Source organism: Streptomyces sp. NPDC001904 (assembly GCF_040297005.1).
Taxonomy (GTDB): Bacteria; Actinomycetota; Actinomycetes; order Streptomycetales; family Streptomycetaceae; genus Streptomyces.
In genome coordinates this window covers 226489-282386 of the sequence record NZ_JBEOYI010000006.1, presented here as the reverse complement: position 1 = coordinate 282386, position 55898 = coordinate 226489, and the positions used below count along the sequence as shown (strand labels likewise).

Sequence of the window (55898 nt, the reverse complement as noted above, 5' to 3'; positions counted from 1 at the left end):
TGAGCGCGGCCTCGATGTGTTCGAGCTCGATCAGCGGGTCGATGCGGACCCCGGCGAACTGGGAACGTTCCGCGAGCTGCCGCCGCGTCGGGTCCTGCCAGCCGTAGTGGGCGTCGTACAGGACGAGGGGCGCCCGGGCGAAGTCCTCGATGGTCACCGGCGTACGGGTGCGCTCCTCGCTGGCGCTGACGTAGTGCACCTCGTCGCGCAGCAGTGGCGTCACCTGCAGTTCCTCGTCGTCGATGGGGAGCACGACCAGGCCCGCCTCGATGCGTCCCGCCGCCACGGCGGCCGCCGTCTCCGCCGAGTTCTGCCCCACGAGCCGTACCCGCACCGACGGGTAGCGGGCGTGGAACATCTGGACCAGGTTGGACAGCAGGTAGTAGTCGGCGTTGCGCAGGACCCCGAAGGTGGCGGTGCCGCCGCCGAGCGAGCCGAGGGAGTGCACGGCGCGCGTGCCGCTGTCGGCGGCGTTCACGGACTGCTGGGCGTAGGGCAGCAGTTCCTGCCCCGCCGAGGTCAGTGTCAGGGTGCGGCTGCCGCGCGCGAACAGCTCGGCGTCGAGTTCCGCCTCCAGGCGGCGCACCAGTTCGGAGGCCGATGCCTGGGCGATGTCCATGGCCCGCGCCGCGGCGGTGAACGACCCGAGACGCTCCGCTTCGACGAAGGCCCTGAGCTGGTTGAGGGTCATGCGGCACAGGATATTCCTGTGGTTGTGGCAGGAAGCGCAGAGGTTGTCCTTCACTGCCTCGACGGCGAGTCGGGTGTTACCTTTGCCAGAGAAGTGACGACACCGTCGCTCATGGAGATGTCAGGAGGTGAGTTGCATGGTCGCTGTGGAGACCACCGCTGTCCGCGGTGCCCGGATCATCCTCACTTCCCGGGCCTCGGCCTGACTCACGCCTGCCTTCCCGCTCCTCCCGCGGAGGACTGGTTCCGGCATGCCTGCCATCCGGCGGGGCCCCCTGCCAAAGGGTCTCCACCGTGTCTCATCGACTCACTCCCCGTTCTCTCCATCCTCCTGGTCCTGCTGCGTCCGCGTGCGTCGTAGTCCCATCGGCCGTCCCGGTCCCGGTCCCGGCCGTGCCGTCCGTCGTCCGCGACGGGCGCTTCGACTCCTTCCGCCAGGCATGACAGAAAGGACTCAGGTCATGGACCTTCCCCGCATCTTCACCATCCGCGAGAGCGGCCACCGGATCCACAACCCGCTCACGGCGGCCAAGCTCGCCTCCCTGGGGGAATCGCTGCGCCTCGCCCCCGGCACCCGGATGCTCGACCTGGCCAGCGGCTCGGGCGAGATGCTCTGCACCTGGGCGCGGGACCTGGGCTTCACCGGGACCGGCGTCGACATCAGCACCCTCTTCACCGAGCAGGCCAAGGCCCGCGCCGCCGAACTCGGTGTCGGCGACCGGGTCGAGTTCCTGCACGGGGACGCCGCCGGTCACGTCGCGGACGAGCCGGTCGATCTGGCCGCCTGCATCGGCGCCACGTGGATCGGCGACGGCCTCGCCGGAACGATCGAGCTGCTCGAGCGGAGCCTTCGGCCCGGCGGCCTGATGCTGATCGGCGAGCCGTACTGGCGGCGGACCCCGCCGGACGAGCGGACCGCCGAGGACTGCCACGCCACGGCCGTCGCCGATTTCCTCGAACTCCCCGACCTGATCGGGCAGTTCCAGGGTCTGGGGTACGACGTCGTGGAAATGACGCTGGCCGACCAGGACAGCTGGGACCGGTACGCCGCCGCCCAGTGGCTCAGCATGCGCCGCTGGCTCGACGCGAACCCGGACGACGCCATGGCCCCCGAGGTACGGGAGGAACTCACCGACGAGCCCGCCCGCTACGCCCGCGCCACGCGTGAACACCTCGGCTGGGGCGTCTTCGCTCTCATGAAGCGCTGACGCACCCGTCCCGTGCGGGGCCCGGACACGACACCGGCCGGGCCCCGCACGGGACGGTACCGCCTACCATAGGTCGGCTCGGCCGCCGACCGTTCCGCCTGCGCGCGCAGGCCTGCCAGGTGCCGGGCAAGGGGGAAAGTACGTACATGAGGGGGGACAGTGGCTGACATGCCGTCCGGGGTGGTGCCGCCCCGCCCGACGCAACTGTCGTCGTGGCAACAGGCCGAGCTCAACGCGGCTCGCTGGATGCGGTACTGGGGGTACGGCGATGCCACCGCCGGTCCGGGCGGTCCGGACGGGGGCATCGATGTCCGCTCCGCCGGCGCTCTGGGCCAGGTCAAGTACCAGGCGGCCCAGGTCGGCCGCCCGGAGCTGCAGCGCTTCGTGGGAGCGCGGCCCTACGGATCGACCGCACAACTGATCTTCTTCACCGGCAGCGACTACGCGTCCACCGCCGTGGCCTACGCCAAAGAATGGAACATCGCTCTCTTCACGTACCGCCTCGACGGGACGATGACACCCGTCAACGAGCCGGCACGCCGTGTCCAGCGCGGCACCCCCGGGTCTGCGAGGCCCGCGGCCCCGACCGCCCGAAGCCCGCGACCGGCCGCGACACAGACGTTCTGGCAGCGGAACCGGCGGGTGATCGTGGGGGTCGTCCTCCTGATGGCGCCCCTGGGCTCGATCGGTGACGAGAAGACCTATACCGGGCCGCTGGTCGTGGACGTCCTGAAGTTCATCGGCATCCTCGTGCTCTTCTGGGCGCTCGGCGTGTTCCTGATCGCCACGCGGTTCGGGGTCCGCTTCGCCCTTCGCACGCGCCCCCTCAGGGTGAGCGTGAGTTCTCCGCGGGCGCCCGCGAACCGTGCTCACGTGCCGAGTCCCCGGCCCGCCGCCTCGCCGGACGCCCTGGTCGCCGAAGCCGCGGAGCTGCTGCGCGGCGGCAGCAAGCAGCACCACGTGGACAAGATCCTCAAAGACCGCGGTGTCGGATTCATGGAGCGCGGCCGCGTACTCACCGAGGCGAGGAAACGCACCAAGCGCTGAAGACGGCCCCGCTCCTCCGGCCGAGGGAGGAGCGGGGCGTCGGCACAGGGCGCTCTGTCAGTGGGCGAAGCCCCAGTCGAGGATCTTCGCGGCGTCGGCGAAGACCTCCTTGTCGGCCCCGACGATCGCGCCGACCAGCGTGCGGTTGTCCCGCTTCGCGGCGAAGACCAGGGAGTAGCCGGCCTCCGTGCCGCTGCCCGTCTTGATGCCCAGGGCGCCGTCGTAGCTGCTCAGCAGGTCGTTGGTGGTGACCCAGGTGTAGTAGCGGGTGTGGCCGTTGGCCGCGGGGGCCTCTGTCTCGAACTTCTTCGTCTTCACGATGTCGGCGAACACCGGCTGCAGCATCGCGCGCTGGCCCAGCTCGGCCAGATCACGGGCGGTGCTGCGGTTGTCGCCGTGCGAGATGCCGTCGAACGAGTCGAAGTGCGTGCCGGTCATGCCCAACTGCCGCGCCTCGGCGTTCATCCGGTTCTCGAAGTCGGCGATCCGCGCGTCCATGGTGTCCCCGGTGCCGAAGCCGTCGGCCAGGGCCATCGCGGCGTCTCCGCCGGACGGGATCAGCATGGCGTGCAGCAACTGGCGGGCGGTCAGCGTGTCCCCGGTCTGGAGGTCGGCGGTGCTGGCGCCGTTCTCCTGGACGTAGTCGCGGTACTCCTGCTTCACCGTGATCCGCCGGTCCAGCCACTCCGGGTGCCGGAGCACGACCAGCGCGGTCATGATCTTGGTGGTGCTGGCCATCGGCACACTCCGGTCGGCCTCGGCACCGGCCCACATCTCGCGCTCCTGGCTGCCGTCGCGGGCGTCCAGCAGGTAGGCGTTGGCGAGGGCGGTGTCCGGTACGTCCTGGGACCCGGATCTGGTCTCCGCCGCACTCCGGGTCCGGTCGGCGGACGCGGGCGTGTCGGTTCTCACCCGGTCGGTCTCGCCCGCGGAGTGCGTGACGGGCGCGGTGTCGGCCTGCGCGAGGCCGCCGGCGGCGATCGGCAGGACGGCGCCGCCGAACAGCGCGACCGTCGCGACGCGGGCTCCGGTGCGGTGCAGCCGGTTGGGGCGGGCGTGGCTACCCATAGGCGTCCCTTCTCCCGGCGTGGGAGACGCCGGCTCGTCACAAGGAAAAGATCAGTGCATACCGAACCTACTTGCGGGCCGACAGTGAAAGTCAAGATCGCCATGTCCCCACCGGGTAACAGGCGCCATGGTTCTGACGATCCGTGGAGATCGGGTGCGGACACCTGGCAGATCTCGTGCCGCCGCGCCGCCTGAGAGGATGCGGGCATGAAGACGATCTCCTTCCCCCGCACCGAGCTGCGCGCCTCGAACATCGTCCTGGGGCTGATGCGTATCGCCGAGCTCCCCGACGACCACGTCCGGGCGCTGTACGGCAGCGCCCGGGACGCCGGTATCAACACCTTCGACCACGCCGACATCTACGGCCCCACGCGTCACGCCTCGGAAGAGCGCTTCGGGCAGGCCGTCAAGCTCACCGCCGCCGAGCGGGAGTCGATCGTCATCCAGAGCAAGGTCGGTATCCGGCCCGGGTACTTCGACTTCTCCAAAGAGCACATCCTGCGCACCGTCGACGAGTCGCTGGCGGCCCTGCGCACCGACTACCTCGATCTGCTCCTGCTGCACCGGCCCGACACCCTCGTCGAGCCCGAGGAGGTGGCCGCGGCCTTCGACGAGCTGCAGGCGGCCGGCAAGGTCGTGAACTTCGGGGTCTCGAACCACACCCCGGGCCAGGTCGAACTCCTCAAGACCGCCGTACGGCAGCCCCTGGTCGCCAACCAGGTGCAGCTGAGCATCACCCACTGCCCGATGATCGCCTCCGGGATCGCGGCGAACATGGCCGGACTCGACCAGTCCGTCAGCCGGGACAACGGCCTGCTCGACTACTCCCGGCTCAACGGGATGACCCTCCAGGCCTGGTCCCCGTTCCAGAAGGGCTTCTTCGACGGCGTCTTCATCGGCGACCGTGAGACGTACGCCGAACTCAACGACGTACTCGACGAGTTGGCGGCCAAGTACGACGTGACGCCGACCGGTGTCGCCGTCGCCTGGATCACCCGGCACCCCGCCGGCATCCAGGTGGTCCTGGGCACCACCAACCCGGGCCGGGTGGCCGAGTCGGCGGCCGGCTCCGAGCTGCCGCTCACGCGTGAGGAGTGGTACCGGCTCTTCCGTGCGGCCGGACACACGCTCCCGTAGCCGGACGCGTCCCGCTCAGGTCAGGCCGGGGGCGTCCCAGACGGGGAACCACCGGCCGAGGTCCGGCTCCACGCGCAGATCGTCGGTGAGGGCGGCGCGAACCTCCAGCTCCAGGGAGTTGTCCCGCTTCTGTCCCTCCTTGGGGGCGAAGGGGTAGAAGGTGCCGCGCTTGTAGAGATAGACGAGCGCGACGGAGCGTCCCTGGCCGTCCGTGAAGCCGATCAGGGAGCAGAGCAGGTGCGGGCCGAAGCCGCTCTCCTCCAGCGAGGTGTTCACCGCGTGCAGGTCGTTGACCAGGCCCGCCACGTCGTCCGGCGTGTGGCGCACTTCGAGCCAGGTGTAGCCGAGACCGTCCTGGGTGAACGTCACGGGACCGTCGAGGAGTTCACCCATGTCCTCCTGGATGCGGGCGAACGCTCCGCCCTCGACGGTCGCGAAGCAGACGGACCCCGCTCCGGTCGGGGCGAGCGACGCCGCCGCCTGCAGGGTGATGGCGGCCGAGGGGAGGGCGAAGAGCTGGTCGAGGTCGGGGCGGACCGGTTTGCTCCGGCCGAGGATGGCGTCGAGGAATCCCATACGGCGTCCTGATGTCCTTCCGGTGATGCCTGGTCTCCTGCTCGCGTCGCCTACGGGCGGCCGAGCTGTGCCGAGATGCGGCCCAGCTGGTCGAGGCGCTGTTCGAGCGTGGGGTGCGAGGACAGCAGCTGGTTGAAGCTCTCCTTGTTGAACGCGGGGGCGAAGAAGAAGGCGTTGAACGGCTCGGCCTTGCGCAGGTCCCGGGTCGGGATCTGCGCCATCTGGCCGGTCACCTTGGTCAGCGCCGACGCGAGGGCGGACGGACGGCCCGTCAGCAGCGCGGCCGCCCGGTCGGCGGACAGCTCGCGATAGCGCGACAGCAGCCGGGTGAGCAGGAAGCTCACGGCGTAGACGGCGGCGCTGACGGCGGTGACGATCAGGACGGCCGCGGCCGCGTTGTTGTCGCGGTTGCTGCGGCCCACGCCGCTCCACAGGGCGGACCGGGTGATCAGCCCGGCCAGCACGCCGAGGAACGAGGCGATGGTCATCACGGCGACGTCGCGGTGCGCCACGTGCGACAGCTCGTGGGCCAGAACGCCCTCCAGCTCCTCCGGTTCGAGCCGGCGGAGCAGGCCGGTCGTGGCGCACACCATCGAGTTCTTCCGATTGCGGCCGGTCGCGAACGCGTTCGGCACGTCCGAGTCCGCGACGGCGACCCGCGGCTTGGGCATGTCCGCCAGCGCACACAGCCGGTCCACGGCGGCGTGCAGCTCCGGTGCCTGCTCCGCGGTGACCTCGCGGGCGCCCATGCTGAAGGCGGCGATGCGGTCGCTGAACCAGAACTGGGCGATGAACAGCGCACCGGCGAACAGCAGGATCACCACCCACGCGCCCTTGAGCAGGACGACGAGCACCCCGACGATCACGACGTACAGCAGGCCGATGAAGAACATCGTCGTGACCATGCGTGAGGTCAGCCCCCGGTCGGGGGCGAAGCGGGTCTGCGCCATGGCTCCTCCTGGTCTCCGGGTTCAATTCTCCCCCTTCATCCCTGTTGGCGACATAAACAGTCCGGGATGAAACGCCCATGTGGAGGAGAGCGAGCCGGCGGGTGCCGCGGATGCCGCGGACCCTCCCGGCGAGCAGCCGCCCAGGGCAGACCCGGCACCGCGCCCCCGTGCTACCGTGATCTGTTTACCGCCGCGCCCTCCTCGGTTCGGTCCCCTCAGAGGAAGGCTCCCCGTGAGCGAATCAGCACGTGCCGACTCCACCCCCACACCCGCGCTGCCGCCCGTGGCGTCCTTCGCGGAGCTGGGGCTGCCGGCCGAGGTGCTGCGCACGCTCGACGAACACGGGGTGAGCGAGCCGTTCCCCATCCAGGCGGCCGCGCTGCCGAACGCGCTCGCGGGCCGGGACGTGCTCGGCCGAGGGCGCACCGGATCCGGCAAGACGCTCGCCTTCGGCCTGGGACTGCTCGCCCGTCTCGCCGGTCGGCGCGCCCAGCCCAAGCAGCCGCTCGCCCTCGTCCTGGTGCCCACCAGGGAACTGGCGCAGCAGGTCGGCGAGGCGCTCACCCCGTACGCGCACGTGCTGAAGCTGCGCCTGGCGACCGTCGTCGGCGGTGTCTCCATCGGCCGGCAGTCCGCCGCGCTGCGGGAGGGCGCCGAGATCGTGATCGCGACCCCCGGCCGGCTGCACGACCTGATCCAGCGCAAGGACTGCCGCCTGGACCGGGTCGGCATCACCGTCCTGGACGAGGCCGACCAGATGTGCGACATGGGGTTCCTGCCGCAGGTCACCGAGATCCTGGACCAGGTGCGTCCCGGCGGGCAGCGGATGCTCTTCTCGGCCACCCTCGACCGCGACGTCGACTCGCTGGTCGCCCGCTATCTGCACGACCCCGCCGTCCACGAGGTCGACCTGTCGGCCGGAGCGGGCGACGCGATCGCGCACCACGTCCTGCTCGTGCACGGCCCCGACCGGTACGCCGTGGCCACCGAGATCGCGGCCCGCGACGGCCGCGTCCTGCTGTTCCTCGACACCAAGCACCAGGTCGACCAGCTCACCCGCCATCTGCGGGCCAGCGGGGTGGCCGCCGCGGGCCTGCACAGCGGCAAGGCGCAGCCGCAGCGCACCCGGACCCTGGCGCAGTTCAAGAACGGACAGGTCACCGCCCTGGTGGCCACCAATGTCGCGGCACGCGGCCTGCACATCGACGACCTCGACCTGGTGGTCAGCGTGTCCCCGGCCACCGACCCGAAGGACTATCTGCACCGGGCGGGCCGCACGGCCCGCGCCGGCCGCTCCGGCACGGTCGTCAGCCTGGTCCTCTCGGGCGAGCGCCGGGAGGCGGACCGGGTCATGGCGGAGGCCGGCGTCCGCCCCACGACCACCAAGGTGCGCTCCGGCGAGGCCGAACTGAGCCGCATCACGGGCGCCCGCAAGCCCTCCGGCGTCCCCCTCGACGGCGGGCCCGCCGCGGCCCGGCCCAAGAACCACAACGCGCCGTTCCGGGGCCTGGGCAGCAGCAAGGACCAGGGCGCGTCGGGTTCCGGCTCCGGCGGCAAATCCCGCAAGTCGAGCGAGGCGCGCAAGCTGGCGGAGGCCCGCAAGGCGGCCCGGGTGCGGCGCGGCGGCTGACGCGCGACACGGCGGGCCGCCCTCGCTCACCCGCCGGCAGAGACCCGGCCGGGACGCGCGGGACGGGCCCGCTCAGCCCAGCCGGGCGAGCAGCTCCGCGGCGAGCGGCGCCGAGGAGGCCGGGTTCTGGCCGGTGACGAGGTTGCGGTCGGTGACCACCTTCGGCGCCCACGGCTCGCCGACGAGGACCCGTACACCGGCGTCGGTGAGGCGGTCCTGGAGGAGCCACTTCGCCCGGTCCGCGAGCCCGGCCTGCGTCTCCTCCTCGTTGGTGAACGCGGCGACCTCGTAGCCCCGGAACGTGTTCGTGCCGTCCTCGCGCGTCGCGGCGAGCAGCGCGGCCGGGCCGTGACAGACGACGCCGAGCGGCTTGCCGGAGTCGAGCGCGGCCGTCAGCAGCGCACCGGAGTCGGCGTCGACGGCGAGATCCTCCATGGGCCCGTGGCCGCCGGGGTAGAAGACGGCGGCGTAGTCGTCCAGGTCCACCTCCTCCAGCTTCAGCGGGGACTGAAGCTCGGTCATCGTGTCGAGGGTGCGCGCGATGCGGTCGGCGCCCTCCTGGCCGCCGTTCATCTCCGGTGCGAGGCTGCCGCGGTCCACGGTGGGCACGACCCCGCCGGGGGTGGCGACGACGACCTCGTGGCCCGCGGCCTTGAACGCCGCGTACGGGGCGGCGGCCTCCTCGGCCCAGAAGCCGGTGGGGTGCGGGGTGCCGTCGGCGAGGGTCCAGTGGTCGGCGCCGGTGACGACGAAAAGAATCTTCGACATGGGGGTCAGCTCCGTGTTCCGCGAGGGGTTACGAGGATCAGTGACCTCGACCGTAGAACCGATCCGCTCCGAGGATCCACCGGAGACCCGCATGCGGGGGAGTCACGGTCCCGGCCCGGACTATGCCGCGTTCCGAGGACCGTCGCCGAGCCGGGCCCTGCGGCGCATCTTGGGCGGCCACTTGCGGGTGTCGCGCGGCTCCACGTACGGCTCCTGCCCCTCCGGCAGGCCGCCGGAGATGGCGCGCTGCCGGGCCAGCTCCGCGTCGAACTCCAGGCCGAGCAGGATCGCCAGGTTCGACAGCCACAGCCAGACCAGGAAGATGATGACGCCGGCCAGCGTGCCGTACGTCTTGTTGTACGAGCTGAACCCCGCCACGTACAGGGCGAACGCGCCGGAGGCCAGCAGCCACAGCAGCACCGCGACCACGCTGCCCGGGCTCAGCCAGCGGAAGCCCCCGCCACGGACGTTGGGCGCCCGCCAGAACAGCAGCGCCACCATCAGCGCCACGAGGACGAGCAGCACCGGCCACTTCGCGATGTTCCAGGTGGTGACCGCGGCGTCCCCGGCGCCGATCGCCTCCCCGGCCCGGCGCGCCAGAGGCCCCGTGAACACGACGATCGCCGCGCTGACCGCGAGCAGCACCATCAGCGCCACCGTCAGCGCCAGCCGCAGCGGGGTCACCTTCCACACCGGGCGGCCCTCCGGGAGGTCGTACACGGCATTGGCGGTGCGGATGAACGCCCCGACGTAACCGGACGCCGACCAGACGGCCGCCACCAGGCTCACCACCGCGACGACACCGCTCGAGCCACCGGCGCCCTGGAGCTCCACCACGGCATTGCCCAGCAGATCCCGTACCGGGCCCGGGGCGAGATGGCGCAGGTTGTCGAGGACGCTCCTGGTCGCCGTCTCGCCGATGACGCCGAGCCCGGAGATCAGCACCAGCAGTGCCGGGAACAGCGACAGCACCCCGTAGTAGGTGAGGGAGGCCGCCTTGTCGGGCAGATCGTCGTCGAGGAACTCCTTGGCCGTGCGGCGCACCACGGTCCACCACGAGCGGGCGGGCAGATCGGTCGGGGCGCGCGCCTCCCGCGACCCCGACCGATCGTCCCGCGCCTCATCGCTGTTCCGCTCACGGGTCATGGCGCCTCCTCGGGGCTGCTGCTGCCGTTCTGCGCTCCGGGTGCCCGCGACGGCGCCGGGTAGGCGTCGGCCAGGCCCCCAGGCGCCCCCGGTAGGGTCACCGTCATGGCGGACTGGGAAATAAGGCCTGCTCAAGCGGCCGATGTCGAAGCGATCGTCGAGCTGCGGGCCGTGGTGATGCGCCCTGATCTGGAGCGGCTCGGCCGGTTCGATCCGCACCGGGTGCGGCAGCGGTTCCGGGACGGTTTCGTGCCCGCGTACGCCTGGGTGATCGAGGTCGGCGGCGCGTTCGCCGGGAGCGTCGCGCTGCGCCCGGCCGAGGACTGCCGCTGGCTGGAGCACTTCTTCCTCGTGCCGCACCTCCAGGGCAGCGGCATCGGCACGGCCGTCCTGACCCACCTCCTCGACCGCTGCGACCGGGAGGGCGTCCTGGTCCGGCTGAACGTGTTGCAGGGCAGCCAGGCACAACGCCTGTACGAGCGGCTCGGATTCACCGTCGAGTCCGAGGACCCGGTGGACGTCTACATGCTGCGCCGCACACCGGACTAGGGCCGTCAGCGCCGTATGTGGACGCCGAGCCCGGTGCGGCCGGGTGCGCGGTCCGGCCGCAGCACCAGGCTGTCGTCGTAGGCGCCGCCCGCCTCGGTGCGGTACGCCAGGGGTTCCTCATCGGGCAATGTACGCAGGCGCTCGCGCAGCGCGGCGGAGGTCCGGGCCGCTTCCGCCGTGTCCTGCCGGTCGGCGCCGTACACCACGAACGGCGCGAGCGGCGCCATGCCCGTGTACCAGAACGTGCCGTGCAGCAGCGGGAACAGCACCTCGTCCACCTGCCCGTGGATCCCGCGCAGCCCGAACCCGGACGGCCGGGCGCCGACCGACGTGACGACCAGCGCCCGCTTCCCGGCCAGGCCGCCGTCGCCGTAGCGGCGGGTGCGCCCGTCCGGCGCCTTCACCCCGAACCCGAGACCCTGCACCAGGACCCGGTCGAACCACCCCTTGAGGATGGCCGGCGGCCCGAACCACCACAGGGGGAAGTGCAGGACCACCACGTCGGCCCGTGCCAGCTTCGCGATCTCACCGCGGATGTCGGCACTCAACTCACCGCTCGTGTAAGCGCGTTCCTGCGCGGCCCCGACGAAGAGCCGCTCCCCGGCGGCGGGCGGGGAGCCGAAGTCGTCGGCGTCGAGCACCGCCTTCCACTTCATGGCGTACAGATCGGAGACCTCGTACGGGTGCCCGAGTCCGTCGAGGGTGCGGAGGGCGTCGGTCATCAAGGAGCCGTTGAGGGAGCGCTGTTCGGGATGGGCGAAGACCCAGAGGATGTTCATGCCTCCGATCGTGCGCGCCCGCCCCGGATCCCCTCAGTGGCCGGACGGCCATGAACCAGAAGAATCTGGCCAGGCTCCCTGACCCTCACTGCTCGTCCGGTGCGCGGCGCAGGACCACCTGCCGCTCCAGCTCCTGCCGCACGGGAGCGGGGAGCAGGCCGGTGCGGGGGTAGTCGACGAGGAGCTCGGCCAGGCGGGCCGTCGTGACGCCGGTGCGTGCGGAGACCTCGTGCAGGGCGTCCCGGGCCTCGGCGGGTGTCATCCGGCCCATCGTGAGGATCACGCCGACGGCCTGGTCGATCCCCGCGTGCGAGGACATCGAGCGGCGCAGGCGGGCGATCTCGTCCTCCATCCGCTCCACGAGACGCTCCGACGGCTCGGAGCCGTCGTCGGGGCCGAGACGGCCGTCACGGGCGTCGGGTTGCAAGGCGCTACCTCCGGGGAGCAAGGGGGCGTCGGGACGGACGGGAGGGGAGGAAGGGAACGGGAAAGAGGGAACGAAAGGAGAGCGGCGGTCAGCGGTCGGCCAGAGTCCGGTGCGGGGGCCGTCCGTAGGTGTCCCGGTAGAGCGTCGCGAAGCGGCCGGGGTGGTAGAAGCCCCAGCGGGCGGCGACGCCCGTCACCGTCACGTCCGTCGTCGGATCGGCGCTCCGCAGCTCGGCGTGCGCCCGCTCCAGACGGACCCGGCGCAGATGCGCGAGCGGCGTCGTGTCCAGATGGCGGCGGAACGCGTACTGCAGCGCCCGGATGCCGACATGGGCCGCGGCGGCGATCTGCGCCACGGTGAGCGCCTCGTGCGCGTGCTCGTCGATGTGGGCGAGGGCGCGGCGCAGCGTGGCCGAATGCGCGTCGTGGCGGTCCGTTCCGGTGGGCTCGGTGAACGCCGTGTTCGGGAAGGCGGCCAGCACGCTCGCGGCCAGGTGCTGGGCGGCCGTCGACACGATCAACGGCTCGGCGGCCATGGCCGGGTCGCCGAGCACGTGGTCGCGTACGTGGTTGACGGTCCGGCGCAGATACGCGGCCGCGGCGGCGGAGGTCGGCCGGTGGTCGAGGAGCCGCACGGGACCGGGCGCGGACCGCGGACCGGTGGCCGCGACCTGCGTCAGCAGCTCGGGGTCGAGCATGGTGATGTTGTAACGGGCGGCGCAGATCCGCCCCCGGTAGGCGAGCTCGGGCGGGGCGAACGAGACGACGTCGCCGGGGCCGAAAGCGTCCTCGACATCCGCGAACGCGTGGTCCCGGATCGTGCCTTCGTGCACGAGGCACAGACAGATCTTCCGCAGCGGCGTCACGTCGTAGCTCATGTCGAAGTCGAGGTCGAGCTCGTCGACGGTCACGCCCGGCATCGCGTCCCGCCTGATCCGGGCGCGGCCGCTGTCCGCGCTGCCGTTGCCGATCCGCATCCGCGCGTAGTTGCGGGAGAGGAAATCCTCCGTCACCTCGAGGTCGCTGCTGTCGAAGTGCAGGGTGTCCATGCCGCCTCTCCTCGTGCTCCACCGGGCCGTCTCGGCAGGAGAATATGACCGCGGGACGCGCCACCGCCACGGAATCCCCTTGTCGGAGCCCTGCCCGCTTCGTTTTCTGGACAGTCCTGAACTGCTCGTTTCGTCTGGGGTGTCGTGCCGAGGGTCCACGCTGAGGAGAGTTGTGCCCGTGGCGTGAACGGCACCACGACGAGGCGCGGGGACGCGCCGGACAGGAACGGAGGCGCGCTGCAAGGTGACGCGTCAGGACGACCGGTGTCCGAAAATCACCGGGCTGCAGGACGAGATGCGTCAGCTGCAGCAGGCCATCGTCTCGCACAGTGTCGTCGACCAGGCGATCGGCGTGGTCATCGCGCTGGGCGGACTCACCCCGGAGCAGGGCTGGAGCGTGCTCAGAGAGGTCTCGCAGCACACGAACACGAAACTGCGGGAGATCGCCGAGCAGGTCGTCGCCTGGACCGCCGGCGGGGAACTGCCCGACGGCGCCCGGCAGGCCCTCGACGCGGCGCTGCTGCGCGCACGGGACGCGGACGGAGGACCGGAGGCGGCCGGATGATCCCGGGCCCGGCCGGTCGGCGGCCTCAGCCCAGCTGCCGTCGCATCAGCGTCAGATCGAGCCAGCGGCCGAACTTCGTGCCGACCTCCCGCACCGTCCCCGCGTGCGTGAAACCGTGCCGCTCGTGCAGCCGGACCGACGCCGCGTTCCCCGCCTCGATCCCGGCGATCATGACGTGCAGCCCCGCCGCCTCGGCCGACGCGACGAGCGTGCCGAGGAGGTCGGATCCGATACCGCGGCCGTGGTGGCCGTCGGCGACGTAGACCGAGTTCTCCACCGTGTGCCGGAACCCCGAGTAGTCCTTCCAGGGGCCGTAGACCCCGAACCCGACGACGTCCCCCTCGCTGTCGGCCACGTACGCGGACCCGCGCTCCAGATGCGCGCCGAGCCAGGCCGCGCCCTCCGCGCGGGACTGCGGTGTGTCCGTCCACAGGGCCGTGCCGTGCTCGATGGCGTGGTTGCGGATGCCGAGAACGGCATCCAGATCGGCTTCGCGCGCCGCGCGGACCTTCACGGACCCCGGCTGCGTCTCATATCGTAGATCCATGTCCAATATGATAGATCCCCTGGTGGAGCGGATCGGCGCCCGTATCCGCGCGGAGCGCGACCGGCGCGACTGGACCCTTGCGGAGCTCGCCGACGCCTCGGGCGTCTCGCGCGCCATGATCCACCGGATCGAGCGGGGCGAGAGCAATCCGACCGCCGTGGTGCTCGGCAAGCTCTCGGCCGCGTTCCGGCTGAGCGTGGCCACGCTGCTCGACCCGGATGGGACGGCGGAGGCCGAGCGCGTCCGGCGGGCCGAGGCGGCCCCGCGCTGGCTCGACCCCGAGACGGGGTACGCGCGGCGGCAGATCTCGGGCCCGGGCTTCCCCGCCGAGGTGGCCGAGGTCCGGCTGCCGGCCGGGGCCCGCGTGCCCTACCCCGCGGCCGCGTTCGCGTTCCACCGGCAGATCATCTGGGTCCTCGACGGCCGGCTCACCTTCCACGAGGGCGACTCGGTGCACGAGCTGACCGCGGGCGACACGGTCGAACTGGGCTCCCCGGCGCCGTGCGTCTTCGTCAATTCCACGCCCGACGAATGCCGCTACGCGGTCGTGCTGGTCCGGGACGAGACTCCGTGAGCCTGCCCCGCGGCGGAGTCGCGCTCCTCGCCTGCACCGCGGGGATCGCGCTCGCCAACAACTACGCCGTCCAGCCCGCGCTCGGCGACATCGCCCACGACACCGGCACCTCGGCGGCCGCCGTCGGCCTCGTCACCACCGCCGCGCTCACCGGCTGCATCGCGGGTTTCGCCCTTCTCCTGCCGCTCGTCGACCGCGCGGCGCCGCGCCGCCTCGTCACCGGCCAGCTCCTGCTCCTCACCGCCGGGCTGCTGCTCGCGGCGGGCGCGGGCACCCTCGGACCGCTGCTCATCGCCTACGTCGTGGTGGGCGCGGGGGCGAGCGTCAGCGCGACGGCGTCGGCGATCGCGGGGCGCGGGGTGCCGGGGGAGCGGCGCGGTGCGGCCGTGGGGCTCGTCGCCGCCGGCATGTCCGCCGGGATCCTGCTCAGCCGGCTCGTCGGCGGGGCGCTCGCCGAGGCGGTCGGCTGGCGCGGGATGCTCCTCGTCGCCGCCGGGCTCGTGCTGGTCTGCGCGGGCGGCACGTGGTGGCGGCTGCCGGACGAGCGGCCCGCGCCGCGGGGCGGCTATCTGGCGACGCTCGCCGAACTGCCCGGGCTGCTTCGCCGGTATCGCACCCTGCGCCGGGCCGTCGTCCAGGGCAGCCTGTGGTACTTCGCCTTTAGCCTGGTCTGGGTGGCGCTCACGGTGCGGCTCGCCCAGCCCCCGTACGATCTCGACGCCGCCGCGATCGGGCTCTACAGCCTCGCCGGGGCGCTGGGGTTCGCCGCGCTTCCGGTGGCCGGGCGGCTCGGTGACCGGTACTCGCCGCGGGCGGTGATCTGCGTGAGCATGGGAGTCGCCGCGGCCGGGGCGGGGATGCTGTGCGCGGGACTCGGGCGGCCGGTGCTCACCGGAGCGGGGCTCGCGCTGCTCGACGCGGGGTGCTTCACCGCGCAGGCCGCCAATCAGGCGCGGATCCTCGGGGTCGACCCGCGGCGGAGCGGGAGTCTCAGCGGGGTGTATCTGCTGCTGTACTTCTGCGCCGGAGCGGTGGGCTCCGCCGTGGCCGCGCCCCTGGTGGCCCGGGCCGGGTGGGGTGCGGCGGCCGGGGCGGTGCTGGGTGCGCTGGTGCTGGCCGGGGGGTTGGCGCTGGGGTGGCGGGACGCGTCGGCGCCTGCCGGGTCCTCGGTCCGTTCGGCGGGTGCGGGCCGGTGGGGCTTCTCGCGCAGTTCCCCGCGCCCCTGAAGGCGGGCTTCGCTCGCTTCAGGGGCGCGGGGAACCGACAGCCCGCTGCGTCACTGCTGAGCGCGACGGGCCGCCTCGTCGGCGTGCTTCTTCTTGATGCGGACGTTCTCCTTGCGGACGTCGGCCTGCGTGGCGCGCTCCTGCTGGAGCCACTCGGGGTTCTCGCTCTTCAGCGCCTCGATCTGCTCCGTCGTGAGGGCTTCGGTGACGCCGCCACGGGCCAGGCCCGCGATGGAGACGCCCAGCTTCTGTGCGACGACCGGGCGCGGGTGCGGGCCGTCGGCGCGGAGCGTGACGAGCCACTGCGGCGGGTCGGACTCCAGCGCGGCCAGTTCGGCGCGCGAGACGACGCCGTCCCGGAACTCGGCGGGCGTGGCATCGAGGTACACACCCAGCTTCTTCGCCGCGGTCGCGGGCTTCATCGTCTGGGTGCTCTGCTGCGAACTCATGAGGTCAAGGGTATCGAGCCGAACGGAGAGCCCCGACCACGCCGGGTAGCCTGGCGAGGTGACAGGCACGGAAGAAACCCCCGCACCGCCCGCGGCCCCCGGGTTCAGGCTCGCGTACGTTCCCGGAGCCACCCCCGCCAAGTGGGTGCGGATCTGGCGCGAGCGGCTGCCCGGCGTCCCGCTGGAGCTGGTCCCCGTGCCCGCCGCCGAGGTGGCCGACGTGCTGCGGGCCGGTGCCGCCGACGCCGGACTGGTGCGGCTGCCCGTGGACCGTACGTTCTTCAGCGCGATCCCCCTGTACACGGAGACGACCGTCGTGATGGTCCCCAAGGACCACGCTGTGGCCGCCGTCGAGGAGGTCACCCTGGCCGACCTCGCCGACGAGATCGTCCAGCACCCGCTCGACGACGTACTGGAGTGGGCGGAGCGCCCGCCGGGGCAGCCCGCCTTCGAGCGGCCGGCCACCACCGCCGACGCCGTCGAGCTGGTCGCGGCGGGCGTGGGCCTGCTCGTCGTGCCGCAGTCCCTGGCCCGGCTGCACCACCGCCGCGACCTCACCTACCGCACGGTCACGGACGCGCCGGGCTCCGACGTCGCGCTGGCCTGGCCGGAGGAGCGGACCACCGACGAGGTCGAGGACCTCATCGGCATCGTGCGCGGCCGCACGGTCAACAGCTCCCGGGGCCGCGCCCAGACCTCCGCCGAACGACCCGCCAAGAAGGCCGCCGCGCCGGGCAGGGGCGGCACCGGCAGACAGCAGCAGAAGACGACCGGCGGCGGCCGCCGACAAGGCGGAAAGGCCCAGGGCGGCAAGGCCCAGGGCGGAAAGCCGCAGAGCGGCAAGCGGGGCAAGCCCCGCAAGCGGTCCTAGGGCACGCCGGAGGCGGCGTCAGCGCGGCGCACCGGCGCGCAGCCCGTCCGTCACCAGGTCGAGCAGCCGGCCCGCGCGGGACTGCCAGTCGCCCCGCGGGTCGATCTGCCACAGGCCCGCTATCGCCAGCATGAAGTCGTCGGTGCTCACGCCGGGCCGGATCGTGCCCGCCTCCTCGTTCGCCGCCAGCAGGAGCGTGACGGCGTCCGTCAGCAGCCCGTGGGCGATGCTCTTGAAGGCGCCGGGGGCGGCCGTCGCCTCCCGCAGCGCGTTCGCCAGACCCGCCTTGGCCATCGCGTACTGGGCGAGCCGGTCCATCCACTCCCGCAGCGCCACCTCCGGCGGCCGGGTGCACAGCAACTGGGCGGCGGTGTCGGCGACCTGCTGCACCTCGTACCGGTACACCTCCAGGACCAGCGCCTCCCGGCTCGGGAAGTTGCGGTAGAACGTGCCCTGGCCCACGCCCGCCTTCTTCGCGATCGCGCTCAGCGGCGCGTCGGCCGATCTGGTCAGCTCGGTGAGGGCGACCTCCAGGATGCGCTCGCGGTTGCGCTGGGCGTCCGAGCGCAGCGGTGCCTGCTTGTCCGGGTGACGCACGCGTCCTCCTTCGGCCGTGGCTCGGAAACGTCCTTGCTGGGCGGACAGTTGTCCACTACGGTCGATGACCATAGAACGGACAGGTGTCCACTTAGGTTCACCATAGTGTCCCGCGACGCATCCCCACACCGAGGCGTCTCACCGAGACGTACGTCCACCGCCGCCCCCTCCTGCGTACAGCGCCGATTCTCCTCGCACCAGAGCAACGAAACTGCGAAAGAAGGCTGTTCATGGCTCCGGCCGACAACTCCGCGTCCAGCACGATCACTCTGCACGTCAACGGGGAGAAGCACACCCTGCCCGTCGATCACCGCACCACCCTGCTCGACGCCCTGCGCGAGCGGCTCGATCTCACCGGCACCAAGAAGGGCTGCGACCAGGGGCAGTGCGGAGCCTGCACGGTGCTCGTGGACGGGCGCCGCGCGGTGTCCTGTCTGCAGCTCGCGGTCGCCGCCGAAGGGCGCGAGATCACCACCATCGAGGGCGTCGCCGAGGGCGACCGGCTGCACCCGGTGCAGGAGGCCTTCCTCGAGCTCGACGGATACCAGTGCGGCTACTGCACCCCCGGCCAGATCTGCTCCGCGCTCGCCGTCCTGGAGGAGCACGCGGCGGGTTGGCCCAGCGCGGCCACCGGCGACGTGCGGCCCGAGGCCGGTCCGCCGCCGCTGACCCCGGAGGAGATCAGGGAACGGATGAGCGGGAACCTGTGCCGCTGCGGCGCCTACGGATCGATCGTGCGCGCGGTCGAGCAGGCCGCCCGGACCACGTCGGCGCAGCCGGTCACCGAAGCGAAGGAGCAGCTGGCATGAGGGAGTTCGGCTACGAGCGGGCGCTCGACGTGTCCGGCGCCGTGGCGGTGCTCGGCGCCGACCCCGAGGCGCGGTTCCTCGGCGGCGGCACGAACCTCGTCGACCTGATGAAGGCCGGGATCGAGCGTCCCGCGCGTCTGGTCGACGTACGGGAACTGCCCCTGGACCGGATCGAGTCCACCCCCGACGGCGGCCTGCGGATCGGGGCGACCGTCACCAACAGCGACCTCGCCGCCCACCCCGAGGTGCGCCGGCGCTGTCCCGCGCTCAGCCAGGCCGTCCTGGCCGGCGCCTCCGGACAGCTGCGGAACATGGCCACCGTCGGCGGCAATCTGCTCCAGCGCACCCGCTGCGGCTACTTCACGGACGTCAGCAAGGCGTGCAACAAGCGAGTGCCGGGCAGCGGCTGCCCCGCCGTCGAGGGCGAGCACCGCAACGCCGCCGTGTTCGGCGCGAGCGAGCACTGCGTGGCCGTGCACCCGTCCGACATGGGCGTCGCGCTCGCCGCCTTCGACGCGGTCGTCACGTACGAAACCGCCGAGGGTCCCGGGGAGTTGGCGCTCGCCGACTTCTACCTGGCCGTCGGCGACACCCCGCACCTGGAGACCGCCCTGCCGGCCGGCGCGCTCATCACCGGAGTGGTCCTGCCGCCCGCGCCCGTCGCCGCCCGCTCCCGCTACCGCAAGGTGCGCGAACGCGCTTCCTACGCCTTCGCGATCGGCTCTGCGGCCGTCGCCCTCGACGTGCGCGACGGTGTCGTGCACGACGTGCGCCTCGCGTTCGGCGCGGTCGCCTCCCGGCCGTGGCGGGCCCGCGCCGCCGAGCGGGCGCTGCTCGGCCGACCCGCGACCGGCGAGGCGTTCGCCGCCGCGGCCGACGCCGAACTCGCGGCCGCGAGCCCGCTGCCGCAGAACGCGTACAAGGTGCCCCTGATGCGCAACCTCGTCGTGGCCATGCTCACCGAACTCGCTGAACTCCCCGAACCCGCCGCTGAACCCGCCGATTCCGACCAGGAGGCCGGCCGATGACCACCACTGCGACGACCAGCGGGCAGCGCTCGGTCGGGGCCGCGCGGACCCGCATCGAGGGCCTGGAGAAGGTCACCGGAACGGCCCGGTACGCGAGCGAGCTGCCGTTCACCGAACTCGCCCACGGCTGGCTGGTGCTGTCGACGGTGGCGCGCGGCCGGATCCGGGAGATCGGCGACGCGGCGGTCTCGGCGATGCCCGGGGTCCTCGCCGTCCTGAGCCATCGCAACGCACCGCGGGTGTCGACCGACTACGTCGGCCAGCTCGGCGCCCCCGACCCCATCCTCGGCGTCTTCCAGGACGACCGGGTGCCGCACGCGGGCTGGCCCGTCGCGCTCGTCGTCGCCGAGACGTCCGAGCAGGCCAGGGAGGCCGCCGAGGCGCTCACCGTCGAGTACGACACCGAGCCGCACGACAGCGTGTTCCGCGTCGACCACCCCGCCGCCTACGCGCCGGAGGGCCAGACCCAGAGCAAGGGCGACCTGGAGGCCGAACTCGCCGCGTCCGCCGTGGTCCTGGACGCCGCGTACACGACGCCCGAGCAGCACCACAGCGCCATGGAGCCGCACGCGTGCACCGCGCGCTGGGAGGACGGCCGCCTGGAGGTCGTCGACTCCAACCAGGGCAGCATGTGGGTCGCCGACGAACTGGCCAAGCTGTTCTCGCTCGACCTGTCGGCCGTGCGCGTCCGCTCCGAGCACGTCGGCGGCGCCTTCGGTTCCAAGGGCGTACGGCCCCACCACGTGGCCGCCGTGATGGCCGCGACCCAGCTCCAGCGCCCGGTCCGGGTCTCCATGACCCGCCGTCAGGTGTTCGCCGCCACCGGCTACCGCAGCCCGACGGCCCAGCGCGTGCGACTCGGCGCCGCCCCCGACGGACGGCTGCGCGCCTTCGGCCACGAGGCCACCAGCGTGACCTCGACGGTGAAGGAGTTCGTCGAGTCGAGCGCCGGGTACGGGCGTGCGATGTACGCGGCCGACGCGCACCACACCGCGCACCGCGTGGTGCCGGTGGACGTGCCGACGCCGACGTTCATGCGGGCCCCGGGCGAGGCGCCGGGCTCGTTCGCCGTGGAGTGCGCCCTCGACGAGCTTGCCGAGCAGCTCGGCATGGACCCGATCGCACTGCGCGTGCGCAACGAACCCGAGGTGGGCCCGGTCTCGGGCCTGCCGTTCAGCAGCCGCAACCTGCTGGCCTGCTTCGACGAGGGCGCGCGCCGCTTCGGCTGGGCGGAGCGCGACCCGCGGCCCCGCACCCGCCGCGAGGGCCGGCTGCTGATCGGCACCGGCGTCGCCGCGTCGACCTTCCCGTCCGGCGTCGCCCCGTCCACCGCGTCGGTCACCGCCGAACAGGACGGCACCTTCACGGTCCGGATCACCGCCTCCGACGTCGGCACGGGCGCCCGCACGGCCCTGTCCTCGATCGCCGCCGACGAGCTGGACGTGACCCCCGACCGGGTCCATGTCCGCATCGCCGACAGCGACTTCGGTCCTGCCTGGGTCTCCGGCGGCTCGATGGGCACCCGCTCCTGGGGCTGGGCCGTCATGGCGGCCGCCCGCGAACTGCGCGCGACGCTGCCGCTCGCGCCGGGGGAGATCCCCGAGGGCGGCATCACGGTCCGCACGGACACCGCGGGGCTCGTGGCCGAGCTGGCGCAGAAGGAACGGCACTCGTTCGGCGCCCAGTTCGCCGAGGTCGCGGTCGACGTCACCACCGGCGAGGTGCGGGTGCGCCGGCTCCTCGGGGTATTCGCCGCGGGCCGCATCATCAACCCGCTCACCGCGCGCAGTCAGTTGACGGGCGGCATGACCTGGGGCATCTCCATGGCGCTGCACGAGGAGGCGGTGCGCGACGAGGCGTCCGGCGGACACGTCGGCGCGGACTTCGCGGGCTACCACTTCGCGGCGAACGCCGACATCCCCGCCATCGAGGCCGACTGGGTCGACGACCCGGACCCGACCGACCCCGTCGGCATCAAGGGCATCGGCGAGATCGGCATCGTCGGCACCGCCGCCGCCATCGCCAACGCGGTGTGGCACGCGACCGGCGTCCGCCACCGCGACCTGCCGCTGCGCCCCGACCGGATCCTGGCCGGTGAGGCGCGCAGGGAGACCGGCCGGGAAGCGGACCGGGAAGGGCCGCATGCTTGACCTGGCCGCCGAACTGACCGAATGGGTCGCCCAGGGACGGGAGTTCGCCGTCGCCACCGTCGTCTCGGTGAGCGGCAGCGCACCCCGTCCGCCGGGCGCCGCCCTCGCCGTCGACACCGCCGGCGAGGTCATCGGCTCGGTCTCCGGAGGCTGTGTCGAGGGCGCCGTCTACGAGCTGTGCGAGCAGGCCCTCGCGGACGGCGTGCCGGTCCGGGAGAGCTTCGGGTACAGCGACGACGACGCGTTCGCCGTGGGCCTGTCCTGCGGCGGCGTCGTCGAGGTCCACGTCGTCCCCGTACGCGCCGGTGCTCCCGCCCGTACGACGGTGGAGGCCGCCCTCGCGCTCGCGGCGCGCGGCGAGGCGGTGGCCCTGGCCCGGGTCCTCGACGGGCCCGCACCGCTCGCCGACTCCGGCGGGCTGCTGCTCGTGCGCCCCGACGGCTCGGCCGAGGGCTCCCTCGGCTCGGCCGACGACGCCGGGCTCGCCGCGCAGGCCCGGGCCCTGCTCGACCTGGGGCGCACCGGTGTCTGCGCGGTCCCGGAGAGCTCGGCGCGCTGCGGCGCGGACGTCACCCTGTTCGTCGAGTCGAGCGTGCCGCCCGCGCGGATGATCGTGTTCGGCGCGGTGGACTTCGCCGGGGCGCTGGTGCGCGTGGGCAAGCTGCTCGGGTTCCATGTGACCCTGTGCGACGCGCGCCCGGTGTTCGCGACGCGGGCCCGCTTCCCGGAGGCCGACGAGGTCGTCGTCGAGTGGCCCGACCGCTATCTGCGGGCCACGGCGACCGACGAGCGGACGGTGCTGTGCGTCCTGACGCACGACGCCAAGTTCGATGTGCCGCTGCTGGAGGTGGCACTGCGGCTGCCCGTGGCGTACGTGGGCGCGATGGGCTCCCGGCGCACCCACGCGGACCGGTCGCAGCGCCTGCGCGAGGCGGGCGTGACCCCGCGGGAGCTGTCCCGCCTGCGCTCACCGATCGGCCTCGACCTCGGCGGCCGCACGCCCGAGGAGACCGCGGTGTCCATCGGCGCGGAGATCGTGGCGGTGCGCCGGGGCGGGAGCGGGGCCCCGCTGGTCGCGGGGCAGGGGTCGATCCACGCGGAGTGAGGGGGCGGTCCCGAACGGCACGGAACGGCGCGCGGGCCCGGGACGGGTCAGGCGCCGACCGTGCCGTCGACGCCCTCGCGCAGGAAGTCGGCGTGGCCGTTGTGCCGGCCGTACTCCAGGAGCACGTGCACCAGCACCATCCGCAGCGACACGTCCTCGCCCCAGCGCGGCTGATGCCCGGCGACGTCCAGGGACGCGGCCTCCCGCTCGATCCGCCGGGAGGTCTCCACCTCGGCCTGCCAGGCGGTGAACGCCTCGGCCCGGGTCGACCCGCTCGCGTCGTACGCCGCCTGGAAGTCGATCTCGTCGGACCAGACCATCGGCGCGTCGTGGTCCTCGAACACCCGCCGGAACCATGCGCGCTCCACCTCGGCCATGTGCCGCACCAGACCGAGCAGCGACAGCGTGGACGGCGGCATCGACCGCTGCCGCAGCTCCTCGTCGGTCAGGCCCTCGCACTTCATGGCGAGGGTCGCGCGGTGGTAGTCGAGGAAGGCGCGCAGCGTGTCGCGTTCCGTCCCGAAGTGCGGGGGTCCTACCCGGGTGTCGGTGGTCATGGGATGTCCTTCGTGGTGAGAACGGACGGCGTGCGCGCGTCCGGTGACCGTACCGAACTCGGTGATCATGAGGGGGGAGGGGGCTGGTACCGTGCGGGCGGCCGAGGAGAGGGGTAGGCGACGATGCTGGCGTCGGAGGTGGCGCGGGCGGTGCCCGCGGCCAGGGCGATCGCCGCGTCACTCGGCCTGCAGGCCGACGACGCGGTCGTGCTCCAGAACTCCAACAAGCTCACGCTGCGGCTGATCCCGGGCGACGTCCTGGCCCGGGTGGCACCGGCGGCGGACCACATCGCCCGGTTCGAGGTCGAGCTGGCACAGCGGCTCACCGAGGCCGGCTGTCCGGTGGCCGCCCTCGACCCCAGGGTGACGCCGGACGTCCATGAACGGGACGGCTTCGCGGTCACCCTGTGGACCCACTACACGGCGGTGGCACCGGCGGAGGTCGGGGAGGCCGCGTACGCGGACGCGCTGAAGCGACTCCACACCGGCATGCGCCGACTCGACGTCCCCGCACCGCACTTCACCGAGCGGGTCGCGAAGGCCCGGAGTCTCGTCGCCGACCGCGACCGCACGCCCGCGCTCGGCGACGCCGACCGGCGACTGCTCGGCGCCACCCTGGACGACCGGTGCCGGGCGATCGCCGAGCGCGGCGGCGCCGAGCAGCTGCTGCACGGCGAGCCGCACCCGGGCAACCTCCTCGCCACCCGGCACGGCCCGCTCTTCATCGACCTGGAGACGGTGTGCCGGGGGCCGGTCGAGTTCGACCTCGCCCATGCCCCCGACGACGTCGCCGGGCACTACCCGGGCGCCGATCCCGGCCTGCTGCACGACTGCCGGATCCTGGTGCTCGCGATCATCACGGCGTGGCGCTTCGACCGGGACGACCAGTTGCCGGACGGGCGCGCACTGGGCGCGCGGTGGCTGGACCGGATCCGGGCGGAGCCCTCGCGCGGGCGCTCGGGGCCCGGCGCGAGGGCATAGGCGGGCTCTGCCGGTCCTCTGGGCCGGCCGGCCTCTCTTCGCCTTCTACCGGGCGAAGTTGGCGGCGATGCGCTGCTGGATGTAGTCGGCAGCGGTGATCGGCGGATAGCGGCGCTCGGGCCCCTCGATCACCACGTCACGGTCGGCCTGCGCGAAGAACGCGATGCTGTGCCGAGCCGACCGGTCGTCGCCGGGTCCCGGCGACTTCACCCGGTGGAAGTTGGACGGCAGCCGGTCGTCGCTCCACCGCATCAGCATGTCGCCGATGTTGCAGGTGATGACGGCGTCGGCCGGCTCCACCGGAGTCCACTCCTGCGCCTCGGCCTCCTTGCCCGGGCACACCTGGAGACCGCCCTGCCCGGCACGCTGGAACAGCAGCGTCAGACAGTCGAAGTCGGTGTGCGCGCCCGCCCGCCACACGTCGCCGGGAATCTCGGCGTCCTCGGGAACGGCGAAGTAGTGCAGCATCCGCAGGGTCGACTGGTACTGGGCGCTCTCGGGGGCGTGGGCCCGCGCGAAGAACCCCTCGGGCAGCCCCAGCCGGTCGGCGAAGCAGCCCAGGACGCGCATCGCGAGGTCCCGGCACCGGGCCTCGAAGGCGAGGGTGCGCTCCCGGAAGCCGGGCAGCACGTCGTCGGGCCACAGGCCGTCCATGTGCGGCCGGGTCACCTGGTACGACTCCTTCTGGTCCGGTGTCCCGACCGACGGCCGGACCTGGGTCATCGACTCCCAGCCGGAGTTGAGCCCCTTCTTCAGTCCGTGCCGCGCCTTGGTGTCCTCCGGCAGGGCGAAGAACCCCGCGGCGTCGGCGAACGCCCCGTCCACGAGGGGCTGTTCGATGCCGTGGTTCACGAGCTGGAAGAAGCCGATGTCGGTCGCGGCCGTCCACAGCTCGTCGGTGATCTCGGCCCGGCGGGCGTCGAAGTCGGTGAGGTCGATCCGGCGGATCTCCCGGTCGGACGTCTCCGTCCCGGTCCCGCCCATCCGGGTCTCCTTGTCCAGCTCGGCCAACTGGTATGTGGTGTCGGTCATCGCGGCTTGCGCTCCTGAGGAGTGAGGTCCCACGGGATGCAGTCACCGCCCCTGCGATCCCCACCGCGGACGCACAGAGGTCCGCGGGCACGGTCACGGCGGACCCGTCCGGGCCCGGCGCCGTGGGCTGGCACGGTCCCCGGTGACCCGGGGCCGTACGCGATGACCTCACCCTGCCGGGCCCGTGTTTCGTCGCGGGATCCCGCGGTTACGCGGCCGTAAAGGTGAGCCCGGCGGCCAACTCGCCCGCGGACAGCCGCACATGCTCGCCGTCCTGGACCAGCACCTCGCCGCCGACCAGCACGGCCGCCACGGTCCTGCTGCCCGCGCAGGTCAGCAGGGTGGCCCCCGGATCACGGACGGGGAGGCAGGCGTAGTCCCGGTCGAAGCGGTGCAGCACCAGATCCGCCTGCATGCCCACCCGCACCCCGTCGGGCCGCTCCTCCAGACCGAGGACGCGGTTGGCACCGTTCGCGGCCAGCGCGAACATCTCGGGGAACCCCAGCAGATCGGCCTTGCGGTGCGCGGCCCGCTGCAGATACGCGCCGATGCGCAGCGCCTCCAGCATGTCCTGCGTGTCGTTGCTCGCGGCCCCGTCCACCCCCAGCCCGACCCGCAGCCCCGCCTCCAGCATCTCCGGCACCGGGGCGATGCCCGAGCCGAGCCGCATGTTGGAGAGCGGGTTGTACGAGACGCCGACCCCGTTGCGCGCCAGGGCCGCCCGGCCCGCCGCGTCCAGCTCCACGCAGTGCACGGCCAGCAGCCGCTCCCACAGAAACCCGGCCCGCTCCAGATACTCGACGGCGCCGGCCCCCGCGTGCTCGCGGCACATCACGTCGTCGGTCGTCGTCTCCAACAGGTGCAGGGAGACGGGCAGTTCGCGTTCGTCGGCGAACGCGCGCACCGCCGCCATGCCCTCCGGCGTCAGACACCGCGGATTGGGCACGGCCACCCCGACCGCCACCCGGCTGCCGCGCGCGGCCCCGATCAGCTCGTCCGTGTGCGCCAGCGCCTCCTTCAGCGGCTGCATCAGACGCGGATCGAAGCCCCACTTGCGGCTGCCGTCGGCCCGGTCGGCGACCCCGCGGCAGAGCACGGCCCGCACGCCGCTGTCCCGCAGCGCCCGCAGCACCGCGTCGTGCACCTCGGGGGAGGGATGCGGCCACATGTGCTCGACGAGCGTGGTCGTCCCGCTGCGCAGGGCCTCGGACGCGGCGGCGGCAGCGGTCCAGTACGCCCGCTCGGGCGTCAGCCGGACCGCCTCCTCGCCGACGGCGCTCAGCCACGACAGCAGCGGCAGCCCCTCGCCGATGCCGCGCAGCCCGGCCTGGAATAGATGGGTGTGCGTGTTGACGAGACCAGGAGTCAGATGGGCGCCGGATCCGTCCAGCACCCGCTCCCCGTGCGGCAGTTCGCCCTTCGGCACGAGGGCGTGGACACGGCCGTCGACGAGGTGGACGTCCGTCCCCGCGTGCCAGGCCCCGCCGCTGAAGACGGTGACGTCGGTGATCGTGTCGGGGCTCATCGCGCGGTTTCCTTCCGGAGGCGGAGCGGGCGGCCGGGGGTGTGGTGGAACAGCAGGTTGAGGAGGAAGGCGACGATCCCGGTGACGGCGATGCCGCTGTCCAGGACCGTGCGCGCATACGTGGGCAGCGGCGCGTAGAAGTCGGGCGCGCCGACCGGGATCATGCCGAGCCCGAACGCCAGCGCCACGGTCAGCAGATTGCGGGAGTCGGCGAGGTCGGCCTTGGAGACGATCCGCAGTCCGACCGCGCCGACCGTGCCGAACATGACGAGCGACACCCCGCCGAGCACCGCCCCCGGCACGGCCGCGACGGCCGCGCCGAGCACCGGGACGAAGGCGAGGACGACCATCAGCGCCCCCGACAGCGCGACGACGTGACGGCTCATCACCCGCGTCACGCTGACCAGGCCCACCGACTGCCCGAACGTCACGATCGGGAACGAGGACAGGGCGCCCGAGACCACCGTCGCGGCACCGTCCGCGCGCAGCGCCCGCACCACGGTCGGCGCGTCGTCCCCGCGCCCCACGATCTGGCCGACGGCAAGGGTGTCACCGACCGACTCGACCATGTTCACCAGCTGCACGACGAGCATCGCGGCGATGGCGGGCACCACGAAGGTGGGCGCCCCGAACGCGGCGGGTTCGGGGACCGAGACGGCGTCCGCGCCGGTCACTCCCGAGCCGTCGAACAGGCCCAGCGGCACGGCCAGCACGGTTCCTGCGGCCATCGCGACGAGCACCGAGAACCGGGCGACGGCGGGTGGCGCGAGCCGTTCGACGAGCACGACCAGGACGACGGTGACGGCGGCGAGCGCGAGCCCCTTCCCACCGCTCTCGCCGCCGCTGACGAGCCCGGCCGCGGAGGGCACGAGCGAGAACCCGATGACCGCGATGACCGTCCCCGTGACCAGCGGCGGGAACAGATGCAGACAGCGCCCGAACCACGGCGCCACCGCCAGCGTCACCAGACCCGACACGATGGTCGCGCCGAACACCGCGGCGAGCCCGTGCTCCTGCCCGATGAGCACCGCCGGGGTGATGGCCGTGAACGTCGACCCCATCACCAGGGGCAGCCGCGCCCCGGCGAGGCCCTTGAGCCCCAGCGACTGGAGCAGGGTCGCGAGGCCGCTCACCAGCAGATTGGCGCTGATGAGCAGCCGTATCCGGTCCTCGGGCAGGTGCAGCGCGGTGCCCACCAGCAGCGGCATCGTGGCCATGCCCGCGTACGCGACGAGCAGATGCTGCAGGCTGAGTGGGATCAGCCGGCGCAGCGGCGGCCGTACGTCCACGGGGTGCGGGCCCTGCGCGGGTGCGACGGCATCGGTGTCGGCGGGGGCGGCGGCGCGCGCGGAGACAGCCATCGTTCCTCCCTGAAAGCTCGGTGGAAGACGGCTGGTTAGCGCCCGGGACGGTGAACCACCGGACGCGCACCGGCCGTTGCAGCCATGACCGGTGTGCGGGAGACGGTAGGCAGCGGGTGTTTCGGACGCGTTGCCGTCAGGAAACCGCCGCCGACCGCACCCCCCGCCGGTGTCCGGGGCCCGGCCTCACTGATTGGTCCAGACCCATTGACGAAAGGTCTGGACCTCCTTAACGTGCGACATGCTCGCGACACCCCACCGCTGTCCAGCGAGAACCCGGGAGCCCCCCATGTCACTGCGCCCTCGTACGCCCCGACTCCTCGCCGCCGCCCTCACCGCGGCCGCGACCGTCACCACCCTCCTCGTCACCGCGCCGGCCGCCCCCGCCGCCGACACCTGCGCCACGAAACCGAGACCGTCCGGCAAGGTCCTCCAGGGCTACTGGGAGAACTGGGACGGCGCCGCCAACGGCGTCCACCCGCCGTTCGGCTGGACCCCCATCACCGACCCAGCGATCGTCCAGCACGGCTACAACGTCATCAACGCCGCCTTCCCCGTGATCCGCTCCGACGGCACGGCGCTGTGGGAGGACGGCATGGACACGGGCGTGAAGGTCGCGACCCCGGCCGAGATGTGTCAGGCCAAGGCCGCGGGCCAGACGATCCTGATGTCGATCGGCGGCGCGACGGCCGGGATCGACCTCAACTCCACGGCGGTCGCCGACCGTTTCGTCGACACGATCGTGCCGATCCTGAAGCAGTACAACTTCGACGGCATCGACATCGACATCGAGACCGGCCTCACCGGCAGCGGCAGCATCTCCCAGCTGTCCACGTCCCAGTCCAACCTGATCCGCATCATCGACGGCATCCTGGCGCGGATGCCGTCCGGATTCGGCCTGACGATGGCCCCCGAGACCGCCTACGTCACCGGCGGCAGCGTCACCTACGGCTCGATCTGGGGCGCGTACCTCCCCGTCATCAAGAAGTACGCGGACAACGGCCGCCTGTGGTGGCTCAACATGCAGTACTACAACGGCAGCATGTACGGCTGCTCCGGCGACTCCTACTCCGCAGGCACGGTCGAGGGCTTCACCGCCCAGACGAGCTGCCTGAACCAGGGCCTCGTCATCCAGGGCACCACCATCAAGGTCCCCTACGACAAGCAGGTGCCCGGACTCCCCGCCCAAGCGGGCGCCGGCGGCGGCTACATGACGACCGGTCAGGTGGCGCAGGCGTGGAACACGTACGGCGGCGCGCTGAAGGGCCTGATGACCTGGTCCATCAACTGGGACGGCTCGAAGGGCTGGACCTTCGGCGACAACGTGAAGGGTCTCTAACCGCCGGTCCCCGCCGCCTCGTCCAGGCGCACGCGCCGCGCCATGACGGCGGCGGGGACGGCGACCGCCACCAGGACCGGCGCCGCGGCCAGGATCCCGAACCACAGGAAGAGGGCGAGATAGCCGTAGGCGCCGGAGCCCCCGTCCGTGTCCGCGTCGGCCTGCGAGACGAGGACGAGGCTGATCACGGCCGCGACGGCCATGACGCCCCCGAGGGTGAGCGCGAGCTGCGTGAGAAGGGTGGCCCGCCGCCGGTAGCCGTCACTGATCTCCCGGCGCCGCGGCGAGGTGTGACCCCACCGCGGACCGGGCCGCGGCGCGGGGCGCTGGGCCGGCCTCTGGTCAGACATGAGGCCCAGTTCTACTGTGCGCGGCCCCGCGACCGCCACTCGAACGGCGCTCCTGCACACCGCCTGATGCCCGGTCAACTCCCTTATGCGCCAACGGTATGCGCGGCCGGGACCGGGGCGGGTCAGGCGGAGACGGCGGCGCCCGTCGGGCCGTCGGCGTCCGGCGCCGGGTCCGCCGGGCCGAGCGGCTCGCCCTCCCACAGCACACACCGCCAGCCGGTCTCGGGGGAGCCGTCGAGGACGACGACGCCGGTGTTGGCCAGCGGGTGGGACGCCGAGTGGGCGACGTCGACATTGCCGGCACGGGCCGCGACCCAGGTGCGGATGGCCGCGCCGTGGCTGACCATCGCCACCGTCGCCGCCCCGGACCCGGCCGCCTCGGCGACGACGGCGTCGAAGCGGCCGAGGGCCTCGGTGCCGTTCTCCGCACCCGGCATCCGCCGCTCGACATCACCGGCCGCCCAGGCGAACGCGGTCGTCATGTAGAGGTCCGCGGCCTCGTCGTCGCCGCGCATCTCCAGCTCACCGGCGATCAGCTCCCGCAGCCCGTCGCGCACCACGGCCTCCAGGCCCCTGGCCTCGGCCAGCGGCGCGGCGGTGAGCTGGGTGCGCAGCAGCGTCGAGACGTACAGCGCGTCGATCTCCTCGCCCGCCAGGGCCTCGGGCAGCGCGGCGGCCTGCTCCTGCCCGAGCGGGGTCAGGCCGGGGCCGGGCGCCGTGGTGTCCAGAAGGTGCTTCAGGTTGGACGGGGTCTGGCCGTGGCGGATGAGGATCAGACGCATGTGGGGCGGGCCTCCAGGTCTCCGGGGATGTTCCAGTGCGATCTCTCCACTGTGCCATCCCCGGTGCCGCCCGGGCCCGCCCCCTGTCCCGCGGAGCAGGTGTTACTTGTCGCCCTCGCGCATCGGCACCCGCACCCCGCGCTCGTCGGCGACCTCGGCCGCGTGCTCGTAGCCGGCGTCGACGTGACGGATGACACCCATCGCCGGGTCGTTGGTGAGCACCCGCTCGATCTTGCGGGCGGCGAGCTCGGTGCCGTCGGCGACACAGACCTGACCGGCGTGGATGGAGCGGCCCATGCCGACGCCGCCACCGTGGTGCAGGGAGACCCAGGAGGCGCCCGACGCGGTGTTGACCAGGGCGTTCAGCAGCGGCCAGTCGGCGATCGCGTCCGAGCCGTCCTTCATGGCCTCGGTCTCGCGGTACGGGGAGGCCACGGAGCCCGAGTCGAGGTGGTCCCGGCCGATGGCCACGGGCGCCGACAGCTCGCCGCTCGCCACCATCTCGTTGAACTTCAGGCCCGCCAGGTGGCGCTCGCCGTAGCCCAGCCAGCAGATGCGGGCCGGCAGGCCCTCGAAGGAGATCCGCTCGGCGGCCATGTCCAGCCAGCGGTGCAGGTGCTTGTTCTCCGGGAACAGCTCCTTGATCGCCTTGTCCGTCTTCGCGATGTCCTCCGGGTCGCCGGACAGGGCGGCCCAGCGGAACGGGCCGAGCCCCTCCTCGAACAGCGGGCGGATGTGCGCGGGCACGAAGCCGGGGAAGTCGAAGGCGCGCTGGCAGCCGGCCTTGCGGGCCTCGTCGCGGATCGAGTTGCCGTAGTCGAAGACCTCCTTGCCCTGGTCGAGGAAGCCGACCATGGCCTCGACGTGCAGGCGCATCGACCGGCGGGCCTTCTCGGTGAAGCCGGCCGGGTCCGCCTCGCGCTCCTTGTCCCAGTCCTCGACCGAGATGCCGACGGGCAGGTACGCGAGCGGGTCGTGGGCCGAGGTCTGGTCGGTCACGATGTCGATCGGGGCGCCGCGGCGCAGCAGCTCCGGGAAGACCTCGGCGGCGTTGCCGACGACACCGATGGACAGGCCGCGGCGCTCGTCACGGGCCTTGACCGCCAGCTCCAGGGCGTGGTCCAGGTTGTCGGCCTTGACGTCCAGGTAGCGGGTGCCGATGCGGCGGTCGACGCGCGACTCGTCGACGTCGACGCAGATCGCGACGCCCTCGTTCATCGTCACGGCGAGCGGCTGGGCGCCGCCCATGCCGCCGAGACCGGCGGTCAGCGTGATCGTGCCGGCGAGGGTGCCGTCGAACTTCTTGCGGGCGACGGCACCGAAGGTCTCGTACGTGCCCTGGACGATCCCCTGCGACCCGATGTAGATCCACGATCCGGCCGTCATCTGGCCGTACATGGTCAGGCCCGCGGCCTCCAGCTTGCGGAACTCCTCCCAGTTGGCCCAGTCGCCCACGAGGTTGGAGTTGGCGAGGAGCACGCGCGGCGCCCACTCGTTCGTGCGCAGCACGCCGACCGGCTTGCCCGACTGCACCAGCAGCGTCTCGTCGTCCTTCAGCGTCTTCAGTGTGCGCACGATCGCGTCGTACGCCTCCCAGGAGCGGGCCGCCTTGCCGGTGCCGCCGTAGACGACGAGCTTGTCCGGGTGCTCGGCGACCTCCGCGTCGAGGTTGTTCATGAGCATCCGCAGGGCGCCCTCCTGCTGCCAGCCCAGGGTGGTGAGCTCGGTGCCGCGCGGGGCGCGTACGGGGCGGGGGGCGGAGCCGGTCATGAGACCTCCAGGAGAGCCGGTGTCCCCGACGGTACGGGGCACCGGCGGGGAACGGGTGGATCACCGCCCCGGACGGGGAACGGTTCGTGCTCTGCCATCACAGAAGACGGGGGAGACCCGGACCAGTGCGGCACCGCAGATGTCTCGGATCCGAGACTGCTTCGCCCCTGTGCCGTTCAGGCGGGGGAGTGGCCGAGCATCGCCGCGGTGAGCCGGGCCGCCGCGCGCCGCAGCCGGTCCACGATCTCCTCGACCGGGTGGCGCCCCGCCGCCCGCCGCCAGGTCGTGGACAACGCCGCGACGGGCTGCCCGAGGTGGTCGAAGGCGGGCACCGCGAGCGACCGCATCCCCTCGGTCACCAGCCCGACCTCCTCCGACCAGCCCCGCTCCCGCTCGTCGGCGAGGCCGCGGCGCAGCTCGGCGGGGGTGCGCGGACCCCGGCCCGTGCGGGTGATCAGCGGCCCCGAGGGGAAGAGCGCGCGGATCTGGGCGGGCGAGGAGTGGGCGAGCAGGGTGCGGCCGTTCGCCGTCAGGTGGGCGGGCAGCCGGACGCCCACGTCGGTCACGAGGTCCGGCGCGGGCTCGGGGGCGTGCGTGGCCGACGGCAGCTCCTTGAGCAGATAGACGCTCTCCGCCCCGTGCAGCACCCCGAGGTGCACGGGCTGGCCGAGCTGCTGCGCGAGCGTGCGCACGAGCGGGCGGGCCAGCCGCTCCAGCGGTTCGTGCCGCAGATAGGCGGAGCCGACCTCGAAGGCCGAGACGCCGAGCCCGTAGAGCTGCCCCTCCGGGATGTACGTGACGAATCCGCGGTCCACCAGCACGGTCAGGATGTGGTAGACGCTGGAGCGCGGGATGCCCAGGTCGGCGGCGAGCGCCGGGGCGCGCACCGGACCCGGCCTGCTGGACAGATGGAGCAGGATGTCCAGGGCGCGGCCGACGGCCGGGGAGGCGCTGGTGGGCATGGGGGCGGCACGGCCTTTCACGACGGGGCCTCACGACGGGGGCTGCCTGGCGCCGACCCTACGCCGGGCGGCGACGTTCGGGGAAACCACCGGTGGGCGGCGCGCCGGTCCGCGTAGCGTGCGGGCGTGGATCTCTTCTCACGTACCTGGACGGACCTGCTCACCGCGGTCGGGAACCTGGCGGACGAGGACTTCGCGCGGCCGTCCGGCTGCGCCGGCTGGCTCGTCCGCGACCTGGTCTGCCACCTCGTCATCGACGCGCAGGACGTACTGATCACCCTGGTCACCCCCGCGGACGCCGCACCGACCCGGGACGCGGTGACCTACTGGACCATCGACGACCACCGGCCGGGCGAGGACGACCCCCTCGCCGCGCTCACGGTCCGGCTCGCCGCCGCCTACGAGGACCCGGGCCTGCTCCGGTTCCACCTCGACGACGTCGGCTCCGCGGCCGGGCGCGCCGCGCGGCTCGCGGACCCGGCGCTGCGGGTCGCCACCCGCGACGAAGTGCTGACCGCGGGCGACTACCTCGACGCGTACGTGCTGGAGTGGACGCTGCACCACCTCGATCTGATCGCCGCGCTCCCCGACGCCGCCCGCCCCTCGGCCGAAGGGCTGCGCCGGGCGCGGGAGTTGCTGGAGGCGGTCGCGGGCGCGACGCTGCCCGCCGCGTTCTCCGACACGGACGCACTGCTGCTCGGCACCGGGCGCCGCGCGCCGGACGGGACGGAGCGGGCGGCGCTGGGGGAGGTGGCGGACCGGCTGCCGGTGGTGCTCGGATGAAGACATGGGGGCCTTCCCGAGCCGGAGACCGTGGCGGAGCCGGAGCCTCCGTGGCCGGTATCGGCGCCTCGTGTCGTTCCCAGGCATCAACTACGCGTGAAGATTGCCGGAATCCGGCAATGCGCGGAACCTCCGTACCGGGACAGGATGACCACGGCAGAAACGGGGGCCGGACCCCGGTGCCACGTCTCGGAAACGAGGCCGGCGCCGGGGCGGAGCCGAGCACGGGGTGAGGGGGGCGTAGGAATGGGGGAGTTCCTCACGGCCGGCTTCGGGACGGACGCGGGTATGCGCGCGGCGCGCCCGACGGACCGCATCGCTCCCGACGAACCCGGGCCGTCGCCGCACGGCCCCGGCGCGATCACTCACCCGGTCCCCGCGTAAGCGGTCCGGGCGTCGGCAGGGTGTGCGGCACGGCCGCCTCCGACCGCGTTCTCCCATCTTCCTCTCGGGGTGCCGTCCGCCCCCGGATCCAAAGGAACTCACCATGGATGCCACCACCATGGGCATCGGCGTGTCCGTCGTCGCTGTCCTGATCGTCCTCGTCGTCCTGCTGCTGGTGTTCACCAGACTGTTCCGCAAGGTGGAGCAGGGCAAGGCGCTCATCGTCTCCAAGATGCGCAAGGTGGACGTCACCTTCACCGGGCAGGTCGTGCTGCCCGTCCTGCACAAGGCCGAGGTCATGGACATCTCGGTGAAGGTCATCGAGATCACCAGGACCGGCCGCGACGGCCTGATCTGCCGGGACAACATCCGCGCCGACATCCGGATCTCGTTCTTCGTGAAGGTGAACAAGACCGTCGACGACGTCATCCGGGTCGCCCAGTCGGTCGGCACCGCGCGTGCCAGTGACGTGAAGACGCTCCAGGAGCTGTTCCACGCGAAGTTCTCCGAGGCGCTCAAGACCGTCGGCAAGGGCATGGACTTCACCGACCTCTACACCAAGCGCGAGGAACTCCGCTTCAAGATCATCGAGGTCATCGGCGTCGACCTGAGCGGCTACCACCTCGAGGACGCGGCGATCGACTACCTGGAGCAGACGCCGCTCAGCCAGCTCGACCCGCACAACGTCCTCGACGCCCAGGGCATCCGCAAGATCACCGAACTGACGGCGATCGAGCACGTCAAGACCAACGAGTTCCAGCGCACCGAGGAGAAGGAGATCACCCGGCAGAACGTCGACGCCCGGGAGACCATCCTCGAACTGGAGCGCCGCCAGGCCGACGCCGAGATCAAGCAGAAGCGGGAGATCGACACCGTGCGGGCCCGCGAGGAGGCCGAGACCGCGCGGGTGGTCGAGGAGGAGCGGCTGCGCGCCCAGGGGGCCTTCCTCGCCACCGAGGAGAAGCTCGGCGTGCAGCGCGAGAACCAGGCCCGCGAGGTCGCCGTCGCACAGAAGAACCGCGAGCGGGTCATCGCCGTCGAGAACGAGCGCATCGAGAAGGACCGCCTCCTCGAAGTCATCGCCCGGGAGCGCGAGACACAGCTGACGAAGATCGCCGCCGAGAAGGAGGTCGAGGCGGAGAAGCGGGAGATCGCCGAGGTCATCCGCGAGCGCGTCGCCGTCGACCGCACGGTCGCCGAGCAGGAGGAGTCCATCAAGAAGCTCCGCGCGATCGAGTCCGCCGAACGCGACCGGCAGGCCATCGTCATCGCCGCCGAGGCCGAGGCGCAGGAGAAGCTGGTCAAGGACATCAAGGCCGCGGAGGCCGCCGAACAGGCCGCCACGCACCGCGCCGCCGAACGCCTCACCCTCGCCGAGGCCGAGCTGAAGTCCGCCGACCTCCAGGCGCAGGCCAAGGTCAAGCTGGCCGCGGGCATCCAGGCCGAGACGGCGGCCGCCGGTCTCGCCGAGGTGCAGGTGCGCGACCAGGAGGCCGACGTCATCGAGAAGGCGGGGCGCGCAGAGGCCGAGGCGACCGGGGCGCGACTGCGTGCGGAGGCCGAGGGAGGCAGGGCCAAGGCGCTCGCGGAGGCGGAAGGCGGGCGGGCCAAGGCGCTCGCCGAGGCGGAGGCCATCGCCGCCAAGCTGAAGGCCGAGGCCCAGGGCATCAACGAGAAGGCCGCCGCGATGGCCGCCCTCGACGACGCCTCGCGCGGCCACGAGGAGTACCGGCTGCGCCTCCAGGCGGAGAAGGAGATCCGGCTCGCCGGGATCGATGTGCAGCGGCAGGTCGCCGAGGCGCAGGCCACGGTCCTCGCCACCGGCCTGGAGAGCGCCGACATCAGCATCGTGGGCGGCGAGTCCGTCTTCTTCGACCGGCTGATGTCCTCGATCGCGCTCGGCAAGGGCGTCGACTCCTTCGTCCAGCACTCCGACACCGCACAGGCCCTCGCCAGGCCGTGGCTGGACGGCTCGGCCAGCTTCACCGACGACCTGTCGAAGATCCTCGGCTCCGTCTCCACCGCCGACGTGCAGAACCTCACCGTCTCCGCGCTGCTGATGAAGATGATGCGCGACGGCGGTGAGCAGTCCGGACAGCTGCGTGAACTGCTCGACAAGGCGAGCCAGTTGGGCGTCGCCGACCTGCCCCTCGGCAAGCTGAACGGCGTGGCGCACGCCTGACCGCACAGACCGGCCGGGGCCGCCGCACGGGGGTCGGCGGTTCCGGCCGCACCATCGATCCGAGCGCGCATCACGCGATCCGATCGTGCATCACGCGATCCGAGAGTGCATCACGCAGGAAAGGACGCCACGCATGGAGACCGGCACGGCTCGGACGGCCGACGGCCCCGACGCGGGCACGTACGAGGTACTGCGCGACCGGCTCGCCGCGCAGGCCCGCGAACTGGCCTCCCGGGCGGAGGCGTTGAACGACCGGCGCGGCGCGGCGTTCGGCTCCACGGAGCTGACGCTCACCGGCAGCGGCACCGTCCGCACCGAAGCGCCGCGCCTGGCCCGCGACATCGTCGCCGTCGGCGGCGCCCTCCTCGTCGGCCTGCGCGACGTGCTCGGCACCGGAGCGCCCGGGGTCGGCGACATCTTCGCCCTGCACGCCCCCGACGGCGACCTGGCGCGGCTGCCCGAGGACGCCGTGCCCGGGCTGCTCGACGACCCGGCGTTCCGGACCGAGTTCGCCGCCCTCTTCCGCTACTACCGCGACGGCAGACTCCTCGAACTCCGGCTCCTCGAGAACAAGTTGCTCGCCGTCTTCCAGACCGGCGACAAGGCCGACGACATCCGCGTCCTGCGCTGGGAGCTCGACGGACGCGGCGGCGCCCGCTTCCTCGACGCACGCGGCGACCGCGACGACGTCCGGCCACCCGCCCACGACATCACCTGGCAGCCGACGACCCGCGAGGACCATGTCCTCGGCCGCCACCCGCACATCGCGATCCCCGGCGGCGAGCTGTACGTCTCCACGGTCGGCGGCAGCCTCACCGTCAAGACCGAGGACGACACCGAGAGCGGCGACGGCATCCACGCCGAACCCGTCGACGAACCCCTCCAGTCGCTCGCCGACGCCGCCGTCGCGCACGCCCGCGTCGGCCCGCTGGTCCTGCTGCGCGTCCGCCCCTACAAGGAGGCGGCCGACCGCCACCTCGTCTTCAACACCCTCACCAAGACCGTCGTCCGCCTCGACGGCATCGGGCAGGCCTGCCGGGTGCTCCCCGACGAGCAGGGCGTCGTCTTCCCCGGCGGCTACTGCCTGGCCACCGGCGCCCACAAGACCTTCGACGCCGTCGACACCACGGGCCTCGCCTACGAGCGCACCGTCCGCGCCCCCGGCGGCGAGGACGTCCTCTACGTCTTCCGGGCCCGCGCCGCCGGACGCACCCTGCTGCTGCCCTACCACCTCATCCGCAAGGAGATCGCCACCCCGCTCACCGGGCGCGGCCACGCCCTCCTCGACGACGGCACCCTGGTGCTGCTGCGCGACACCACCGGCACGGAGCCCGGCCGGGCCCACCCGGTGCAGAGCTGGGCGACCCCCTTCACCGCCGACACCCACGAGACCGCGAACGGCTCCGCCGACCCGGAACTGGCCCGGATCGGCAACGCCGACCTGGTGCGCGGTATCGCCGACTGCCTCTCCCTCGTCCATACCGTCCAGGAGGCCGCGGCCACCCCCACGGCCACCGCCTACGAAGCCCTGGCCGCCGCCTGCGAACGCGTCACCGACACCTTCCCCTGGCTCGCCGACGCCGGTGAACTCCGCTCACCCGTCGACGAGTTGCGGACCACGGCCGCCCGGATCGTCACCGAGTACGAGACCGTGCGCGCCCTCACCCGGCAGGCCGCCGACGCCTACGACGAGGCCGCCGCCCACCTCACCACCCTGGTCCGCCGGATCCGCGGCGAGGCACCCCGCAGCGCCCACGAATGGGTCGAGCGGCTCACCGAACTGCGCCGCGCCCAGGGCCGCCTGCTCACCCTCAAGGAGCTGCGGTACGCCGACGTCGAGCGCATCGATGCCCTCGCCGGACAGCTCGCCGCCGACATCGCCTCCGCCGGCGCCCGCGCCGTCGCCTTCCTCGCCCGGCCCGACGCCCTCGCCGCCCACCACGCCGACCTGGACCGGCTCACCGAACAGGCCGCACAGCTCGCCACCACCGCCGGGGCCGCGCCGCTCGCCGAGCGCGTCGCCGAACTCGCCGAGCAGCTCCAGACGGTCACCGACGTCGTCGGCGGTCTCGACATCGACGACGCGACCGTACGCGCCGACGTCCTGGAACGCATCGCCGAGGCCCTCGCCGGGGTCAACCGGGCCCGCGCCACCCTCGACGCCCGCCGCAGGGAACTCGCCGTCCACGAGGGACGCGCCGAGTTCGCCGCCGAGTTCTCGCTGCTCGGCCAGGCGGTCACCGGTGCCCTGGCCGCCGCCACGACCCCCGAGGCCTGCGACGACCAGCTCGCCCGCCTGCTGCTGCGCCTGGAGAACCTGGAGGGGCGCTTCGCGGACAGCGACGACTTCCTCGCCGACCTCGACGCCCGGCGCGTCGAGATCCACGAGGCGTTCGCCGCCCGCAAGCAGACCCTCGCCGACGACCGCGCCCGGCACACCGAACGCCTCGCCACCTCCGCACAGCGCATCCTGGAGACCGTCGCCCGGCGTCTGGCCGACCTCGGCTCCCTCGACGAGATCAGCACGTTCCTCGCCTCCGACCCGATGGTGGCCAAGGTCCGCCGCACCATCGAGGCCCTGCGCGAGCGCGAGGACCAGGTCCGCGCCGACGAACTCGACGGCCGCCTCGCCGTCGCCCGGCAGGACGCCCTGCGCGCCCTGCGCGACCGCACCGAGCTGTACGCCGACGGCGGCACCGCGCTCCGGCTCGGCCGGCACCGCATCGCCGTCAACACCCGGCTGCCCGAACTCGCCCTCGTCCCGCACGGCGACGACGGCATGGCCTACGCGCTCACCGGCACCGACTACCGCGCCCCCGTCGACGACCCGGCCTTCGCCGAACTCCGCGCCCACTGGGGCCAGTCGCTGGCCTCCGAGAACGCCGACGTCTACCGCGCCGAACACCTCGCCGCCCGCCTCCTCGCCGAGCGCGGCGCCGAGGACCTCCTCGCCCACGACGACCTGCCCGCCCTGGTCCGCGCGGCCGCCGAGGAGGCGTACGACGAGGGCTACGAACGCGGGGTCCACGACCACGACGCCACCGCGATCCTCACCGCGCTGCTGCGGCTGCACACCGGCGCCGGACTGCTCCGCCACAGCCCGGCCGTCCGCGCCGCCGCCCAGCTGTTCTGGGCGCACGCGACGACCGAGAGCCAGCGCGGCCAGTGGACCCGGCGGGCGGTGTCGCTGGCCCGCGCCCGCGACACGTTCGGCCTCGCGCCCGCCATCGACGACTGGTGCGCCGAACTCGCCGAGCGGATCGGGCCCGACGAGGCGCCCGCCCGCAACGAAGCCGCCTACCTCTTCGAAGAACTCACCACCGGCCCCGAGGGCTTCGTCACCGCGACCGGTGCCCGCACCTTCCTCGACAAGTTCCGCCACGCCGTCGACCGTTCGGCGTACGAGGACGATCTCGCCGCCGTCGGCGACCTCGGCGCGCGCCGCTCGCTCGTCGAGGCCTGGCTGACCGCGTACGCGACCGCGGTCGGCGACGACGCCGGTGAGCTGCCCGAGGCCGTCGCGCTCGAACTCTGCCCGGACCTCCCGCGCCACGACGCCGACGCACCGCTGACCGCCACCGTCGACGGGCTGCTCGGCACCCACCCGCGGATCAGCGGCCGGCGCCTCACCTTCCGCCTCGACGAACTCCTCGCCCGCACCCGCGACTTCCGCGAGCACGCCGTCCCCGGCTTCCGCGCCTACCAGCGGCTGCGCACCTCGCTCGTCGCCGCCGAACAGGACCGGCTGCGGCTCGCCGACCACCGCCCGCGCGTCCTGCCCACCTTCGTCCGCAGCCGCCTCGTCGACGAGGTGTACCTGCCGCTCATCGGCGACAGCCTCGCCAAACAACTCGGCACGGCAGGAGGCCTGTTGCTGCTGATCTCGCCGCCCGGCTACGGCAAGACGACCCTCGTGGAGTACGTCGCCGACCGGCTCGGCATGCTCCTCGTCAAGGTCGGCGGACCGGCCCTCGGCCACGACGTCACCTCCCTCGACCCCGCCGAGGCCCCGAACGTCACCGCCCGCCAGGAGATCGAGAAGGTCAACTTCGCGCTGGAGGCCGGCAACAACGTCCTGCTCTACCTCGACGACATCCAGCACACCTCGCCCGAACTGCTCCAGAAGTTCATCGCCCTGTGCGACGGGCAGCGCCGCATGGACGGCGTGTGGAACGGCGAGCCCCGCAGCCACGACCTGCGCGGCAAGCGGTTCGCCGTCTGCATGGCCGGCAACCCGTACACCGAATCGGGCCACCGCTTCCGCATCCCCGACATGCTCGCCAACCGCGCCGACGTGTGGAACCTCGGCGACGTGCTCACCGGCAAGGAGGAGGCCTTCGCGCTGAGCTTCGTCGAGAACGCGCTCACCGCCAACCCGCACCTCGCCCCGCTCGCCGGCCGCGACCGCGCCGACCTCGACGTCCTGCTGCGGCTCGCCGCGGACGACCCCACGGCCCGTGCCGGCCGGCTCGTCCACCCTTACGCCCCGGCCGAGACCGAGCGGATCGTCTCCGTCCTGCGCCACCTGCGCACGGCCCGCGACACGGTCCTCGCCGTCAACGCCGCCTACATCGCCTCGGCCGCCCAGTCCGACGACGCCCGCACCGAACCGCCCTTCCTGCTCCAGGGCTCGTACCGCAACATGAACAAGATCGCCGCCCGGATCGACCCCGCCATGAACGCCGCGGAACTCTCCGCCGTCCTCGACGACCACTACACCGGCGAGGCCCAGACCCTCACCTCCGGCGCCGAGGCGAACCTCCTCAAGCTCGCCGAGCTGCGCGGGCGGCTGAGCACCGAGCAGGCCGACCGCTGGGCCGAGTTGAAGGCCGCCCACGTCCGCGCGCGATCCCTCGGCGGCGCCGACGGCGACGACCCCGTCGTGCGCGCCGTCGCCGCCCTCGGCCTGCTCGCCGACCGGGTCGCCGCCGTCGAGTCCGCCATCACCCGGGCCGCCGACCCCCGCCGGCCCCCCGGGCCGACCGCACCACGTCACGCACACCGGCCGTGAACCGGCGAACCATGGGCCCCCGGGCGATCGTCTCCGTCGGCGATGCGTTAATGAGACGGAGCCGACACAGCACGACAGCGAGGGCGCCCATGGCCGATCACGACATACCCGACCACTTCCTGGACGGGTACGCGGCGCTGCTCGCCGACGCCTCCGCCACCGGCCGCCGTCTCACCCGCGACGAACTCGACCGGCGCCGCGCGCTCGGCGAACAGGCCGCCGACGCCGGATACGGGCTGCGCGCCCTGGTCGCCGCGCACCTCGGGGGCGCGCGCGTCGGCTGGCCCCCCGGCGCGGTCGCCCCGGCCAGCGTGATGCTCGCCGTCGAGCAGGCCGTCGACGCCTTCGCCGAGGGCTACGAGCGCGCCCAGCGCCAGGCCATGCGTCAGGAGGAGGCGGCCCGCCGCGAGTTCATCGACGACCTGCTCTACGGCCGCAGCGACATGGGCCAACTCGCCGAGCGCGCCGAACGGTTCGGACTCCGGCTCGCCTACGAGCACGCGGTCGCGGTGGCCGAGGGCGAGTTCGCCTACGACGAGGGCGACGCCGTGGCCCGCGGCGTGGAACAGGCGATGATCAGCCGGTTCGGCGACCGGGACATCCTGCTCACCACCAAGGACGGCCGCCTTGTCTGCGTCGCCCCCGGCGACCAGGACGAGATCCTCAGCTTCTTCGCCAAGCAGGCCTACGCCGCCACCGACGGCGGCCACGTCGCCATCGGCCGCCCCCAGCCGGGACCCGGCGGCGTCGTCCAGTCCTACGAGGAGGCCCTCAGCACCCTCGAACTCGCCGAGCGCCTGGAGTTCGACGACCCGGTGCTGCGCTCCGCCGACCTGCTCGTCTATCCGGTGCTCACGCGTGACCGGCAGGCGATGGCGGACCTCGTGCGGTCCACGCTCGGGCCGCTGCAGAGCGCCCGCGGGGGAGCCCAGCCGCTCATCGACACCCTCACCGCCTACTTCGACTCCGGCTGCGTCGCCGCCGAGGCGGCCCGCCGCCTGAAGCTGAGCGTGCGCGCGCTCACCTACCGGCTGGCCCGCATCCACAAACTGACCGGCGCCGACGCCACCGACCCCGTCTCCCGCTACACGCTCCAGACCGCGGTGATCGGGGCCCGGCTGCTCGACTGGCCGGCGCGCCCGCTGTGAGCGGCGCCCGCTAGACCGGCAGCAGCCGGCCCACCAGGGCGCTCAACTGGCGTGCGTTGCGGCACTCGTACATCTCGACGACGTCGCCGTACACCCCGGCCGCCGAGTCCCCGGTGTCCCACTGGGCGCGCGACTCCGGGTTGAGCCAGTAGGTGCGGCGGGCGGCGCGGACGATCCGGCGCAGCGCCGGCAGATTCGGGTCCTGCTGGTTGTTGCGGGCGTCGCCGAGGACGAACACGGAGGTGCGCGGGCCGACCGCGGCGCCGTAGCGCTCCACGAACTCGCCGAGCGCCGTGCCGTAGTCGCTGCTGCCGTGCCAGCCGGTCAGCGTCGCCTCCGCGGTGATCCGCCCGCTCAGCCCCTCCGGGTCGGCGGCGCCGTCCGCGATGAGCCCGGTCACCTCGTCCATGCGGTTGACGAAGGCGAACACCCGGACCTTGCTGAACTGGTCGTGCAGCGCCTGCACCAGCAGCATCGTGAAGTTCGCGAACCCCGCGACCGAACCGGACACGTCGCACAGCAGCACGAGTTCGGGACGCGCCGGACGCCGTCGGCGCAGCACCGGGTTCATGGGCACACCACCGGTCGACAGCGACCCGCGCAGCGTGCGCCGCAGGTCGATGCGGCCGCGGGACGCGCGCCGCCTGCGGGCCGCGAGCCGGGTGGCCAGCTTGCGGGCCAGCGGGTGCACGGTCCTGCGCAGCTCGGCGAGCTGCTCCTTGCCCGCGTACAGGAACACCGTGCGGTCCGGGGTCTGCACGGGCATCCGGCGCGCGACCTCGTCCCGGTCGCGGACCTCGGCGACCCGGCGCCGCGCCTCGTCGCGCACCCGGGCGCGGAACTCCTCGATGCGGCGCCGGATCTCGTCGGCCTCGATGCGGTCGGTGAACGCCCCCGCCTGCCCGCCGCCCGCCCGGATCCCCGCCATGATCTGCGCGAGCAGCGTCTGCGGGCGCAGCCGGTCCAGCGCCTGCTGCGAGGAGAAGCCCGAGCCGCCGTCGTAGCCCCCGAAGCCGTCCACCGCCTCCGCCGCGAGGGCGTCCAGCGCGGCCCGGTCGTTCGCGGCCAGCGCGTCCGCGAGCCGGGCGCGCAGGTCGTCGCGGTCGGCGGGCTCCGCCGGCCGGTCCGGCGCCCCGACCGTGCGCGGGAAGTACAGGTCGAAGACCGGGTCGAAGACGGCGCGCTGCCCCTGGTCGTGCAGCAGCGCCGCGGCCAGCCCCTCGCGCACGTGCTCACGGTCGGTGAGGCCGAGGGCGGCGACGGCGCGCGCGGCGTCCACGCTCTCGCCGGTGCCGATCCGCATCCCGTGCGCGCGCAGCGCCCGGACCAGGGAGGTGACGCGGTCCGCGGTGCTCACACGGCGTCCAGATCGAGCTTCGCCGCGGCCGTCTGCACGTCCTCCTGGTGCTTGAGGACGACGCCGAGCGAGGCCCGTACGACCTCCTCGTCGAGCCGGTCCGCGCCGAGCGCCAGCAGGGTGCGCGCCCAGTCGACCGTCTCCGCCACCGACGGCACCTTGCGCAGATCCATCGCGCGCAGCGCCCCCACGACCCGCACCAGCGACTCGGCGAGCACCGCGTCCAGCTCGGGCACCTTCAGCGCGACGATCCGCCGCTCCAGCTCCTCCTCGGGGAACCCGATGTGCAGGAACAGGCACCGGCGCCGCAGCGCCTCGGACAGCTCGCGCGACGCGTTCGAGGTGAGGACGACGAACGGGCGGCGCGTCGCCTCGATCGTGCCCAGCTCCGGCACCGTCACCTGGAAGTCGGAGAGCACTTCGAGGAGCAGCCCCTCGACCTCGACGTCCGCCTTGTCCATCTCGTCGATGAGCAGGACCTTGGCGTCGTCGCCGCGGATCGCCGTCAGCAGCGGGCGCGACAGCAGGAACTCCTCGCTGAAGATGTCGGTGCGCGTCCGGTCCCAGGTCTCGTCGCGCCCGGCGGTGATCCGCAGCAACTGCTTGGCGTGGTTCCACTCGTACAGGGCGCGGGACTCGTCGACGCCCTCGTAGCACTGGAGCCGGATCAGGCGCGCGTCGCTGATCGCGGCGACCGCCTTGGCCAGCTCGGTCTTGCCGACGCCGGCCGGGCCCTCCACGAGGAGCGGCTTGCCCAGTTTCGCTGCGAGGAAGACGGTGGTCGCCACCGCGGGGGAGGCCAGATAGCCGGTCTCGGCCAGACGGGCGGTGACATCGTCCACGGACGTGAACAACAGGGCCTCCAGAACGTGTGCGGCGCGGACTGCCAGCTGATCAGTTCGTTCAGCGCTCCACAATGACCCGGCGCGCTTCATGGCGAACGTCACGTCCCGCACCGCCTCCTGAGTCTTGAACAAGGACCGACTCGGCGAACCGTCCGTATCCTGGCCGCATGAGGCGCACTTCCTTTGCCGACTGGCCCTGCTCCATCGCCCGCACCATGGACCTCCTGGGCGACTGGTGGACGCCGCTCGTGCTGCGCGAGGCGTTCTACGGGATCACGCGCTTCGACGTCTTCCAGCAGGAACTCGGCATCGCCCGCACCACCCTCGCCGAGCGCCTGCGCCGCCTGGTCGACGAGGGCCTGATGGAGAAGCGCGCCTACGAGACGGCGCCGGTCCGCCACGACTACGTCCTCACCGACAAGGGCCGCGACTTCTTCGGTGTCCTCGCCGCTATGAACGCGTGGGGCAACCGCTGGCTGTCCGGCGAGGAGGGGGCGCCCGTCGTCTTCGAGCACGAGCGCTGCGGGCGGGTCGCGGAGGCCGCGGTGGTGTGCGGCGGCTGCGGCGAGCCGATGACGGCCGCCGACACCCGCCCGCGCATGGGCCCCGGCTACCCGGAGCGACTCGCCCGGCGCCCCGACATCGCGGCCCGCTTCACCCGCTGAACACACCCCGCCGAGGTGCCTGTCCCTCTTGACGTAGTCAGTCCATCTACGAAACTCTCGTGGTCAGGGCCTTCCCCTGAGGGCTGTCGTCCTGGGAACACAGAGAGGTGGTCACCATGGAGTGGACGGGTGCGCGCTACGCGGACACCCCGACCGTCGAGGTGCGGCGCGGGATCGCGGCACCGCCCGAGCGGGTGTGGGAGCTGGTCACGGACATCGGCCTGATGCCGCGCCTGAGCGACGAGCTGCAGGCCGCCGCATGGATGCCGGAGGCGAGCGGACCCGAGGTCGGCGCCCGGTTCGTCGGCCGCAACCGGCACCCGTCCTTCGGCGACTGGGAGACCACGTCGTACGTCGTCGAGTGCGCGCCCTGCCGGGTGTTCGCCTGGGCCGTCTCCGACCCCGAACGGCCCAGCGCCGTCTGGCGGTTCACGCTCGACACCCACGACGACGGATCCACCGGGCTCACCCAGTGGGTCCAGCTCGGTCCAGGCCGCTCCGGACTCTCGTACGCCATCGACCGGATGCCCGACAAGGAGCAGAAGATCGTCCACGTGCGGCTCAACGAGTTGGAGCGCGCCATGGGAGCCACGCTCGACGGGCTGAAGTCCCTCGCCGAAGGGGCCGGGACCCACTGATGCGCACCTCCACCACGATCGAGGCGTCCGGCGGGAACTGGCGCGAGACGGTCGACTTCGTGACCGAGGCCGAGAAGCTCGGCATGGACATCTGCTGGGTCGCCGAGGCGTGGGGCTCCGAAGCTCCTTCCCCGCTGGGCTACTTGGCTGCCCGCACCGAGCGCATGCTGCTCGGCTCCGGCATCATCCAGCTCGCCACCCGCACCCCGGCGGCCATCGCGCGGGCGGCGATCACCCTGTCGAACATCTCGGAGGGCCGCTTCCTGCTCGGCCTCGGCCCGTCGGGGCCGCAGGTGATCGAGGGGCTGCACGGGGTGCCGTTCGCGCGGCCGCTGACCCGCATGCGGGAGACCGTCGAGATCGTGCGGCTGGCGGCGAGCGGCGGGAAGATCGCCTACGACGGGCGGGAGTTCACCCTGCCGCTGCCCGGCGGTGACTCCCGGCCGATGCGGCTGTCGATGCGGGCCGAGCACGAACTGCCCATCTATCTCGCCACGTTGTCGCCGAAGATGCTGCGACTGACCGGGGAGGTGGCGGACGGCTGGCTCGGGACGAGTTTCGTTCCCGAAGGCGCCAAGGAGGCCTATTTCGACCACCTCGACGCCGGGCTGGCCGACGCGGGGCGCACCCGCTCCGACCTCGACATCTGCCAGGGCGCCGAGGTGAACTTCGCCGAGGACGAGGAGTCGCTGCGGGCCGTCGTCGCGAGCCGCAAGAAGGAACTCGCCTTCAGCCTCGGCGGCATGGGCTCCGCCTCGACCAACTTCTACAACCAGGCCTACAGCAGGCAGGGGTGGGGCGAGGTCGCGGCGGGTGTGCGGGAGCGGTGGCTGGCCGGTGACCGGGACGGGGCCGCCTCCCTGGTCACCGATGAGATGGTGCTCGCCACGACGCTCATCGGTACCGAGGACATGGTGCGGGCTCGGTTGAAGGTGTGGCGGGAGGCGGGGGTGGACACCGTGCGGCTGTATCCGGCGGGTGACACGCTGGCCGCCCGCCTCGACACCCTGGGCCGGGCCATCGCGATTGTGCGCGAGGTGGGTTGAGCGCGGCCGGTGACGGGGCTGTCGTTCGCCCGCGGGCCGGTGGCCGCTTCTCGCGCAGTTCCCCGCGCCCCTGAAGCGAGCTCCGCTCGCTCAGGGGAAGGCTGCGCGCAGCGCATGCCTTCAGGGGCGCGGGGAACTGCGCGACCAGCCCCCACCGGGCCGCGCGGAGACGGTGTCGTCAGCGTCGGCCGGCCACCCGGAGGACCCGCGGAGCGGAAGGCGTGCCGGGGTCGGCCCACCAGGCGCTGTCCCCTTCGATCCGCCGCAACAGAATTCCCTCCCGAATGGCCCAGGGGCAGATCGTGAGCCGGTGGATTCCCATGAGCTTCATCGCGGTGTGCCCCACCAGCGCCCCGGCCAGCGCCTGAGCGGCCCGGGGCGCCGAGATGCCGGGCAACTCGGCCCGCCGCGCCACGGGCAAGGCGGCGAGCTCCGTCACCGCCCCCCGCAGGGCGACCCGATGCAACTCCCGCCGCACGAAGGGCCCGTGCCTCCCCGGAGGGGCCCCGCACAGACGGGCCAGCTGAGTGAACGTCCGCGACGTGGCGGCCGCCGTGATGGGCCCCTCCCAGCGGATCCGGGCCGCGACATCCCTGAGCTGATGCCGCACATGCCGCCGCAGAGCCCGCAACTCCTCCTCGCCGGGCACCTCGGCGTCGTGCAGATGCTCACGGGTCAGCCGTCGCGCCCCGAGCGGCAGCGACACCGCGAAGTCCGGCAACCGGCCCCTGCCGAAGGCGACTTCGAGCGAACCGCCCCCGATGTCGAGCACCCCGAGCGGACCGGCCCGCCAGCCCATCCACCGCCGCGCCGCGAGGAACGTCAGCTCGGCCTCCACCTCGCCGGGCAGCACCCGGACACGTACCCCGGCACCCTGCTGCACGGCGTCCAGGACCTCGTCGCGGTTGGGCGCGTCGCGGACGATGGCCGTGGCGAACACGAACGGCTCGTCGCTGCCCCACCGTTCGGCCTCCGCGCACGACTCCGCGACCGCGTCCACGATCCGCCGCACGGCGCGCGGCCTGAGGCGGCGGTCACCGTCGACCTCCTCGGACAGCCGCAGCTGCCGTTTGGCCGTGTGGACCGGGAGCGGAGCCCCGTCCCTGGCGTCCGCGATCGCCAGCCGCACCGTGTTCGATCCGACATCCACCACACTGATTCGCATGATCGTCGAAGCCCCCCTCTTCCGGCGCAGATGATATCCGGGGTGCTCAGGTGTCGAGGGCGGAAAGGATCCAACTCCGGGACCGTTCCGGGTCGATGACGGCGTCGATCTCCAGTGCCGCGGCCGCGTTGACCGCCTTGCCGTGCTCGTACAGCTCGGCGACGCGCGCCTCGAAGGCCCGCTCCCGTTCGGCCGGATCGGCGATGGCCGCCAGCTCTCGCCGGTAGCCGAGCCGCACCGCGCCCTCCAGGCCCATCCCGCCGAACTCCCCGCTCGGCCACGCCGCCGTGGCCAGCGGCGCCTGGGTCGAGCCGCCCATCATGGCCATCGCGCCGAGCCCGTACGCCTTGCGCAGCACGAGGCAGACCAGCGGCACCGTCAGCCGCGCGCCCGCGACGAACAGCTCCGCGAACTGCCGTACCGTCGCCGTGCGTTCGGCGTCCGGCCCGACCATGAATCCCGGGGTGTCGCACAGCGAGACCACCGGCAGCCCGGACGCCTCGCACTGGCGCAGGAACCGGGCGGCCTTGTCGGCGGCGTCCCGGTCGATCGCCCCGCCCAGGTGGGACGGGTTGTTGGCGATCAGCCCGAGCGGCCGGCCCTCGATCCGCACCAGCGCCGTGATGATCCCGGCGCCGAAGCCGCGCCGCAGCTCGATGACGGATCCCGTGTCGGCGAGTCCGTCGATCGCGGCCCGGACGTCATAGGCGCGCCGCCGGTTCTCGGGCACGGCGTGCCGCAACATGCGCTGGTCCGGTGTCTCCCAGTCGCCGAGCGCACCGCCCTGGAAGTACGCGAGACAGGCGCGGGCCGCGCGGACGGCCTCTGCCTCGTCGGCGACCGGCAGGTCCACCACGCCGTTCGGCACCTGCACCGACAGCGGCCCGATCTCCTCCGGCCGGTACACCCCGAGCCCGCCGCCCTCGATCATCGCCGGGCCGCCCATGCCGATGTTCGCCTCCGGCGTCGCGATCACCACGTCGCAGCAGCCGAGCAGCGCCGCGTTGCCCGCGAAGCAGCGGCCCGACGCGATGCCGATCAGCGGCACCCGGCCGCTGAGCCGCGCCATCCGCTGGAACGTCGGCACGTTCAGACCCGCCACGACGGTGGTGTCGGTGTCACCGGGCCGCCCGCCGCCGCCCTCCGCGAACAGCACGACGGGCAGCCCGCGCTCCTCGGCGAGCTGCAGCATCCGGTCGGTCTTGCGGTGGTTGTTGTGCCCTTGCGTCCCGGCGAGCACCGTGTAGTCGTACGACATGACGACCGCGGCCGCGCCGCCGATCCGGGCGGTGCCGGTGACCATGCCGTCGGCGGGCGTCGTCCGGATCAGCTCCTCCAGCGGGCGGCGCCGCCGCTGGGCCGCCACGGCGAGCGCCCCGAACTCGGTGAACGAGCCCGGATCGCACAGCTCCTCGATGTTCTCCCGGGCGGTGCGCCGCCCGGCCGCGTGCCGCTTGGTGACGGCCTCGGGCCGGTTCTCGTCGAGCCCGAACGCGTGCCGGGCCCGCGCCTGCGCGAGGTCGGACCGGATCGCGTCGGGATCGAGGTCCGCCGCCGCCTCCCGCTCCTCGGGTCCGTCCTCCGTGACGTCGAGGAGCACCAGCTCGGTGCCCTCCACGACGGTGTCCCCGACCCCCGCCCGCACGGCCCGGACGACACCGGACCGCTCCGCGCGCACGACGTGCTCCATCTTCATCGCTTCCAGGACCAGCAACACCGCGCCGGACGCGACGGGACGGCCCGGCTCCACCTCGACGGAGGTGACCGTGCCGCTCATCGGCGCCGTGGTCGAGCCCGGCTCCGCGGCGGCCGTGTCCGGCAGCGCGCCGGCCGGCACCAGCTCGGGCAGACGGCGCTGGACGAAGCCCGTGTCGATGCCGCCCGCGGTGAACCCGGGATGCTCGAGAAGGGCGGCCAGCACGGGGATCGACGTCCGTACGCCGTCCACCGCGAAGTCGTCGAGGGCCCGCCCGGCCCGTGCGCAGGCCGCCGCGAAACCGCCCCGCGGCGCGTGCGCGACCACCTTCGCGAGCAGCGAGTCGTAGCGCGTCCCGAGCTCCGTGCCGGTGCGCGCGGCCGTGTCGACGCGGATCCCCGGGCCCGTCGGCACGTCGAAGCGGGTGATCCGGCCGGCCGACGCGCGCACCGAGCCGTCCGCGTCGGCCACCTCGGCGTTCACCCGCACCTGCACCGCGCATCCGCGCACCGGCGGCGGTACGTCGAGTCCGAGATCGGCGAGAGTGTCGCCCGCGGCGATGCGCAACTGCGCCGCGACGAGATCGACCCCCGTCACCTCCTCCGTCACCGTGTGCTCCACCTGGAGCCGCGGATTGGCCTCCATGAACACGAACTCCTCGCCCTTGACGAGGAATTCGACGGTGCCGAGCCCCTGGTAGCGGGCGGCGCGGGCGAGCCGGAGCGCGGCGTCGAGGAGCCGGTCCCGCACCGCCGGATCGAGCGCGGGCGCCGGAGCGACCTCGACCAGCTTCTGATGGCGGCGCTGCGCGCTGCAGTCCCGCTCCCACAGATGCCCCACCGAGCCCGCGCCGTCCGCCACGATCTGCACCTCGATGTGGCGGGCCCCCTCCCACAGCCGCTCCGCGTACAACTCGTCCCGCCCGAAGCCCTGTTGAGCCTCCGAACGGCAGCGCTCCCACGCATCGGGCAGCTCGTCGGCGGTCCGCACGACCCGCATCCCGCGACCGCCGCCACCGCCCACCGCCTTCACCATCACCGGCCCGTCCGCGAGAAGGGCCCGCACCTGATCCGGGGTCGCGGCGCCGTCGGTGCCCGGAAGGACCGGCACCCCGGCGCCGACGGCGAGCGCCCGGGCCCGCGCCTTGTCCCCGAACAACTCCAGCGCCTCCGGCGACGGACCGACGAACACGATGCCCGCGGCCGCGCACCGCCGCGCGAGCTCCGCCGACTCGCTCAGGAACCCGTACCCCGGATGCAGGAATCCGCAGCCCGACCCGCGGGCCGCCGCCACCAGCCCCGCCGCGTCCAGATAGCCGCCCGCGGGCAGCGCCACCACCTCGTCCGCACGCCGCACATGGGTGTCGTCCCCCGGCTCGTGCACGGCGACCGCGCGCAGCCCGAGATCGGCGGCGGCGCGCAGCACCCGGACGGCGATCTCGCCCCGGTTGGCGACGAGTACAGCGGCAGACCCCATGGGACCCTCCGAGAAGAAGCGGCGTGGACGGGTTCCGTCATGCTCATTGACACTGACGTCAACGTCAATACTCTGGCGCTGTGGCAGCACGCAAACGTCAGACAGCGCAGGAATGGGCGACCCGCACCGCCCGCGACCGCACGGACGCACCGGCCCGCGGCCGGCTTCTCGACGCGGCGGAGTCGGTGTTCGGGCGGCTCGGGTACGGGCCCGCGACCATCGCCGACATCACCGCCGAGGCCGAGGTGTCGCGGGCCGGGTTCTACGTGTACTTCGCGTCGAAGGACGAGGTGTTCCGGGTGCTCGCGCGGCGGGTGCGGGACGCCTTCCTCGCAGCTCAGGACGTGCCGGGCGTCGACACCGACGACGTGGCGGCGGTCGCCGAGGCGTCGACGGCCGCGTTCATCGCCGCCTATGCCCACCACCTGCCCCTGCTCGTCCTCCTGGAGCAGCAGGCCCGCACCGACGACGAGGTGCGCGCGCTGTGGGAGGAGATCCGGGAGCGGCCGGTGCGCCGCGCCGCCCGCTATGTGCGCCGGGTCGCGGCCGAGGGGCGGGCCCACCCCGTCGTCGACCCGCTCACCCTCTCCCGGGCCGTCGGCGGCATGAGCGTGGAGTTCGCCCGCACGGTGGCGGCGCGCCCGGCCTCGTACGACGCGGCGGTCCGCGACGTCACCACCATGTACCGGCACCTCCTCGGCATCGGGGCCCCAGACCGGCAGTAGCGAACGACAGCAGGGAGCCGCACCTTGTCCACCGGCATACCGATCGACGCGTACCTCGACGACCTCAGGACCCGGCAGGCGACGGCACGGCAGGGCCGCCAGCCCTCCGCCACCGCCCATCCCGCGGGCGAGCTGACCCTGCCCGCCCATGTCGCGCGCTGGGCCGGACTCCGGCCCGGGCGGCCCGCGCTCGTCACCGCCGAGGAGACGCTCACCTACCGCGAACTCGACGACCGGGCCGCCCGGTTGGCGGGCTGGCTGGCCGCGCACGGAGTACGCCCGGGTGACCGCGTCGGCGTCTTCCTGCCCAACGGCGCGCGGTTCGTCGTCGCCCTGCTCGCCGTGCTCGGCGCCGTGCACGTGCCGGTGAACCCGATGTTCCGCGCGGCCGAACTGCGCCACGAACTCCGCGACGCGGGCCCCGAGGTGATCGTCACGCGGGACGCGCTGCTGCCGGTCCTCGACGAGGTGCGGCACGAGACGCCCGTACGGACCGTGCTCGCCGACGCCGACTGGTCCGCCGCGACGGCCCACCCGCGCCACGAGCCGGTCGCCGACGACCTCGACGCACTCGCCGCCCTGAACTACACCGGAGGCACCACCGGCCTGCCCAAGGGCTGCGAGCACACCCAGCGGCACATGGTCTACACGGCCACCGCCATCGACAACGGCCGCATGCCCGACGCCGCCGAGCGGGGGCGCGGCATCGTCTCCGTCTGCTACCTGCCCGTCTTCTGGATCGCGGGCGAGAACCTCGGCATCCTCGCCCCGCTCGTCTCCGGCGGCACCAGCATCCTGCTCACCCGCTGGGACGCGGCCGAGGTGCTGCGCGCCATCGAGACGCACGGCGCGAGCACCATGGCCGGCACCGTCGAGAACTACCTGGAACTCCTGGACCACCCCGACCTCGCCCGCCGCGACCTGTCCACCCTCACCGCCCCGCTCACCGTCTCCTTCATCCGCAAGCTCACCCCGGCGCTGCGCGCCCGCTGGAAGGCGGCCGTCGGTCCGCGCAGCATCCTGCGCGAGGCCTCGTACGGCATGACGGAGACCCACACCAGCGACACCAACACCCTCGGCTTCCAGGACGGCGACCACGACCTGCTGAGCGACCCCGTCTTCTGCGGACTGCCCGTCCCCGGCACGGACTTCATGGTCGTCGACTTCGCCACCGGCACCCCGCTGCCGCTCGGCGAACGCGGCGAGATCGTGGTGCGCGGCCCGTCCGTGCTCACCCGCTACTGGAACGCGCCCGAGGCCACCGCGAGCGCACTGCGCGACGGCTGGCTGCACACCGGGGACATCGGCGTCCTCGACGAGGAGGGCGCCCTGCACTACCTCGGCCGCGACAAGGACATGATCAAGGTGAAAGGGATGAGCGTCTTCCCCACCGAGGTCGAGACGCTGCTCGCGCACCACCCCGACGTGGTGGCCGCCGCGGTCGTCGCCGTGCCCGACACCACGAGCGGGGAGCGGCCCTACGCGTTCGTGCGCACCGCTGCCGGCTCCCCGCTCACCGGCGACGAACTGCGGGAGTGGGCGGCCGCGACCATGGCCACGTACAAGGTCCCGGCCGTCGTCGAGGTCGTCGGCGAGCTGCCGCTCACCCCCACCGGAAAGATCAGGAAGACGGAGCTGACCGCTCGAGCCAGTCGTACGCGGCCCGCGCCGTGAATTCCTCCTGGCCGCCCTTGAACAGCAGGTCCGCCGCGGTGAACGCCGGATCGCCGGCCTGCGCCGCCACGTACGGCAGCGCGATGCAGCGCATTCCTGCCGCGTGCGCGGCGCGGGCGCCCGGCGCCGCGTCCTCCAGGACCACGCACCGGGCGGGTGCCACGCCGAGGCGGCGGGCCGCTTCCAGGAACACGTCGGGCGCGGGCTTGCCGTGCGGCACCTCGTCCGCCGAGACGTAGTGCGACAGCTGTGCGCCGAGGCCGGTGCCGGTGAGGATCGCCTCGATGGCCTCGGGCGACGATCCCGACGCCACGATCATCGGCACGCCGGCCGCGTGCAGCCGCTCCACGAACAGCCGCATCTGCGGGAAGACATGGGTGTCGGCGCGGGCGAGGTCGAGATAGCGGGCGTTCAGGTCGTCGAGCATCTCGGACGCGGGCGTCCCGATGCCGTACCGCCGCTTCCACAGGCCGATCGTCTCCAGGGTGGAGATGCCGACGTACGCCTCGTTGTCCGCCCACGTGTAGTCGGTGATGCCGTGACGGGCCAGGGTGCCGAGGGTCGCCCGGTAGTAGTTGGGCTCGCTGTCGACGAGCGTGCCGTCGAGGTCGAAGACGACGGCGGTGCCACCGAGGGGGCGGATGAGGTCGTTCATGCCTTCCAGCATGCAGGAAGGCGGTCCCGAGCGATCACTTGCGGTCCGCTGCCGCCGCCCTGCCGACCGCCTCGACCAGCGGCAGCAGCCGGTGCGGGACCCGCTCGCGCAGGGCCACCTCGGTGCGGGTGCGCACCACGCCGGGCAGCCGGTTGAGCTGCTGCACGACGTCCTCCAGGTGGGCGGCGTCCCGGGCCGCGACCCGGGCCAGGAGGTCGCCTCCGCCGGTGATCGAGTGCGCCTCGATGATCTCCGGGACGCCTGCCAGGCCGTCGGCGACATCGGCCAGGTGGCCCTGTGTCACCTCGATGTGCACGAAGGCGAGCACGGGGTGGCCGAGCGCGGCGGGGGAGAGGGCCGGGGCCGCGCCCGTGATCACACCGTCCCGCTCCAGCCGGTCGAGCCGGGCCTGGAGGGTGCCGCGGGCCACCCCGAGGATCCGGGCGTACTCGCGGACACTGGTGCGCGGCTGCTCCAGGAGGAGCCGCAGAATACGGGTGTCGAGCTGGTCCACGGCCATCGGGGGTGAGCTCCTTCGGGCGAACCGTCAGATCGGGTCGATCATGGCCGACTGTACCAATGGGTCAGTTCTCGGTCCCGTCGGCGGTCAGGGGGCCGATGGGCGTCCGTCGTGGCGGGCCAGTGGTCGCATGACGCCCGCCGGCCGTCCGGCACGACACGTCGGCTACCCGGTGCGCCCGCGCGTTCACCGCCCTTCGGCGACCGTCGTCTTCTACGTTGTCCGGATGAATCAGCACTCCACGGACCCGTCGTCCGTGTCTCTGCCGTCCGTCACCTCGACCCGCGAGGCCGTCGGCTGGTGGCGGGACGCGGTCATCTACCAG

The 55898-nt window shown here is 73.0% G+C and carries 51 protein-coding genes (2 of these 51 only partly in view); 25 read left to right on the top strand and 26 right to left on the bottom strand.

Features of this window, described 5'->3' with window-relative positions:
• On the bottom strand, window positions 1–691 hold the 5' portion of the coding sequence (locus ABT127_RS12725) for a LysR family transcriptional regulator (RefSeq protein WP_351447930.1). Its footprint begins 221 nt before the window's first position; 691 of the gene's 912 nt are visible here — the first part of the coding sequence; the start codon lies at window positions 689–691; its stop codon lies beyond the left edge, outside the window.
• Window positions 692–1151: 460 nt separating this feature from the next.
• Here ABT127_RS12725 and ABT127_RS12720 point away from each other — a divergent pair, with 460 nt between their 5' ends.
• Window positions 1152–1898 (top strand): SAM-dependent methyltransferase, encoded by a 747-nt coding sequence (locus tag ABT127_RS12720; protein ID WP_351447927.1) that lies wholly within the window; start codon window positions 1152–1154, stop codon window positions 1896–1898.
• 168 nt (window positions 1899–2066) lie between these two features.
• Window positions 2067–2945: a restriction endonuclease gene (locus ABT127_RS12715; protein WP_351447924.1), complete on the top strand. Its 879-nt coding sequence runs from the start codon at window positions 2067–2069 to the stop codon at window positions 2943–2945.
• Between the two features lie 57 nt (window positions 2946–3002).
• On the opposite strand, the gene ABT127_RS12710 is transcribed toward ABT127_RS12715, so the two are convergent.
• Window positions 3003–4013 (bottom strand): D-alanyl-D-alanine carboxypeptidase family protein, encoded by a 1011-nt coding sequence (locus ABT127_RS12710; protein ID WP_351447922.1) that lies wholly within the window; start codon window positions 4011–4013, stop codon window positions 3003–3005.
• 207 nt (window positions 4014–4220) lie between these two features.
• Between ABT127_RS12710 and ABT127_RS12705 the strand changes: the two genes are divergently transcribed.
• Window positions 4221–5150 carry an aldo/keto reductase gene (locus tag ABT127_RS12705; protein WP_351447919.1) on the top strand — a complete coding sequence of 310 codons (930 nt, stop codon included), beginning with the start codon at window positions 4221–4223 and terminating at the stop codon, window positions 5148–5150.
• A 15-nt stretch (window positions 5151–5165) separates the two neighbouring features.
• On the opposite strand, the gene pspAB is transcribed toward ABT127_RS12705, so the two are convergent.
• Both pspAB and htpX read right to left on the bottom strand, forming a co-directional pair.
• Window positions 5166–5726, bottom strand: a complete 561-nt coding sequence (gene pspAB / locus ABT127_RS12700; protein ID WP_351447916.1) for a PspA-associated protein PspAB — start codon at window positions 5724–5726, stop codon at window positions 5166–5168.
• Between the two features lie 50 nt (window positions 5727–5776).
• Entirely contained in the window at window positions 5777–6676 is a 900-nt protein-coding gene (htpX, locus tag ABT127_RS12695) for a zinc metalloprotease HtpX (protein ID WP_351447913.1), read from the bottom strand.
• Window positions 6677–6908: 232 nt separating this feature from the next.
• Between htpX and ABT127_RS12690 the strand changes: the two genes are divergently transcribed.
• Window positions 6909–8306, top strand: a complete 1398-nt coding sequence (locus ABT127_RS12690; protein ID WP_351447910.1) for a DEAD/DEAH box helicase — start codon at window positions 6909–6911, stop codon at window positions 8304–8306.
• Window positions 8307–8378: 72 nt separating this feature from the next.
• Here ABT127_RS12690 and ABT127_RS12685 read toward each other — a convergent pair whose 3' ends face one another.
• Both ABT127_RS12685 and ABT127_RS12680 read right to left on the bottom strand, forming a co-directional pair.
• Window positions 8379–9074, bottom strand: coding sequence for a type 1 glutamine amidotransferase domain-containing protein (locus tag ABT127_RS12685; protein WP_351447907.1), 696 nt, complete (start codon window positions 9072–9074; stop codon window positions 8379–8381).
• A gap of 120 nt (window positions 9075–9194) precedes the next feature.
• Window positions 9195–10220, bottom strand: coding sequence for a YihY/virulence factor BrkB family protein (locus ABT127_RS12680; protein WP_351447904.1), 1026 nt, complete (start codon window positions 10218–10220; stop codon window positions 9195–9197).
• Window positions 10221–10325: 105 nt separating this feature from the next.
• Here ABT127_RS12680 and ABT127_RS12675 point away from each other — a divergent pair, with 105 nt between their 5' ends.
• On the top strand, window positions 10326–10769 hold the full coding sequence (locus tag ABT127_RS12675; RefSeq protein ID WP_351447901.1) for a GNAT family N-acetyltransferase: 444 nt from the start codon (window positions 10326–10328) through the stop codon (window positions 10767–10769).
• Window positions 10770–10774: 5 nt separating this feature from the next.
• Here the strand turns inward: ABT127_RS12675 and ABT127_RS12670 are convergent, their stop codons facing one another.
• The 3 genes from ABT127_RS12670 to ABT127_RS12660 all read right to left on the bottom strand — a co-directional run bounded on the left by ABT127_RS12670 (window position 10775) and on the right by ABT127_RS12660 (window position 13023).
• Window positions 10775–11548, bottom strand: a complete 774-nt coding sequence (locus ABT127_RS12670) for an NAD(P)H-dependent oxidoreductase (protein WP_351447898.1) — start codon at window positions 11546–11548, stop codon at window positions 10775–10777.
• 85 nt (window positions 11549–11633) lie between these two features.
• Window positions 11634–11975 carry an ANTAR domain-containing protein gene (locus tag ABT127_RS12665; protein WP_351447896.1) on the bottom strand — a complete coding sequence of 114 codons (342 nt, stop codon included), beginning with the start codon at window positions 11973–11975 and terminating at the stop codon, window positions 11634–11636.
• A gap of 88 nt (window positions 11976–12063) precedes the next feature.
• Complete coding sequence (locus ABT127_RS12660; protein ID WP_351447893.1) at window positions 12064–13023, bottom strand: helix-turn-helix transcriptional regulator; 960 nt, start codon at window positions 13021–13023, stop codon at window positions 12064–12066.
• A gap of 244 nt (window positions 13024–13267) precedes the next feature.
• Between ABT127_RS12660 and ABT127_RS12655 the strand changes: the two genes are divergently transcribed.
• Window positions 13268–13588 carry an ANTAR domain-containing protein gene (locus ABT127_RS12655; RefSeq protein ID WP_351447890.1) on the top strand — a complete coding sequence of 107 codons (321 nt, stop codon included), beginning with the start codon at window positions 13268–13270 and terminating at the stop codon, window positions 13586–13588.
• A 25-nt stretch (window positions 13589–13613) separates the two neighbouring features.
• Here the strand turns inward: ABT127_RS12655 and ABT127_RS12650 are convergent, their stop codons facing one another.
• Entirely contained in the window at window positions 13614–14135 is a 522-nt protein-coding gene (locus tag ABT127_RS12650) for a GNAT family N-acetyltransferase (RefSeq protein WP_351447887.1), read from the bottom strand.
• Between ABT127_RS12650 and ABT127_RS12645 the strand changes: the two genes are divergently transcribed.
• Entirely contained in the window at window positions 14134–14709 is a 576-nt protein-coding gene (locus tag ABT127_RS12645) for a helix-turn-helix domain-containing protein (RefSeq protein WP_351447884.1), read from the top strand. The genes ABT127_RS12650 and ABT127_RS12645 overlap by 2 nt on opposite strands.
• A complete protein-coding gene (locus tag ABT127_RS12640; RefSeq protein ID WP_351447881.1) occupies window positions 14706–15935 on the top strand; it encodes an MFS transporter in 1230 nt (409 codons plus the stop codon). The genes ABT127_RS12645 and ABT127_RS12640 overlap by 4 nt, the downstream gene beginning before the upstream one ends.
• A gap of 50 nt (window positions 15936–15985) precedes the next feature.
• Here the strand turns inward: ABT127_RS12640 and ABT127_RS12635 are convergent, their stop codons facing one another.
• The gene (locus tag ABT127_RS12635; protein WP_351447878.1) at window positions 15986–16384 is read right to left on the bottom strand and encodes a DUF5997 family protein; all 399 of its coding nucleotides are present in this window, start codon (window positions 16382–16384) and stop codon (window positions 15986–15988) included.
• 58 nt (window positions 16385–16442) lie between these two features.
• On the opposite strand from ABT127_RS12635, the gene ABT127_RS12630 reads away from it, so the two are divergent.
• Complete coding sequence (locus ABT127_RS12630) at window positions 16443–17255, top strand: LysR family substrate-binding domain-containing protein (protein WP_351447875.1); 813 nt, start codon at window positions 16443–16445, stop codon at window positions 17253–17255.
• Between the two features lie 18 nt (window positions 17256–17273).
• Here ABT127_RS12630 and ABT127_RS12625 read toward each other — a convergent pair whose 3' ends face one another.
• The gene (locus tag ABT127_RS12625; protein WP_351447872.1) at window positions 17274–17852 is read right to left on the bottom strand and encodes a TetR/AcrR family transcriptional regulator; all 579 of its coding nucleotides are present in this window, start codon (window positions 17850–17852) and stop codon (window positions 17274–17276) included.
• A gap of 230 nt (window positions 17853–18082) precedes the next feature.
• Between ABT127_RS12625 and ABT127_RS12620 the strand changes: the two genes are divergently transcribed.
• Genes ABT127_RS12620 through ABT127_RS12605 form a run of 4 tightly spaced genes read left to right on the top strand, consistent with a single transcriptional unit; the run spans window position 18083 to window position 22944 of the window.
• Entirely contained in the window at window positions 18083–18661 is a 579-nt protein-coding gene (locus ABT127_RS12620; protein ID WP_351447869.1) for a (2Fe-2S)-binding protein, read from the top strand.
• A complete protein-coding gene (locus tag ABT127_RS12615) occupies window positions 18658–19689 on the top strand; it encodes an FAD binding domain-containing protein (RefSeq protein WP_351447866.1) in 1032 nt (343 codons plus the stop codon). The genes ABT127_RS12620 and ABT127_RS12615 overlap by 4 nt, the downstream gene beginning before the upstream one ends.
• Window positions 19686–21839 (top strand): xanthine dehydrogenase family protein molybdopterin-binding subunit, encoded by a 2154-nt coding sequence (locus tag ABT127_RS12610; protein ID WP_351447863.1) that lies wholly within the window; start codon window positions 19686–19688, stop codon window positions 21837–21839. Before ABT127_RS12615 ends, ABT127_RS12610 begins: the two co-directional genes overlap by 4 nt.
• Entirely contained in the window at window positions 21832–22944 is a 1113-nt protein-coding gene (locus tag ABT127_RS12605) for an XdhC family protein (RefSeq protein ID WP_351447860.1), read from the top strand. Before ABT127_RS12610 ends, ABT127_RS12605 begins: the two co-directional genes overlap by 8 nt.
• Before the next feature lie 47 nt (window positions 22945–22991).
• Here the strand turns inward: ABT127_RS12605 and ABT127_RS12600 are convergent, their stop codons facing one another.
• A complete protein-coding gene (locus ABT127_RS12600) occupies window positions 22992–23501 on the bottom strand; it encodes a DinB family protein (RefSeq protein WP_351447857.1) in 510 nt (169 codons plus the stop codon).
• Window positions 23502–23624: 123 nt separating this feature from the next.
• Between ABT127_RS12600 and ABT127_RS12595 the strand changes: the two genes are divergently transcribed.
• The gene (locus ABT127_RS12595) at window positions 23625–24482 is read left to right on the top strand and encodes a phosphotransferase (protein ID WP_351447854.1); all 858 of its coding nucleotides are present in this window, start codon (window positions 23625–23627) and stop codon (window positions 24480–24482) included.
• 45 nt (window positions 24483–24527) lie between these two features.
• Here the strand turns inward: ABT127_RS12595 and ABT127_RS12590 are convergent, their stop codons facing one another.
• The 3 genes from ABT127_RS12590 to ABT127_RS12580 form a co-directional block, all read right to left on the bottom strand.
• Window positions 24528–25514 carry an isopenicillin N synthase family dioxygenase gene (locus tag ABT127_RS12590; protein WP_351447851.1) on the bottom strand — a complete coding sequence of 329 codons (987 nt, stop codon included), beginning with the start codon at window positions 25512–25514 and terminating at the stop codon, window positions 24528–24530.
• 208 nt (window positions 25515–25722) lie between these two features.
• Entirely contained in the window at window positions 25723–27039 is a 1317-nt protein-coding gene (locus tag ABT127_RS12585) for an amidohydrolase family protein (RefSeq protein ID WP_351447848.1), read from the bottom strand.
• The gene (locus tag ABT127_RS12580) at window positions 27036–28400 is read right to left on the bottom strand and encodes a uracil-xanthine permease family protein (RefSeq protein WP_351447845.1); all 1365 of its coding nucleotides are present in this window, start codon (window positions 28398–28400) and stop codon (window positions 27036–27038) included. The genes ABT127_RS12585 and ABT127_RS12580 overlap by 4 nt, the downstream gene beginning before the upstream one ends.
• Before the next feature lie 289 nt (window positions 28401–28689).
• Between ABT127_RS12580 and ABT127_RS12575 the strand changes: the two genes are divergently transcribed.
• Entirely contained in the window at window positions 28690–29739 is a 1050-nt protein-coding gene (locus ABT127_RS12575) for a chitinase (RefSeq protein WP_351447842.1), read from the top strand.
• On the opposite strand, the gene ABT127_RS12570 is transcribed toward ABT127_RS12575, so the two are convergent.
• From ABT127_RS12570 to ABT127_RS12555, 4 genes are all read right to left on the bottom strand, one after another.
• Complete coding sequence (locus ABT127_RS12570; protein WP_351447839.1) at window positions 29736–30089, bottom strand: hypothetical protein; 354 nt, start codon at window positions 30087–30089, stop codon at window positions 29736–29738. The genes ABT127_RS12575 and ABT127_RS12570 overlap by 4 nt on opposite strands.
• Window positions 30090–30211: 122 nt before the next feature.
• A complete protein-coding gene (locus ABT127_RS12565) occupies window positions 30212–30871 on the bottom strand; it encodes a histidine phosphatase family protein (RefSeq protein ID WP_351447836.1) in 660 nt (219 codons plus the stop codon).
• 102 nt (window positions 30872–30973) lie between these two features.
• The gene (gene hutU / locus ABT127_RS12560; RefSeq protein ID WP_351447833.1) at window positions 30974–32641 is read right to left on the bottom strand and encodes a urocanate hydratase; all 1668 of its coding nucleotides are present in this window, start codon (window positions 32639–32641) and stop codon (window positions 30974–30976) included.
• Window positions 32642–32817: 176 nt separating this feature from the next.
• The gene (locus ABT127_RS12555) at window positions 32818–33603 is read right to left on the bottom strand and encodes an IclR family transcriptional regulator (protein ID WP_351447830.1); all 786 of its coding nucleotides are present in this window, start codon (window positions 33601–33603) and stop codon (window positions 32818–32820) included.
• Between the two features lie 126 nt (window positions 33604–33729).
• On the opposite strand from ABT127_RS12555, the gene ABT127_RS12550 reads away from it, so the two are divergent.
• From ABT127_RS12550 to ABT127_RS12535, 4 genes are all read left to right on the top strand, one after another.
• Window positions 33730–34386 carry a maleylpyruvate isomerase N-terminal domain-containing protein gene (locus ABT127_RS12550; protein ID WP_351447828.1) on the top strand — a complete coding sequence of 219 codons (657 nt, stop codon included), beginning with the start codon at window positions 33730–33732 and terminating at the stop codon, window positions 34384–34386.
• 487 nt (window positions 34387–34873) lie between these two features.
• The gene (locus ABT127_RS12545) at window positions 34874–36952 is read left to right on the top strand and encodes a flotillin family protein (protein WP_351447825.1); all 2079 of its coding nucleotides are present in this window, start codon (window positions 34874–34876) and stop codon (window positions 36950–36952) included.
• A gap of 133 nt (window positions 36953–37085) precedes the next feature.
• A complete protein-coding gene (locus tag ABT127_RS12540) occupies window positions 37086–41963 on the top strand; it encodes a DNA repair ATPase (RefSeq protein WP_351447822.1) in 4878 nt (1625 codons plus the stop codon).
• A gap of 89 nt (window positions 41964–42052) precedes the next feature.
• Window positions 42053–43111, top strand: a complete 1059-nt coding sequence (locus tag ABT127_RS12535; protein ID WP_351447820.1) for a PucR family transcriptional regulator — start codon at window positions 42053–42055, stop codon at window positions 43109–43111.
• Window positions 43112–43121: 10 nt separating this feature from the next.
• Here ABT127_RS12535 and ABT127_RS12530 read toward each other — a convergent pair whose 3' ends face one another.
• A complete protein-coding gene (locus ABT127_RS12530; RefSeq protein WP_502971689.1) occupies window positions 43122–44468 on the bottom strand; it encodes a vWA domain-containing protein in 1347 nt (448 codons plus the stop codon).
• Window positions 44465–45322 (bottom strand): AAA family ATPase, encoded by an 858-nt coding sequence (locus ABT127_RS12525; RefSeq protein ID WP_351447818.1) that lies wholly within the window; start codon window positions 45320–45322, stop codon window positions 44465–44467. The genes ABT127_RS12530 and ABT127_RS12525 overlap by 4 nt, the downstream gene beginning before the upstream one ends.
• 158 nt (window positions 45323–45480) lie before the next feature.
• On the opposite strand from ABT127_RS12525, the gene ABT127_RS12520 reads away from it, so the two are divergent.
• The 3 genes from ABT127_RS12520 (at window position 45481) to ABT127_RS12510 (ending at window position 47662) form a co-directional block, all read left to right on the top strand.
• Window positions 45481–45978 (top strand): winged helix-turn-helix transcriptional regulator, encoded by a 498-nt coding sequence (locus tag ABT127_RS12520; RefSeq protein ID WP_351447815.1) that lies wholly within the window; start codon window positions 45481–45483, stop codon window positions 45976–45978.
• 116 nt (window positions 45979–46094) lie between these two features.
• The gene (locus ABT127_RS12515) at window positions 46095–46616 is read left to right on the top strand and encodes an SRPBCC family protein (RefSeq protein WP_351447813.1); all 522 of its coding nucleotides are present in this window, start codon (window positions 46095–46097) and stop codon (window positions 46614–46616) included.
• A complete protein-coding gene (locus ABT127_RS12510; protein WP_351447811.1) occupies window positions 46616–47662 on the top strand; it encodes an LLM class flavin-dependent oxidoreductase in 1047 nt (348 codons plus the stop codon). Before ABT127_RS12515 ends, ABT127_RS12510 begins: the two co-directional genes overlap by 1 nt.
• A gap of 178 nt (window positions 47663–47840) precedes the next feature.
• Here the strand turns inward: ABT127_RS12510 and ABT127_RS12505 are convergent, their stop codons facing one another.
• Entirely contained in the window at window positions 47841–48827 is a 987-nt protein-coding gene (locus tag ABT127_RS12505) for a Ppx/GppA family phosphatase (protein ID WP_351447809.1), read from the bottom strand.
• Window positions 48828–48873: 46 nt separating this feature from the next.
• Window positions 48874–51999, bottom strand: coding sequence for an acetyl-CoA carboxylase family protein (locus ABT127_RS12500; RefSeq protein WP_351447806.1), 3126 nt, complete (start codon window positions 51997–51999; stop codon window positions 48874–48876).
• A gap of 80 nt (window positions 52000–52079) precedes the next feature.
• On the opposite strand from ABT127_RS12500, the gene ABT127_RS12495 reads away from it, so the two are divergent.
• Entirely contained in the window at window positions 52080–52724 is a 645-nt protein-coding gene (locus ABT127_RS12495) for a TetR/AcrR family transcriptional regulator (protein WP_351447803.1), read from the top strand.
• 24 nt (window positions 52725–52748) lie between these two features.
• Window positions 52749–54398 carry an AMP-binding protein gene (locus tag ABT127_RS12490; protein ID WP_351447800.1) on the top strand — a complete coding sequence of 550 codons (1650 nt, stop codon included), beginning with the start codon at window positions 52749–52751 and terminating at the stop codon, window positions 54396–54398.
• On the opposite strand, the gene ABT127_RS12485 is transcribed toward ABT127_RS12490, so the two are convergent.
• Both ABT127_RS12485 and ABT127_RS12480 read right to left on the bottom strand, forming a co-directional pair.
• On the bottom strand, window positions 54346–55053 hold the full coding sequence (locus ABT127_RS12485; protein ID WP_351447797.1) for an HAD family hydrolase: 708 nt from the start codon (window positions 55051–55053) through the stop codon (window positions 54346–54348). The two genes, ABT127_RS12490 and ABT127_RS12485, sit on opposite strands and share 53 nt — an antisense overlap.
• Before the next feature lie 34 nt (window positions 55054–55087).
• Entirely contained in the window at window positions 55088–55573 is a 486-nt protein-coding gene (locus ABT127_RS12480) for an Lrp/AsnC family transcriptional regulator (protein ID WP_351447794.1), read from the bottom strand.
• Between the two features lie 226 nt (window positions 55574–55799).
• On the opposite strand from ABT127_RS12480, the gene ABT127_RS12475 reads away from it, so the two are divergent.
• On the top strand, window positions 55800–55898 hold the 5' portion of the coding sequence (locus ABT127_RS12475) for a glycoside hydrolase family 13 protein (RefSeq protein ID WP_351447791.1). 1575 nt of this gene lie beyond the right edge of the window; 99 of the gene's 1674 nt are visible here — the first part of the coding sequence; it begins with the start codon at window positions 55800–55802; the stop codon falls past the right edge of the window.

Bases quoted from the DNA above. Each gene is read 5' to 3' on its own strand.
- ABT127_RS12720 (WP_351447927.1), top strand. From the start codon at position 1,152: ATGGACCTTCCCCGCATCTTCACCATCCGCGAGAGCGGCCACCGGATC.
- ABT127_RS12715 (WP_351447924.1), top strand. From the start codon at position 2,067: ATGCCGTCCGGGGTGGTGCCGCCCCGCCCGACGCAACTGTCGTCGTGG.
- ABT127_RS12710 (WP_351447922.1), bottom strand. From the start codon at position 4,013: ATGGGTAGCCACGCCCGCCCCAACCGGCTGCACCGCACCGGAGCCCGC.
- ABT127_RS12705 (WP_351447919.1), top strand. From the start codon at position 4,221: ATGAAGACGATCTCCTTCCCCCGCACCGAGCTGCGCGCCTCGAACATC.
- pspAB (WP_351447916.1), bottom strand. From the start codon at position 5,726: ATGGGATTCCTCGACGCCATCCTCGGCCGGAGCAAACCGGTCCGCCCC.
- htpX (WP_351447913.1), bottom strand. From the start codon at position 6,676: ATGGCGCAGACCCGCTTCGCCCCCGACCGGGGGCTGACCTCACGCATG.
- ABT127_RS12685 (WP_351447907.1), bottom strand. From the start codon at position 9,074: ATGTCGAAGATTCTTTTCGTCGTCACCGGCGCCGACCACTGGACCCTC.
- ABT127_RS12680 (WP_351447904.1), bottom strand. From the start codon at position 10,220: ATGACCCGTGAGCGGAACAGCGATGAGGCGCGGGACGATCGGTCGGGG.
- ABT127_RS12675 (WP_351447901.1), top strand. From the start codon at position 10,326: ATGGCGGACTGGGAAATAAGGCCTGCTCAAGCGGCCGATGTCGAAGCG.
- ABT127_RS12670 (WP_351447898.1), bottom strand. From the start codon at position 11,548: ATGAACATCCTCTGGGTCTTCGCCCATCCCGAACAGCGCTCCCTCAAC.
- ABT127_RS12660 (WP_351447893.1), bottom strand. From the start codon at position 13,023: ATGGACACCCTGCACTTCGACAGCAGCGACCTCGAGGTGACGGAGGAT.
- ABT127_RS12645 (WP_351447884.1), top strand. From the start codon at position 14,134: ATGTCCAATATGATAGATCCCCTGGTGGAGCGGATCGGCGCCCGTATC.
- ABT127_RS12650 (WP_351447887.1), bottom strand. From the start codon at position 14,135: ATGGATCTACGATATGAGACGCAGCCGGGGTCCGTGAAGGTCCGCGCG.
- ABT127_RS12635 (WP_351447878.1), bottom strand. From the start codon at position 16,384: ATGAGTTCGCAGCAGAGCACCCAGACGATGAAGCCCGCGACCGCGGCG.
- ABT127_RS12620 (WP_351447869.1), top strand. From the start codon at position 18,083: ATGGCTCCGGCCGACAACTCCGCGTCCAGCACGATCACTCTGCACGTC.
- ABT127_RS12615 (WP_351447866.1), top strand. From the start codon at position 18,658: ATGAGGGAGTTCGGCTACGAGCGGGCGCTCGACGTGTCCGGCGCCGTG.
- ABT127_RS12610 (WP_351447863.1), top strand. From the start codon at position 19,686: ATGACCACCACTGCGACGACCAGCGGGCAGCGCTCGGTCGGGGCCGCG.
- ABT127_RS12605 (WP_351447860.1), top strand. From the start codon at position 21,832: ATGCTTGACCTGGCCGCCGAACTGACCGAATGGGTCGCCCAGGGACGG.
- ABT127_RS12600 (WP_351447857.1), bottom strand. From the start codon at position 23,501: ATGACCACCGACACCCGGGTAGGACCCCCGCACTTCGGGACGGAACGC.
- ABT127_RS12595 (WP_351447854.1), top strand. From the start codon at position 23,625: ATGCTGGCGTCGGAGGTGGCGCGGGCGGTGCCCGCGGCCAGGGCGATC.
- ABT127_RS12590 (WP_351447851.1), bottom strand. From the start codon at position 25,514: ATGACCGACACCACATACCAGTTGGCCGAGCTGGACAAGGAGACCCGG.
- ABT127_RS12585 (WP_351447848.1), bottom strand. From the start codon at position 27,039: ATGAGCCCCGACACGATCACCGACGTCACCGTCTTCAGCGGCGGGGCC.
- ABT127_RS12580 (WP_351447845.1), bottom strand. From the start codon at position 28,400: ATGGCTGTCTCCGCGCGCGCCGCCGCCCCCGCCGACACCGATGCCGTC.
- ABT127_RS12575 (WP_351447842.1), top strand. From the start codon at position 28,690: ATGTCACTGCGCCCTCGTACGCCCCGACTCCTCGCCGCCGCCCTCACC.
- ABT127_RS12570 (WP_351447839.1), bottom strand. From the start codon at position 30,089: ATGTCTGACCAGAGGCCGGCCCAGCGCCCCGCGCCGCGGCCCGGTCCG.
- ABT127_RS12565 (WP_351447836.1), bottom strand. From the start codon at position 30,871: ATGCGTCTGATCCTCATCCGCCACGGCCAGACCCCGTCCAACCTGAAG.
- hutU (WP_351447833.1), bottom strand. From the start codon at position 32,641: ATGACCGGCTCCGCCCCCCGCCCCGTACGCGCCCCGCGCGGCACCGAG.
- ABT127_RS12555 (WP_351447830.1), bottom strand. From the start codon at position 33,603: ATGCCCACCAGCGCCTCCCCGGCCGTCGGCCGCGCCCTGGACATCCTG.
- ABT127_RS12545 (WP_351447825.1), top strand. From the start codon at position 34,874: ATGGATGCCACCACCATGGGCATCGGCGTGTCCGTCGTCGCTGTCCTG.
- ABT127_RS12540 (WP_351447822.1), top strand. From the start codon at position 37,086: ATGGAGACCGGCACGGCTCGGACGGCCGACGGCCCCGACGCGGGCACG.
- ABT127_RS12535 (WP_351447820.1), top strand. From the start codon at position 42,053: ATGGCCGATCACGACATACCCGACCACTTCCTGGACGGGTACGCGGCG.
- ABT127_RS12520 (WP_351447815.1), top strand. From the start codon at position 45,481: ATGAGGCGCACTTCCTTTGCCGACTGGCCCTGCTCCATCGCCCGCACC.
- ABT127_RS12515 (WP_351447813.1), top strand. From the start codon at position 46,095: ATGGAGTGGACGGGTGCGCGCTACGCGGACACCCCGACCGTCGAGGTG.
- ABT127_RS12510 (WP_351447811.1), top strand. From the start codon at position 46,616: ATGCGCACCTCCACCACGATCGAGGCGTCCGGCGGGAACTGGCGCGAG.
- ABT127_RS12505 (WP_351447809.1), bottom strand. From the start codon at position 48,827: ATGCGAATCAGTGTGGTGGATGTCGGATCGAACACGGTGCGGCTGGCG.
- ABT127_RS12500 (WP_351447806.1), bottom strand. From the start codon at position 51,999: ATGGGGTCTGCCGCTGTACTCGTCGCCAACCGGGGCGAGATCGCCGTC.
- ABT127_RS12485 (WP_351447797.1), bottom strand. From the start codon at position 55,053: ATGAACGACCTCATCCGCCCCCTCGGTGGCACCGCCGTCGTCTTCGAC.
- ABT127_RS12480 (WP_351447794.1), bottom strand. From the start codon at position 55,573: ATGGCCGTGGACCAGCTCGACACCCGTATTCTGCGGCTCCTCCTGGAG.